Consider the following 57,671-nt stretch of genomic DNA (forward strand, 5'->3'; position numbering starts at 1 on the left):
ACCTGGAGAAAGGCATGCTCGGCGCCAATGGCATCGTCGGTGCCGGTGCGCCGCTGGTAGCGGGTGCTGCACTGGCAGCCAAACTCAAGGGCACCGATGACGTTGCCGTGGTGTTCTTCGGCGATGGCGGCTCCAACGAAGGCGCGGTGTTCGAGGCCATGAACCTGGCGTCGATCATGAACCTGCCCTGCATCTTCGTCGCCGAGAACAACGGCTACGCCGAAGCCACCGCGTCGAACTGGTCGGTGGCCTGCGATCACATCGCCGACCGTGCCGCAGGTTTCGGCATGCCGGGAGTAACCATCGATGGTTACGACTTCTTTGCGGTATACGAAGCCGCCGGCGCGGCAATCGCCCGCGCCCGCTCGGGCCAAGGCCCGTCACTGGTAGAGGTCAAGCTGACCCGCTACTACGGCCACTTCGAAGGTGATGCCCAGACCTACCGGGCCCCGGACGAGGTGAAGAACCTGCGAGAAACCCGCGACTGCCTGATGCAATTCCGTGAACGCACCCTGCGTGCCGGCCTGCTCAGCGCCGAACAACTGGATCAGATCGACGGCCAGGTCGAGGACCTGATCGAAGACTCAGTACGCCGCGCCAAGTCCGACCCCAAACCTGAAGCCGCCGACCTGCTCAGCGACGTGTACGTGTCCTACCCCTGAGCCACCCATACAACAAGAATACGTGGAGAATCATCATGGCGAGAAAGATCACTTACCAGCAGGCTATCAACGAAGCCCTGGCCCAGGAAATGCGTCGCGACACCAGCGTCTTCATCATTGGCGAAGACGTCGCTGGCGGTGCCGGGGCTCCGGGCGCCGAGGATGCCTGGGGTGGTGTACTGGGCGTAACCAAAGGCCTGTACCCGCAATTTCCAGGGCGCGTACTGGATGCACCACTGTCGGAGATCGGCTATGTCGGCGCCGCAGTCGGGGCTGCCACTCAGGGCCTGCGCCCGGTGTGTGAGTTGATGTTCGTCGACTTTGCCGGCTGCTGCCTCGACCAGATCCTCAACCAGGCGGCCAAGTTCCGCTACATGTTCGGCGGCAAGGCGGTCACCCCCCTGGTCATGCGGACCATGGTCGGTGCCGGCCTGCGTGCCGCCGCTCAGCACTCGCAGATGCTCACCTCGCTATGGACGCATATCCCCGGCCTGAAAGTCGTCTGCCCGTCGTCGCCCTATGACGCCAAGGGTCTGCTGATCCAGGCGATCCGCGACAATGACCCGGTGATTTTCTGCGAGCACAAGCTGCTCTACAGCATGCAGGGCGAGGTACCGGAAGAGCTCTACACCGTTCCGTTCGGTGAAGCCAACTACCTGCGCGACGGTGACGACATTACCCTGGTGACCTACGGACGCATGGTTCACCTGGCCATGGATGCTGCCGCCAGCCTGGCCCGCCAGGGCATCGACTGCGAAGTGCTGGACCTGCGCACCACCAGCCCACTGGACGAAGACAGCATTCTGGAAAGCGTGGAAAAAACCGGCCGACTGGTGGTGATCGACGAAGCCAACCCTCGCTGCTCCATGGCCACCGACATCAGCGCACTGGTTGCACAGAAAGCCTTCGCCGCGCTGAAAGGGCCGATAGAAATGGTCACCGCTCCGCATACCCCGGTGCCGTTCTCCGACGCCCTTGAAGACCTCTATATCCCGACCGCCGCGAAGATCGAAGCCGCAGTGCACAAGGTCATGGCCGGGAGGAATGCGGCATGAGCCAGATCCATACGCTGACCATGCCCAAGTGGGGCCTGTCGATGACCGAGGGCCGGGTCGATGCCTGGCTGGTGGAAGAAGGCGCACAGATCAACAAGGGCGACGAAGTGCTGGATGTCGAAACCGACAAGATCTCCAGCAGCGTCGAGGCACCGTTCAGCGGTGTATTACGCCGACAGATCGCCAAGCCCGATGAAACCCTGCCGGTCGGCGCCCTGCTGGCGGTAGTGGTCGAAGGCGAGGCCAGCGACGCGGACATCGATCAGGTCGTCCAACGCTTCCAGGCCGAGTTCATCCCCGGTGGCGATGGTGAACAGGACAGCGGCCCGACACCACAGAAAATCGATCTGGATGGGCGCACCCTGCGTTACTTCGAGCTCGGTCAGGGCGGCACGCCGCTGGTGCTGGTCCATGGCTTTGGCGGCGACCTGAACAACTGGCTGTTCAACCACCCGAGCCTGGCCGCCAAGCGCCGCGTCATCGCGCTCGACCTGCCCGGTCATGGCGAGTCCGGCAAGACCCTGCAACGGGGCGACCTGGATGAACTGAGCCAAACCGTACTGGCCCTGCTCGACCATCTGGACATCGAACGGGTGCATCTGGCCGGGCACTCCATGGGGGGCGCGGTAGCGCTGAACCTGGCACGCCTGGCACCCTCGCGAGTGCACTCGTTGAGCCTGTTGGCCAGTGCCGGCCTGGGTCGGGACATCAATGCCGACTACCTGCTGGGGTTTGTCGAAGCCGGCAACCGCAATGCGCTCAAGCCGCAACTGGTGCAATTGTTCTCCGACCCCGGGCTGGTCACCCGGCAAATGCTCGAAGACATGCTCAAGTTCAAGCGCCTGGAAGGCGTAGACAGCGCGTTGCGACAACTGGCCCAGATGATCTGCGAGAACGGCCAACAACGGCATGACCTGCGCGCAGTGGTCGAACAGCATCCGAGCCTGCTGCTCTGGGGCGCCGAAGACGCAATCATCCCGGCCACCCATGTGGACGGTCTACCGGCACAGGTCAAGGTCCTCCCCGGCCAAGGGCATATGCTGCAAATGGAAGCCGCCGAAGAGGTCAACCAGTGCCTGCTGGCATTCCTTCAGTCCGTCGAGCAATCAGGGAGATAACGACATGAACGACCTTTCCAACACCGCCAGCATGCGCGCCGCCGTCTGGCATGGCCGCCACGATATCCGCGTCGAAGACGTACCCCTGCCAGCCGATCCACCGCCGGGCTGGGTTCAGATCAAAGTGGACTGGTGTGGCATCTGCGGTTCCGACCTGCATGAGTACGTGGCCGGGCCGGTGTTCATTCCTGTGGAGGCCCCGCACCCGCTGACCGGCATCCAGGGCCAATGCATCCTTGGCCACGAGTTCTGTGGCGAAATCCTCAAGCTCGGCGACGGTGTCGAAGGCTATACCATCGGCGATCCGGTCGCCGCCGATGCCTGCCAGCACTGTGGCACCTGCTATTACTGCACCCACGGTCTGTACAACATCTGCGAACGCCTGGCCTTTACCGGGCTGATGAACAACGGTGCATTCGCCGAACGCGTCAACGTGCCCGCCAACCTGCTGTACAAGCTGCCCGACGGTTTTCCACGGGAGGCCGGGGCACTGATCGAGCCGCTGGCGGTGGGCATGCATGCCGTCAAGAAAGCCGGCAACCTGCTCGGCCAGACCGTCGTCGTGGTCGGCGCTGGCACCATTGGCCTGTGCACCATCATGTGCGCCAAGGCGGCGGGTGCGGCCAAGGTGATTGCCCTGGAAATGTCGTCGGCGCGCAAGGCCAAGGCCCTGGAGGTAGGCGCCAGCGTGGTCCTCGACCCCAAGGAGTGCGATGCCCTGGCCGAGATCGGCGCCCTGACCAACGGTTTGGGTGCTGATGTCAGTTTCGAGTGCATCGGCAACAAGCACACCGCCAAGCTGGCCATCGACGCCATCCGCAAGGCGGGCAAGTGCGTGCTGGTGGGGATCTTCGAGGAACCTAGCGAATTCAACTTCTTTGAACTGGTCTCGACCGAGAAGCAGGTCCTCGGCGCCTTGGCCTACAACGGTGAGTTTGCCGACGTCATCGCTTTCATCGCCGACGGGCGACTGGACATCTCCCCGCTGGTGACCGGGCGCATCGACCTGGAACAGATCGTCGGGCACGGCTTTGAAGAGCTGGTGAACAATAAAGAGAAAAACGTGAAGATCATCGTTTCACCGTCAAAACGCTGAACCGCGTCGACAATGTCGGCGCCTGCACGTCTGCAGGTGCCGGCCTTGCCGGTGATGCATCCCCCTCTACGCCAAACCCTTCGCACTCATGTAAACTGGCGCGCTTGACGCAGCCGTTGGCTGCCCCTGTAGATTTCCCAAAGGTAAACGCCATGCCCTGGCTGCAAGTACGTCTGGCTATCAGCCCGGAACAAGCCGAAACCTATGAAGACGCCCTGCTCGAAGTCGGCGCTGTCTCCGTCACCTTCATGGATGCCGAAGACCAGCCAATTTTCGAACCGGACCTCAACACCACCCCACTGTGGTCGCACACTCACCTGCTGGCCCTGTTTGAAGCCGATGCCGAGCCCGACGCAGTCTTTGCTCACCTGCGCCTGCTGACCGGCAACGCGTTGCCGGAGCACCACGCCGAGGTGATCGAGGACCAGGACTGGGAACGCAGCTGGATGGACAACTTCCAGCCCATGCGCTTCGGCAAGCGCCTGTGGATCGTGCCAAGCTGGCATGCGGCACCGGAACCTGAAGCGGTCAACCTGCTGCTCGATCCGGGCCTGGCCTTCGGCACGGGTACCCATCCGACCACCGCACTGTGTCTGGAATGGCTCGACGGCCAGGACCTGCAAGGCCGTGAAGTCCTCGACTTCGGCTGTGGCTCGGGCATCCTCGCCATTGCCGCGCTGTTGCTGGGTGCGCGTCAGGCGGTCGGTACCGATATCGACGTGCAGGCCCTCGAGGCCTCCCGCGACAACGCCGGGCGCAACGGTATCGCCGATGAGCGGTTCCCGCTGTACCTGCCTGAGCAGATGCCCGCCATGCAGGCCGAGGTACTGGTCGCCAATATCCTCGCCGGCCCACTGGTTTCACTGGCGCCGCAGCTCTCCAGCCTGGTTCGCCCGGGCGGCCTGCTGGCACTGTCCGGCATTCTCGCCGAGCAAGGCGCAGAGGTCGCTGCCGCCTATGCCAACGACTTCGAGCTGGACCCTATCGTCGAACGCGACGGCTGGGTGCGTATCAGTGGTCGCCGTCGCTAAGAGCACCTAAAATGGACGCTTGCACAATTCGGATCGCCGCATGACCGACAGTTTCGTCACCCAGTGCCCGCATTGCCAGACCAGTTTCCGCGTCAGCCACACTCAGTTGAGTGTGGCCCGTGGAGTGGTTCGCTGCGGCAACTGTCTGCAAGTGTTCAATGCTGCTCGCCAACTGCTTGAACAGCAGGCCGCGAACAAGGCTGCCGCCGAGCAGCCACCCGTGCCGCTCAGCGAACCTGCCGCCACCCCGCCAGCTCCGGCGATCAGCCAGCGGGAATGGCGCGCGGCCGAGCTGGACCTCGACCACCTTGACCTCGATGAAGAACTCGCACGTCTGGAACAGCGCGAGATCCAGCCGATCACCGAACTCAAAGGCCCGGCACGACGCGATACCGGCCTCAGTGCCAGCCGTGACGGTGATGAACCGCCACTGGCCGACGACCTGTTCGGCAACCCGGTGGACGAACCTCCCGTCGACGCGGTAGAAGCGCCTGCCCCACCCCTGGTGGATGAGGCCGCGACCGACGACGAACCTGCTCAGGGGGAACGTACAGAGCCCTCCCTGTCACTCGATTTCAACGACTTCGATGATGAGCCACGCCGCGAGCGTGATGCCCACCACGATGAACACGACCTGACAACCGACCGCCTGTCGGCGCACGAACCACTGGACACCGATGAGGCGCTACCGGCCGAGCAGGAGCGCCAGGAGCCAGGGCTGGGGGCCATGTCGGGGCGAGCGGCCCGCAAGGAGCCATTGCTCGACCTGGTAGACGACCCGTTGCAACTCGATTGGCAAAAACCACGCAGCTCGTGGGGCCGCACGCTGCTCTGGAGCCTGTTGATCCTGTTGGCTGCGTCCGGCCTGGCCGCCCAGTACATTGCCTACCACTTCGATGAACTGGCTCGCCAGGACCAGTACCGCCCCTGGTTCCAGCAGCTGTGCCCGCAATTGGGCTGCAGCGTGCCGTCAAAAGTCGATATCGCTCGAATAAAGAGCAGCAATCTGGTGGTCCGCAGCCACCCGGACTTCACCGGCGCACTGATTGTCGATGCAATCATCTACAACCGGGCACCGTTCTCCCAGCCGTTTCCCTTGCTGGAACTGCGCTTCGCCGACCTCAATGGTCAACTGATTGCCAGCCGCCGCTTCAAGCCGGCCGAGTACCTGAGTGGCGAATTGGCCGGCAAGGCGGAAATGCCCAGCCAGACGCCTATACACATCGCGCTGGACATCCTTGACCCGGGGCCAAAGGCGGTCAATTACAGCCTGAGTTTCCGCTCGCCCGAGTAATTGCGGGCCTCGGCGCCACATTCGTGGCGCCAGCAGAGCCCTCGTAACCGGTCGGAATAAGCCTATAGCTGTTCAGATTTTATCCAAATCGACCTTTATCCAGTCATCGAGAGCGGGTATCATGCGATCCCTTTTTCGAACTCCAATGATCCGGCCCCACAACAGGGAACTCCTATGTCGGCGGTACGCATCGGCCCCTACACACTGCAGAACGCCTTGATCCTCGCGCCGATGGCCGGGGTGACGGACCAGCCATTTCGTCAGCTCTGCCGACGCATGGGCGCCGGGCTTGTGGTCTCGGAAATGGTCAGCAGCGACATGAGCCTGTGGAACAGCCGCAAGTCGCGTCTGCGCATGATCCATGAAGGTGATCCCGAGCCACGCTCGGTACAGATCGCCGGTGGCGACGCACAGATGCTGGCGGCAGCGGCCCGGGCCAATGTCGAGTTTGGCGCCCAGATCATCGATATCAACATGGGTTGCCCGGCGAAAAAAGTCTGCAACAAAGCGGCAGGCTCTGCTTTATTGAGAGATGAAGCCTTGGTCAGCGAAATCCTCCATGCGGTGGTTGCCGCAGTGGACGTACCTGTCACCCTGAAAATCCGCACGGGCTGGGACCGCGCGAACAAGAACGGCCTGACCGTGGCGAAAATCGCCGAACAGGCCGGCATCCAGGCGCTGGCGGTCCATGGACGCACCCGCGCCGACCTGTATACCGGCGAAGCCGAATACGACACCATCGCGGCAATCAAGCAGGCGGTGTCGATACCGGTTTTTGCCAACGGCGATATCACCTCGCCAGAAAAGGCCCGTGTCGTGTTGAACGCCACCGGAGCCGACGGCCTGTTGATTGGCCGGGCTGCTCAAGGGCGGCCATGGATCTTTCGCGAGATCGAGCATTACCTGCGCACCGGCGAAACCTTGCCGGCACCGCAGTTGGAGGAAGTGGAACGAATTCTGCTGGAACACCTGGCCGCGCTGCACGCCTTCTATGGGGATGTGATGGGCGTACGCATTGCCCGCAAGCATGTCGGCTGGTATCTGGCAACGCTGCCGGGCGCCAAGGAGTTTCGCGCCCAGTTCAATCGTTTGGACGATACGCAAGCGCAGTGCGCCCACGTTCACGCGTTTTTCCGTGAACGTGAACAAAGCCTTGAGACAGAGGACGGACAAGGGGTGGCCGCATGACGATGATGACCGAGACTTTAGTGAGTGGAACAACGCCCGTGAGCGACAACGTCAACCTGAAACAGCACCTCAACACCCCGAGCGAAGAGGGCCAGACCCTTCGCGGGAGCGTGGAGAAGGCGCTGCACAACTATTTTGCGCACCTTGAGGGTGCTGCCGTCACGGACGTGTACAACCTGGTGCTCTCGGAAGTCGAAGCGCCGTTGCTCGAAAGCGTGATGAACTACGTCAAGGGCAACCAGACCAAAGCCAGCGAACTGCTCGGGCTCAACCGTGGCACGCTGCGCAAGAAACTCAAGCAGTACGATTTGCTCTAAACATGAATCCAAACCAGAAAAGGCGGCTCCCATTCGATGAGGTCGCCTTTTTTGCTGAAACCACCGCGTTATGGAATCTGAAATGACCGACCAGACCACCCGCCTGCCGATCCGCCGCGCCTTGATCAGCGTTTCCGACAAGACCGGGATCCTTGAATTCGCCCGTGAACTGGAACAGCTCGGTGTCGAGATCCTGTCCACCGGCGGCACCTTCAAGCTGCTCCGGGACAACGGCGTTGCCGCAGTCGAAGTCGCCGACTACACCGGCTTCGCTGAAATGATGGACGGCCGGGTCAAGACCCTGCACCCGAAAATCCACGGCGGTATCCTCGGTCGTCGCGGTACCGACGATGCGATCATGGAACAGCACGGGATCAAGCCGATCGATCTGGTCGCGGTCAACCTCTACCCCTTCGAAGCCACCATCTCCAAGCCAGGCTGCGACCTGCCGACCGCTATCGAGAACATCGACATCGGCGGCCCGACCATGGTGCGTTCGGCGGCCAAGAACCACAAAGACGTTGCCATCGTGGTTAACGCCAGCGACTACGCCAGCGTCCTGGAAAACCTCAAGGCCGGTGGCCTGACCTACGCTCAGCGCTTCGACCTGATGCTCAAGGCCTTCGAGCACACTGCTGCCTACGACGGCATGATCGCCAACTACATGGGCACCATCGACCAGTCGGCGCAGACCCTGACCACTGAAGACCGCAGCGAATTCCCGCGCACCTTCAACAGCCAGTTCGTCAAAGCCCAGGAAATGCGCTACGGCGAGAACCCGCACCAGAGCGCGGCGTTCTATGTTGAAGCCAAGCCTGCCGAAGCCAGCATCGCGACGGCCGTACAACTGCAAGGCAAAGAGCTGTCGTACAACAACGTGGCCGACACCGACGCCGCACTGGAGTGCGTGAAGAGCTTCGTCAAGCCGGCCTGCGTCATCGTCAAGCACGCCAACCCGTGCGGCGTGGCTGTCAGCCCTGAGGGTGGCATTCGCCAAGCCTACGAACTGGCCTATGCCACCGACACCGAATCGGCCTTCGGCGGTATCATCGCCTTCAACCGCGAGCTGGACGGCGAAACCGCCAAAGCGATCGTCGAGCGCCAGTTCGTCGAAGTGATCATCGCCCCGAGCGTCAGCGATGAAGCCCGTGCCGTGGTTGCAGCCAAAGCCAACGTACGCCTGCTGACCTGCGGCGAGTGGCCTGCCGAGCGCGCCGCTGCCTGGGACTACAAGCGCGTCAATGGCGGCCTGCTGGTGCAGAGCCGCGACAATGGCATGATCTCGGCCAACGACCTGAAAGTCGTGACCAAGCGCGCACCGACCGAACAGGAAATCAACGACCTGATCTTCGCCTGGAAAGTGGCCAAGTTCGTCAAATCCAACGCGATCGTCTACGCCAAGAACCGTCAGACCATCGGTGTCGGCGCGGGCCAGATGAGCCGGGTCAACTCCGCGCGCATTGCCGCGATCAAGGCTGAACACGCTGGCCTGCAGGTGCAGGGCGCAGTCATGGCGTCGGATGCATTCTTCCCGTTCCGTGACGGCATCGATAATGCAGCTAAAGTGGGTATCACTGCAGTGATCCAGCCAGGCGGTTCGATGCGCGATGCAGAAGTCATTGCTGCCGCTGACGAAGCGGGCATTGCGATGGTCTTCACCGGCATGCGTCACTTCCGCCACTAAGCGCGAAGGAGCCGGCCTTGCCAGCGATGCAGGCAGCGCGCAGTTTTCAGGACTGCTCCGCGCCCATCGCCGACAACGCCGGCTCCCGCAGTTTTCCAGAATTAGCGTCATCGAGGTTTTGACATGAAGGTTTTGATTATTGGCAGCGGCGGTCGTGAACACGCCCTGGCCTGGAAAGTTGCCCAGGACCCACGCGTCGAGAAAGTCTTCGTCGCCCCAGGCAACGCCGGCACCGCTACCGAAGCCAAGTGCGAGAACGTCGCCATTGACGTCACTGCACTGGAACAGTTGGCCGATTTCGCCGAGAAAAACGTTGCCCTGACCATCGTCGGCCCGGAAGGCCCGCTGGTTGCTGGCGTCGTCGACCTGTTCCGCAGCCGCGGACTGGACTGCTTTGGCCCAACCAAAGGTGCCGCCCAGCTGGAGGGCTCCAAAGCCTTCACCAAGGACTTCCTGGCACGCCACAAGATCCCGACCGCCGATTATCAGAACTTCACTGAAATCGAGCCGGCACTGGCTTACCTGCGCGAAAAAGGCGCACCGATCGTGATCAAGGCCGACGGCCTGGCTGCTGGCAAGGGCGTGATCGTAGCCATGACCCTGGCAGAAGCCGAAGATGCCGTACGCGACATGCTTGCCGGTAACGCCTTCGGTGAGGCCGGCTCGCGCGTGGTTATCGAGGAGTTCCTCGATGGCGAAGAAGCCAGCTTCATCGTCATGGTCGACGGCCAGAACGTACTGCCGATGGCCACCAGCCAGGACCACAAGCGCGTTGGCGACGGCGACACCGGCCCGAACACCGGTGGCATGGGCGCCTACTCGCCAGCACCGGTCGTAACCGCCGACGTGCATCAGCGGGTCATGGACCAAGTGATCTGGCCGACCGTGCGCGGCATGGCCGAGGAAGGCAATGTCTACACCGGCTTCCTCTATGCGGGCCTGATGATCGACAAAGCGGGCAACCCGAAAGTCATCGAGTTCAACTGCCGTTTCGGTGACCCGGAAACCCAGCCCGTCATGCTGCGCCTGGAATCGAGCCTGGTACTGCTGATCGAAGCCGCATTCGCCAAGGCGCTGGACAAGGTCGAAGCACAGTGGAACCCACAACCAAGCCTGGGCGTGGTCCTGGCCGCTGGCGGCTACCCTGGCGACTACACCAAGGGTGCGCCGATCCACGGCCTGGAAGCGGCTGCCCAACTGACCGGCAAGGTGTTCCACGCGGGTACCGCACTCAAGGATGGCGCAATCGTCGCCACCGGCGGTCGTGTACTCTGTGCAACCGCTCTGGGTGAAACCGTTGAAGCCGCGCAGCAGCAAGCGTACCGCCTGGCCCGTGAAATCAACTGGGAAGGCAGCTTCTACCGCAACGACATTGGCTACCGTGCCATTGCCCGTGAGCGCGGTGAACATCAGCAGTAAAGCAACACCACGGGTACGCCTGGCGTGCCCGACCAGACGACAAGGCCCCGCGTGGGCCTTGCCTTCGTCTCGGCGCGCCGCGCATAGTGGTACCCCGGCATTCAGCTAAGGAAGGGATTTCGTCGTGCGTCGGCTCAGGATTGCCATTGGCCTCACCGTCAGCCTGCTGACCCTGTTCTGCCTGTTTCCGGCGTCTGCCGACCATGGCGGTGGCTGGGCTGTTTTGCTTGACGAGCAAGCCAACCTGCAACTGAGCGATGTACGCTCCGAACGTTACCGAAACCAGTTCAGCCCTATCCAGCTCAGCCAACTCAACGCTGCCGCCCCCAATCACGCATTGTGGTTGCACTATCGACTCCCCCCGGGCGAGAACGAACAACTGTTGCGTGTCTTCGCCCCGGACCTTTCCAGCCTTGATCTGTATGTGCTGGATAGCAACGTGCTGCTCAGGCAGTCACTCAATGGCCGTGTCGGCGACACCAGCGAGCCCGTGCTGCGTAGCAGTGACCACTTGTTACGGCTGCCCAACAGCACGAAGCCACTGGATGTCTATCTACGATTGGTGTCCGATCACCAGTTGCGCCCCGACATTAGCCTGCAACCGGCCGCCGAGGCCGCCGCCGACCAGCGTGAAGCCGTAATGTTCGGCCTGCTGTTCGGCTGCATCGGCATGCTGATACTGCACAACCTTGCCCGTTTTGCCTATTCGCGCTCGACCACCAGCCTGGCGCTGGCTGCGTACCAGGGCCTGATGCTGTTCAGCGCACTGATCCTGCTGAACCTCGGTAGCCCCTGGATCAACCTCTGGCACTCCGCCCAAACCCCTGCGGCGTACCTGACAGCGTTGCTGGCAACGCTGTGCGGCCTGGTCTTTACCGCACGCTTTTTCAATGGCTTCGATCAGCCCCGCCTGACGCGCCTGCTGCAGGCAGACATGCTCTTGATCAGCCTCTGCGGCCTGGTGCTGCTGTTTGTCGATACCCTGCCGCTGAACCTGATGACCTACGCCCTGATGGCGTTGGGCAGCCTGAGCATGCTGTTGGTGGCCAGCCATCACTGCTACAAGGGCTATGCGCCAGCCAGGCTGCTCACCCTGGCCATGCTGGTGTTCAACATCGGCTGCCTGGTCGTGCTCCCGGCCTTGCTGGTGCTCACACGCACACCGACCCAATGGTTACTGTTCATCCTGCTCGGTCTGACCGCACTCAGCGGCTTGCTGCTGAACCTGGCCGTCAGTGAACGCTTGCGCACCATCAGAGAAGCGCGCTTCAGTGCCAGCCGGGCATTGGCTGCAAGCAATGCCGAGGTCAATGCCAAGGCCGAGTTTCTCGCCAGGATCAGCCATGAAATCCGCACGCCCATGAACGGTGTGCTGGGCATGACAGAACTGCTGCTGGGTACTCCGCTGTCCGTCAAACAGCGTGACTATGTACAAACTATTCATAGCGCCGGTAACGAGCTGCTTACCCTGATCAACGAGATCCTCGACATCTCCAAGCTGGAGTCCGGGCAGATCGAACTCGACGACGTGCAGTTCGACCTCAATGCCCTGATCGAAGACTGCCTGGGTATCTTCCGGGCCAAGGCCGAGCAACAGAATGTCGAGTTGATCAGTTTCACCCAACCACAAGTCCCACGGGTTATCAGTGGTGACCCGACACGCCTGCGCCAGGCTCTGCTGGGTCTGTTGGAAAACGCGCTGAAGACCGTCGATCAAGGCGAAATCCTGTTGGTGGTAGCCCTGGATCAACGCACTGATGCCCCACGCTTGCGCATCGCCGTTCAGGACAGCGGCCAGCCGATGTCCGACAGCGATCGCGATACCTTGCTGCAAGCCGAACTGAACAGCCGGCACTACCTCTCTGAAAGCAAGCTGGGCGGGCATCTGGGCCTGGTGATCGCCAAGCAGTTGATCACCCTGATGCACGGCGAGTTCGGGATCAAGACCAGCCCCAATCAGGGCAACACCCTCTGGATAACCCTGCCGCTGGACCCGCAACGCCTGGAGCAACCTGCCGCCGACCTGGATGGCCCTTTGCGTGACGCTCGCGTACTGGTAGTGGACGACAACGACACCTGCCGAAAGGTGCTGGTACAGCAGTGCAGTGCCTGGGGCATGAACGTCAGCGCCGTACCCTCGGGCAAGGAGGCGCTGGCCCTGCTGCGTACCAAGGCCCATCTGCGGGACTACTTCGATGCGGTACTGCTCGACCAGAACATGCCGGGGATGACCGGCATGCAGTTGGCCGCGAAGATCAAGGAAGACCCGAGCCTGAACCACGACATCCTGCTGATCATGCTCACCGGCATCAGCAACGCGCCGAGCAAGATCATTGCGCGCAACGCCGGGGTAAAGCGGATCCTGGCCAAGCCCGTGGCCGGCTATACCCTCAAGACGACCCTGGCCGAAGAGCTCAGCCAGCGAACCAAGGGACCGCACCTGCCCCCCATCGCAGCGCTTTCCCAGCAGCCACTGAAGTTACCCAACGACTTCCGCATTCTGGTCGCCGAAGACAACAGCATTTCGACCAAGGTCATTCGCGGCATGCTGGGCAAGCTCAACCTGGAGCCTGACACGGCCAGCAACGGTGAAGAGGCCCTGTCGGCAATGAAAGCACAGCGCTATGACCTGGTCCTGATGGATTGCGAAATGCCCGTGCTGGACGGCTTTTCCGCCACGCAACAACTGCGCGCCTGGGAAGCCAACACCCAACGCAAGCGCACGCCCGTGGTAGCCCTGACCGCGCATATACTTGCCGAACACAAAGAGCGCGCACGCCTGGCCGGCATGGACGGACATATGGCCAAGCCCGTTGAGCTGTCACAACTGCGCGAACTGATCGAACACTGGGTGGTTCGTCGAGAACAAGAGGCCAGCCAGACGACAGGCACTGATACACTCCTTTGAGTCCATCTGCCGCGAGCCCATGCCATGCTTCATGAGTTGTTCAGTGTCTACCTGAAAATGCTCGTGCTCTACAGCCCGTTCTTTGTTCTGTCCTGCTTCATCAGCCTGACACGTGGTTACTCCAGCAAGGAGCGCAAGCACCTGGCCTGGAAAGTCGCCATTGGCGTGCTCGTCTCCAGCGTTCTGCTGTACCTGTTTGGACGGGCGATCTTTGGCATTTTCGGCATCACCGCCGACGCCTTCCGCATCGGTGCGGGCAGTGTGCTATTCATCTCCGCACTAGGCATGGCACAGGGCAAGTCTGCGGTGCAAACCGACAACGTGAATCAAGACGTCACCATCGTGCCACTGACCATCCCGCTGACGGTCGGCCCCGGTACCATCGGTGCGTTGCTGGTGATGGGGGTTGGCCAACCGCACTGGGACGACAAGCTGCTGGCCATCATCAGTATCGCTGCGGCCAGCCTCACGGTCGGCCTGGTACTGTACCTGTCCAACCGCATCGAACGCCTGCTCGGCGACCAGGGCTTGCAGATCGTCAGCCGGTTGATGGGGCTGTTCGTCTGTGCCCTGGCGGCGCAAATCATCTTTACCGGGATAAAAGGCTACCTTCTCCCTTAGAGCTCCAGACTGAGGATTTCTTTCTGCAGGACACTGTTCAACCTCACCAGGACCCGGTCTCGGTGTGTGTGCTCGAACCCGCGCGTATTGAAGCGCACCAGTTCCGCCCGCGAGGATGAAACAGTCGTGTTCGACTGAAACAGAAAACCGCGGCTCTGCTCCGAGATATTGAGCGTTTCATGGTACAGCACCATGTCGACAACACCTGAAGCGCCTTGGCTACAGGGGATCAACTGGAAATAGGCATAGTCCAGGTTCCTCGAGCGGCTCTCGAACAGCGACAAGGCATTGCCGTCCTTCTCCAGCGCGTCAATCGAACGCCGACTCGCCTCGGCATAAGGCCTGCCGGCCACTTGGGAAATCTTTTCCAGCGCCTGTTCGACCACGCGTTGTCGACTCGGATCAGGGCGATACGTCGCATCGGCTGGGGTCGCATCCCAGCCAAAGTACTTCAGCTGGTTCTTGTAGTAGCTGTACCAGTCCTCCACCTGACCATCCTTATAGGCACTCAAGGCTGCACGCTGGGCAAACAGGGTTGCCAATTGCACAGACTCCCGCTGCTGGGCAGACACACCCGGCAGAAACGAGACCACACTGGCCCCCACCACCGACGCTTGAACGTTATCCATGGGTGACCGCTCCGTGAATGGATTCAACCTTGCTGGTGTACGGGAACGCTTGACGCTTTTCTGCCATCAAGCTCGCCAGTTTCTGGCGATAAGGCTCATACAGACTCGACTCCAGTTGGGCAGAAAAGCCCTGAAGGCGGGTCTCGCCAATCAATGACCGGGCCGCCAACGGCTCAACCAGCCAATGCTCACCCGGCACTTGCTCAGTGCCCAGGACAACGCTGTTGAACAACACAACAGGCCCTGGCTGAACCACGCCGACCTCCAGCGCAATATGGGTAACCGTGCTGGCTTCAAGCGGTTGCACCACTTGCTGGCGAAGCACGTCCAGCACCTGCAGGTCCGGCGCTTGGCGCAAGGCCTCGACAGCGTTCGCCAGCACCTCACGGAACGCTGGGCACTGGCTGACAAGTTGCGTCTGAAGCGGCTGAACAGGCGCAACAGGCGCTAGCGCCGAAACCGTTTCTACCGCTTGATACTGCTGTGTCAGCAACCAGCCACGGTCCGTCAGGGCGGTCCGATACGTGCGGTACCACGTCTCATGCTGAGTAAAACGCGAACCTGCACGCTTGTTTGCCAGCAATTGCGCGTACAGGTGCGAGTCCAATACCGCCTGCCGCTCAGCGTCCTTAACCTGTGGCGCGACAAATAACAGGCTGCCACCATTGATCCAAATGCTATAACCGTCGACATCCATGCTCACCTCCTCGTCTGAATAGGCTTCCGTACCGAGATGAGCCGCATGGCGGCTCATCTCGCCGACGACATATCGTCAGATTTCGTAGTCGAGGATTTTGGACAGCGCACGATCGCCCAACTGCTGCTCAATGCGCGAGCGCAGACGATCGTAGATCACCTTGTTGAATGACAGCGCTGCAGTGCCTTTGTAGGTTTCGGAAGAAGCCGAATCCCAGTCAAAGAACAGCACATCCACATCATGGGCGCAGGCACGACGCTGAATAGCACCCAGGGCCATGACCACCTCACCATCGGCAGTCTCGATGCACGAAGCAACACCTACCACCGCGGCCGTCTTTTGGTTCACGTTACGCTTGAACAGCGAAAAAGCCTGATCGCTCTCGGGCAGGCCACCGATCGCCTTGCGTGCCAGATCCCCGAGTACCGCCACCGCTGGGGCACCTGGTACTGCAGCAGCTGCGGCTGCCTGGACAGCCTTGACCACCACGTTCGAGAGTTTGATCGACTGACCGGAAGTCGTTTCCTTTTCGTAGGTGCGATGCGCTGTCACCCAGCCACAATCTTGCATGACCTTCAGGAACTGATTGAACCAGGCCTCTCCCTGAGTCGTCGGATCAAACAGTTTGTTGGTCGCCAGCGTGGCAAACAGGTAAGCGTTTTTGGCGTCGTTACGGCTTTGCAGGGACATGCCGGCGCCGAATGCAACCAGCGAGCTTTCCACTACCGCTGCAGAATCGATGCTAAGTACTTCGTTGTTTTCGCTCATGATTGAGTAGTCCTTGTAGTGATCGGAAAATCCCTTCACTGGGATTTCCCGATCAAACTACTCAAACAGGCCATGGCAGGTCAGGAGCGAAAACCTTCCTCGGCAGATCAGCCTTGCTCAGGGTACCAACGTGGCGTGTAGACCCACTGGCCACCCTCAGGACGAGGGAACACGCAGGTAGTGGAGGATCCCACCAGCACCATGGTGCGCATATCCACCAGCTCAGGAGTCAGCTCGCCCAGGGTGATTGCCCGTAATGTCTGCCCCGGCCTACCAATATCACGGCCAAGGACTACCGGGGTTTGCGCTGTGCGGTGCTGACGCACGATATCCATGGCGCGCCCAAGCTGCCAGGGCCGCGCGCGTGAGATCGGGTTGTAGAAGGCCAGCGCCAGGTCAGCCTGAGCGGCCAGGTCGAGGCGCTTTTCGATGATCGACCAAGGCTTGAGGTTGTCCGACAGCGACAGCACACAGAAGTCATGGCCCAATGGCGCACCCGCTTGAGCCGCAGTAGCCAGCGAAGCCGAAACCCCCGGCAGGATCTCCAGGTCAACCGCATGCCAGGCCGGATCGTCCGACTCATGAAGGGCTTCAAGTACCGCCGCCGCCATGGCGAACACGCCAGGGTCACCCGACGACACGACCACTACCGAACGACCCTGAACCGCCAGCTCGAACGCGTGACGTGCTCGCTGCATCTCTTCGCGGTTATCGGTGCAATGCAGTACCTGATCGTCGCGGAATGGGCCGGCCATACGCACGTAGGTCTCGTAACCCAGTACATCGTTGGCACGGGCCAGCTCGGCCTTGACCGCCGGAACCATGAACTCCGCAGCCCCCGGCCCCAGGCCGATCACCGCCAGTCGACCACGGGCACGACCGATCGACTGAACGTCGATAGGCTGACTGGCCACAGCAATGGCAATCCCTTCACCCATCGCCTGAGGCGGTAGCAGTTGAGGCAGCGCCTGTGCCGCCAGCGCCACGACACTTTCAGCAGCCGGAGCGAAACGCAGGGCAACGCCCAGCTCAGCCGCAGCATCACGTAGCGCCGGGCTGCTCATCTCGCTGTCTGCCGCCAGCAGGCAAGCCAGTGCAGGTTCGGCAATCTTCGCCGCCTGCAAGGCAGCCCGCACGGCCTGAGCGGGCTCGGGCAGTGTTGCACTGATTGCCACCAATACGCAGCGAGGGTGAATCAGCAGTTCGTTGGCGGAGGGCTCACGGGCTTCACAACCCACACGAATCGAACGCTGTGCATGCTCATCATGTGGCAGTTGCGCCTGAGCCAGCCAGGGCGCCGCCCCCTCAATACGCACCGGCTCACCGGCCAACAGGTCAGAGACAAAGCGCTTGCCCAGCTCAAGGTCAGCCAGTGCATAGCCACTGGGCGGGTTGAGCAGGCAGGTACCAAAACGCAGTTCGCCACTGGTGGTAATCGCTGCCGCCACACCCAGGCCAGCCCCAATCTCGCGGGCCATTACGTTGACGCCACCCAGGCCGCCCAGCAAGGGCACCACGGCGCTGCCATCTTCGGCCACGGCCAGCACCGGCGGCTCGGCGCCCTTCTCCAACAACAGGTCGGCCAAGGTACGGATGACGATACCGGCGGCACACAGGGCGATGATCGGCGTGTCCTGCTGATACAACTGACGCAGGGTCTGGCCGAACGCCTGATAACTCAGGTCGACACCCTCGACCCGGCCTGCCAGACCATGGATAAGGGCGTCGGGATACACCTGCTGGATTTTCCGGGCAGTGGCCAGGCTGCCCTTGCCAAGAATCACGATGGCCGGAGCCTTGCGCACCATCACCCTTGCCACCTCTCACCCGGCACAATAATCAGCGAGAAATAAGGTGATGACTGCGGGTCGACCTCATCCAGCGCGACGATCTTCTGATTGGCCATGGTCGCCCGCTCGACATACAACGCTCGCTCGGCCAGACCCAGTTCACTCAGCACCTGACGGACCTTGGGGAAGTTGCGCCCCAGCTTCATGATCACCGCCGCGTCGGCATCGGCCAGGCGGCGCTTGAGCTCTTCGTGCGGCAGCACGCCCGAGAGGACCGACAGACTCTGGTTGCGATAGACCAGCGGCGCCCCCAGCACAGAGGCGCCACCGAGCATCGAACAGACGCCTGGCACCACTTCGGCGGCGTAACGCTCGGCGAGGCGGTCGTGCAGGTACATGTAGGAGCCGTAGAAGAACGGATCACCTTCACAGATCACCGCCACATCGCGACCGGCATCCAGGTGCGCGGCCACTTCAAGGCTGGCCTGATCGTAGAAATCGCTGATGACCTGCTCATAGGACAACGGCGCTGGCAGTGCTTCGGTGGTCACCGGATAAACCAGGGGCAGCAGGGTCTGGGCATCCTGCAAATGCGCTTCGATGATGCCGAACGCATTGCCACGCTTGCCCTTGGCGACAAAGTAAGCCACCACCGGCGCTTCGCGCAGCAGGCGCAAGGCCTTGACGGTGATCAGTTCCGGATCACCTGGGCCGACGCCCAGGCCAAGCAAACGTCCACGAGCCTGCATCACTCCACCTCCGTGGCCAGGGCGTTGACCGCCGCTGCGGCCATGGCGCTGCCGCCACGGCGGCCTTCGACGATCACAAACGGCACGCCACGGCTATCGGCGGCGAGCATGGCCTTGGACTCGGCAGCCCCGACAAAGCCCACCGGGAACCCCAGGATCAGGGCAGGCTTGGGCGCCCCGGCATCAATCATTTCCAACAGGTAGAACAAGGCAGTAGGCGCATTACCAATCACCACCACACTGCCTTCCAGGTAAGGTCGCCACAGCTCCAGCGCCACGGCCGAGCGGGTATTGCCCAGTTCACGAGCCAGGTCCGGCACGCTGTCGTCCTTGAGGGTGCAGATCACCTCGTTGTTCGCCGGCAGGCGTGCACGGGTAATGCCTTCGGCAACCATCCGCGCGTCACAGAGAATCGGCGCACCCGCCGCCAGCGCATCGCGCCCGGCCTTGCCCGCACCCGGCGAGAAACGCAGGGCATCAACCACTTCGACCATGCCACAGGCATGGATCACCCGCACCGCGAGCTTTTCCAGATCAGCCGGAATCCGCTCAAGACGGGCTTCCTGGCGAATGATGGCGAAGGAGTTGCGATAAATCTCCTGGCCGTCGCGGATGTAATCAATCATCGATGTTGCTCCATAAACGGGTGTCCAGATAAACGCCCGCTTCTTCTATTGTCAGATCGCGCCCGCTGAGGACGCCCAGGCCCGGCTGCGCCGGGTCGTGTAAATACAGGTCATAGTGACCGGGGCCCACCGCCAACAACGTAGCTGGCGCGGCATGGGCCATGGCGCAGGAGCGCTTGCAACCGCTGAGGTGGACAGCACCGACCCGGTCCGGTCGGGACAGCAGCGGTGCCAGCCGCAGGGCATCATCCTTGGTGTCAGCCAGCGCCTTGGCACAGCCCGTCGAACCGGTGCATGCCACCAGTCGGGCCAGGGGGTCACTCACATCACACAGCAACCCCAACGTACTCAAACCGGCCAAAGCCGCAGAGGCCTGCTCAACCGCGACATTCGGTATAAGCACGCCCTGCCACGGGGTCATGCGCAAGCTGCTGTCGCCGAACTCACGGGCCAGTTGTGCAGCACCGCGCAATTGCCTGGCACTCAACCGTCCCAACGGGGCCACTGCACAGACAGCCGCACGATCAGGCTGAAGCTGTGGATAGACTCCCAGTGGCTGGACAAGGTCACCCGCAACCCTGCGCCATTGGCGGACGGCAGCATCGCGCCGCAGCGTCAGGGGCAAGCGGGCGACGAACGCCTCCACGCCCATCGTCGCCAACAACTGGCGCATACGCGCCTGCTCGGGCGTGGCCAGATCGAGAAACGCGTTCAGCACTGCCAGTACCAAGGCATGCCCTTGTGCCAGTGGTACTGCACCCAGCGCAGCATCCTGGCCTGGGCATCCTGCCAACCCGAACGCCAGCCAGGCCTGACCGTCCAGGCTAAGGGCCGAGAGCCATAGGTCATGGGGATGCTGCAGCATCGTCAGCGCTTCACCGCCATCCAGTTGCACGGCGAATTTCGGCGACAATTGCTGGAAACGCGGACTGCTTTGCAACGACTCGAGAATCTGCCGCGCCAAGGGCCGGGTATCGAACAGCATGGCGCGATCCAGGCCGGCCGCAGGGCTGAGCATCACGTTGCGCACATCATCGCCAGCCATCTGGGTAGGCCCCAGACCAGCCGCCAGCAAACAGGCGATCAGCCCCTCGCGCTCGGAGCCGATACCGCGTATCTGCAGGTTGCTGCGGTTGGTCAGCTCAATCACCCCGACGGCAAAGCGCTCAGCCGCATCGGCCACTGCATCAGCTTGAGCCGCACTGATTTCACCACCATTGAGCTTGACCCGGGAAATGCCGCCATCCAACGCCTGGACAATGCGCCACAACCCCGGACAGGCCGAGGGGCGGAACGCAGGGGTCGGCTCAAGCTCGCTCAAAAGATCACCCGATAATCGTCAAAAGGCGCTGGTTGTGGGAAGGCGCGGTATTATGCCTGCTTTGTCCGGCCGCAGGATAAGCCTGCTGGTCGGATTGGCAGTGTAGAGGATGTGGCATGGCCCCCTGGCTCACCCTGATAGGAATCGGCGAAGACGGCTTCAACGGCCTCGGCAAGCAAGCCCGCAGGGCGTTGCTCGGCGCTGCGCGGGTGTTTGGCAGCCCACGGCAGTTGGCCTTGCTGCCGCGTTGCATTGGCGCCGAACGCGTGCTCTGGCCCAGCCCGTTTTCGCTGGCGCCGTTGCTGGCGCTGCGCGGTGAACCGGTATGCGTATTGGCCAGTGGCGACCCCATGTTCTACGGCGTTGGCGCCAGCCTGGCACGCCAGGTCGAGGGCCGTGAAATGGCGGTGCTGCCGGCACCGTCTTCCTGTTCGCTGGCCGCTGCCCGGCTTGGCTGGCCGCTGCAAGACGTGGTCACCCTCTCGGTCGTTGCCCGCCCGGTCGCTGCCGTTGCCGCTCACCTCTATACCGGTCAGCGCCTGTTGGTGCTGAGTAACGACGCCAGCAGCCCGGCAGCGCTCGCTGAACTGCTACGGGCACGCGGCTTTGGCGCCAGCCGCCTGGTGGTGCTGGAGCACTTGGGTGGCCCGCTGGAACGTCAACACGAAGGACATGCCACGACCTGGTCGAACCCGGACGTCGCAGCACTGAATGTCGTCGCCATCGATTGTCAGGCCGACCCCGACGCACCGCGCCTGTCGACCTTGGCCGGCCTGCCGGATTCCGCCTTTCGCCATGACGGCCAGATCACCAAGCGCGATGTCCGCGCCATCACCCTCGCCCGGCTCGCTCCGCAACCCGGCGAACTGCTCTGGGACGTTGGTGCCGGCAGCGGTTCCATCGGTATTGAGTGGATGCGTGCGCACCCCAGTTGCAGGGCACTGGCCATCGAAGCTGACGAAGGTCGCCAACAACTGATCGAACACAACCGCGATGCACTCGGCGTACCCGGCCTGCAATTGATCCGTGGGCGCGCACCGCAAGCGCTGGCAGGCCTGGAGCGGCCCGATGCGATCTTCATCGGTGGCGGCGTCACCCGCGAGGGTGTCCTGCAACACTGCTGGGAACAGCTACGCCCTGGGGGCCGCCTGGTCGCCAACGCCGTGACCCTGCAAAGCGAGGCCACCCTGGCCGACTGGCGTGAGCGCCACGGCGGTGAACTGACCCGCATTCACATCGCCCAGGCGCAGCCGCTGGGTGAGTTCGACACGTGGCGCCAGGCGCTACCCATTACCCTGCTCGATCTGGTCAAACCCCTTGATGCGTGACGAAACGGCCGAACAACCCGCCCCTTTGCGCAGCGGCCTGACCACCGGTAGCTGCGCCACGGCCACCAGCCTCGCGGCGGCCCGCCTGTTGCTGACCGGGCAAGCCAGTGATGCGGTGCAGATCACCCTGCCCAAGGGCAAGGTCGTGCAGATGCGCCTGGAGTTCTGCCGCTTGCTCGACGACGGCGCCGAAGCGGGAACGCTCAAAGATGCCGGTGACGACCCGGATGTCACCCACGGTGCGCTGCTCTATAGCCGCGTTCGCCTGCAAGCACAGCCCGGCGTACGGTTTGTCGCCGGCAGCGGCGTCGGTACCGTAACCCGCCCCGGGCTGGTGCTGGCGGTAGGTGAGCCAGCCATCAATCCTGTACCTCGGAAGATGATGACTGAACACCTGCAACGGCTGGCAGAAGAAGCCGCCTATGCTGGCGGCTTTGAGGTGACGGTGAATGTCCGCGATGGCGAAAACCTCGCCTTGAAAACCATGAACCCACGCCTGGGGATTCTCGGTGGACTGTCGATTCTCGGCACCAGCGGCATCGTCCGGCCGTTTTCCTGTGCGGCCTACATCGCCTCGATTCATCAAGGCATCGATGTCGCCAAAACCAACGGCTACCTGCACATCGCAGCCTGCACCGGCAATGCCAGTGAAGACACCATGCGCCAGTACTATCACTTGCCGGAAATTGCCCTGATCGAAATGGGCGACTTCGTCGGTGCGGTGCTCAAGCACCTGCGCAAGGTGCCCGTCGACAAGCTCAGTATCTGTGGTGGTTTCGGCAAGATCAGCAAGTTGGCCGCCGGGCACATGGACCTGCACAGCCGCCACTCCAGTATCGACCTGCCACAGTTGGCCGGTTGGGCGGCCGCTATAGGTGCCGACACAGAACTACAGGCGGCCATCATCCAGGCCAACACCAGCCAACAGGCGCTGGCGCTGGCTCACGCGGCAGGCGTGGCCTTGGGCGATGCCGTCTGCGCGCATGCTCGAGCCTTCGCGCAAACCATCGTCCCGGCCCAGGTGCAGGTGGAAGTCTTCGCCATCGACCGTCAAGGTGGCATTGTCGGCCAGGCAGGTGTGCAATGAGCCCACGTATCCTGCTGCTCGGCGGCGTCACCGAAGCCCTGGCCATTGCACGTCAACTGGGCCCCGAACATGTCTACAGCCTGGCAGGCGTTGGGCGGGTGCCACAGGACCTGCCCTGTCAGGTACGGGTTGGCGGGTACGGCGGCGCGCCAGGGCTCGCCGCTTACCTGCGGGCAGAGGGCATCAGCCTGCTGATAGACGCCACCCATCCGTATGCCGCACACATCAGCCGTAACGCCGTCCTGGCTGCCAAACAGGTCGGCATCCCGTGCTGGGCACTGCGTCGCAAGGCCTGGGAAGCACAGCCCGGGGATGACTGGCGTGAAGTTGCAGACTGGGACGAACTGATGCAGGCGCTGGCCCCCTTCAAGCGCCCGCTGTTCACCCTGGGCCGCGAACCATTGCAACACCTGGACGAGATCCCGCTCCAGCAGTTCTGGACCTTGCGCGCGCTGGAGACCTGCCCCGGCAACGAGCGCTGCGAAATCATCGGTGCGCGTGGGCCGTTCCGCCTTGACGACGAGCGCGCCCTGTTCGCACGTCGGCAAATCGATGTGTTGATCAGCAAGAACAGTGGCAGCAGCGCCACCGAGCCCAAACTGGACGTGGCGCGCGAGCGCGGGGTGCCGGTGTTGATTCTCAAGCGCCCGACACTGCCCGAGGCAGACCGGACCTTCTGGTCAACACAAGCGTTGCTGGAGGCGCTGCGCTAAGCGCCAGGATCGATTTGCCGAGCCAAGCCTGCGGCACTTCATCGCACCCGGGCTTTTGTACTTATACTGACACTTCTGGCTAAATGGCCACCACTCACGATTCCTGACCGGATCTCTCCATGCCACGACAACGGCTTGCCTACGCCTGGATCGCCTGCATCGCCGTATTGGTGAACATGCTGGCGATGCCGTTGTCCGCGGCCGCACCCAAAGGGCAAGCCGAACAACTGCTGTGGGGGGCGTTCTGCTCTGCCAGTGGTACGCAGTCGGTGGCGATTTCGCTGGGCCAGAGCGAGCCCGGGCCGTCAAATGACGATCATTCGGTGATGCAGCATTGCTGGTGCTGCTCCGGATCGGCGCCGGTGCTCGCGCTACCGGCACAACCACCACGGTTGCTGTTGCCCGAACAGGCGTTCGGCGTACCGCAACCACTGTTTATCACCCTCCAGCCAACACCGCGGCAATTGTGGCCCGCCCTCAATCCTCGCGCCCCACCTCTGGTTTGATTCTCTACGCTATCCGTTGCGAAACCGAATCGACTGGAGAACTACCATGCTATTGAAAGCCTTTGCCCTGGCCGCCCTGCTGCCGGTGACGTTTGCCAACGCCCATGAATACACCAAGGGCGATCTGCATATCGCGCACCCATGGTCGCAAGAACTGCCGCCCAACGCGCCCACTGTGGCGGCCTATTTCGTTGTTCACAACAAGGGCAGCAGTGCCGACCGCTTGCTCAGTGTCGCATCGCCCATCACCGACAACGCCGAGTTGCACGAACACGTGATGAAAGATGGCCTGATGAAGATGCAGCAGGTGCAAAGCGTGGTCGTTCCCGCCGGCAGCGACCTGACCTTCGCCCCTGGCGCCTATCACGTCATGCTGATGCAACCCAAGGACCGCAGCCTGCTAAGCGACGGCAAGCGCTTCCCACTCACCCTGCATTTCGAGAAGGCCGGCGATATTACGGTTGAGGTAGCGGTGCAGAAGCAGCCACCCGAAGGAACTGCCCACAGCCATTGATTGCTGACGCGTAACCGCGATGAGCACCTTGCGCCAGCGCCAGATCCGGCCCGCGACCTTGCGCGGCAGCTGGCTGAGCCTGTTCGCCATGTTGATGATCTTCATCGGCCCGCTGATTTCTCAGTCGATGCCGATGGATCATCGCGCCTCCATGCCTACTGGCATGGAGATGGGCATGGAGATGGCCTGCCACGATGGTGCTCAAGCGACCGGGGCACACAACGACTCGCCATCACTGCACGTCCTCTGGGAGAAATGCGGCTACTGCAGCCTGTTCTTCCACTGCCCGGCCCTGCCCCAGACGCACAACCTGCTGGAGAGCGCCGTCGCACCGGCCAACACCGGCCTGATTGCCCTGCCACGCCAGGGCCACGCCCGCCAAGCCATCTTCCCAGGCGCCCGAACCCGCGCTCCACCCATCCCGTTTTCAGTCTGAACCCACTCTGTATCGAACTCGGCCCGGGCTCCTGCCCGAAGGTCGACGTCTGCCTTTGACTGAAAAACGTTGGAATGATTATGTCTGGCTGCACCGCTATGTTTCGTCTGTCCCTGCGCGGCACTATCGCCGTGGCTTGTGGCTCCCTGCTCAGCCCGTTCATCCTGGCTGCCGACCAAGGCCATGAGAACCACACTCAAGACCCCGCCGAACTGAGCCCCACGGTCATCACCGCCGTGGCGCCCAGCTCACCGCTGACCGTGGTCACCAACCCCAAGGACCCTCGCCAGCCAGTACCCGCCAGCGACGGTGCCGACTACCTGAAGACCATCCCCGGCTTCTCCGCCATTCGCGCCGGCGGCACCAACGGCGACCCGGTGCTGCGCGGCATGTTCGGTTCGCGCCTGAACATCCTCACCAACGGCGGCGTGATGCTGGGCGCCTGCCCGAACCGCATGGACGCGCCGACGTCCTACATCGCACCAGAAACCTACGACCGCCTGACCGTGATCAAAGGCCCGCAGACCGTGCTCTGGGGGCCAGGCGCATCAGCAGGAACCATCCTCTTCGACCGCGAGCCCGAGCAATTCGGTGAGCTTGGCAGCCGGGTCAACGCCAGCCTGCTGGCCGGCTCCAACGGCCGCTTCGACAAGGTGCTGGACGCGGCGGCAGGCGGCCAACTGGGTTATGTACGGGTCATCGGCAACCAATCGCATTCCGATGACTACGAGGATGGCAATGGCGACACCGTGCCGTCCCGCTGGGACAAGTGGAACGGCGACGTCGCCCTCGGCTGGACGCCAGACGCCGATACCCTGCTGGAGCTGACTGCCGGCAAGGGCGACGGCGAAGCGCGGTATGCCGGGCGCGGCATGGACGGCTCGCAGTTCAAGCGCGAAAGCCTGGGCCTGCGCTTCGAGAAATCCAACCTTGGTGATGTGCTCGACAAGGTAGAGGCCCAGGTCTACTACAACTACGCCGACCACGTGATGGACAACTACAGCCTGCGCACAACGCCCACCAGCGGCATGATGGCCGGGCCGATGGTCAGCAACGTCGACCGCCGCACCATGGGTGCGCGGATCAAGGCGACCTGGCGTTGGGCCGATGTGACGCTGATCAGCGGTATCGATGCGCAGACCAACGAACACCGCAAACGTGGCGGCATGGGCATCGATGCCCACAAGGACAAACCGTGGACCAAAGATGCCGACTTCCACAACTACGGCGTGTTTGGTGAACTGACCTGGGAAACCACCCAGCAGGATCGACTGATCAGCGGCGCACGCCTGGACCGCGCCTCGGCCAAGGACTTTCGCAAGACCACCTCTGGCATGATGCCGCGGCCGAACCCCACCTACGGCGACACCCGTGCCGACACCCTGCCCAGCGGTTTTGTACGCTATGAGCACGACCTGGCAGCCATCCCGGCCACCACCTACATCGGCCTCGGGCATGCCCAGCGCTTCCCGGACTACTGGGAATTGTTCTCGCCCAAATCCGGCCCTGATGGCTCGGTGAATGCCTTCGACGCGATCAAGCCGGAGAAAACCACCCAGCTCGATTTTGGTGTGCAGTACCAGACCGACGTGCTCGAAGCCTGGGCCTCCGGTTACGTTGGCCAGGTGCGCGATTACATCCTGTTCGACTACACCCGGAACAGCTCCCAGGCACAGAACATCGACGCACGGATCATGGGCGGTGAGCTCGGTGCGGCCTACAAGCTGACCTCCAACTGGAAGGCCGATGCCACCCTGGCCTACGCTTGGGGCAAGAACAGCAGCGATGGCGCGGCCCTGCCACAAATGCCACCGCTGGAAAGCCGTATGGGCCTGACCTACAGTCGCGATGACTGGAGCGCCGGCGCGCTGTGGCGCGTGGTAGCCGCGCAGAACCGCATTGATGAGAACAAGGGCAACGTGGTCGGCAAGGACTATGAAAAAAGTGCGGGCTTCGGCGTGTTCTCGCTCAACGGTGCCTACCGCGTGAACAAGAACCTCAAGCTCAGCACGGGCGTCGACAACCTGTTCGACAAAGCCTACGCCGAACACCTGAACCTGGCGGGTAACGCCGGCTTCGGTTACCCGGCCAACGACCCACAAGCGATCAACGAGCCAGGGCGTACGTTCTGGACCAAAGTTGACCTGAGTTTCTGATGCATCGGGGCGCGGCTGAAAAGCCGCGCCCACACCGCTGGAGCGTGCAATGAAAAAAACACAACCTTCTTTCTACAACCTGGCCTGGCGTTGGCACTTCTACGCCGGGTTGTTCGTGGCCCCGATCATGATCCTGCTGGCCATCACCGGGATCATCTACCTGTTCAAGCCGCAGCTTGATCCGCTGATGTACCGCAACCTGATGGTGGTCGAAGCTGGCCATCACCGGCAAACCGCAGATGCCCTGCAACAGCAGGTGCAACAGGCTTACCCACAGGGGCATATCGGCCAGTACCTGCCAGCCCCAGCGACCGATCGCAGTGCGCAGTTCGTGGTCCATGAGGGCGGGCGAGAACTGAATGTATTCATCGACCCCTACACCGGCACGGTACTCGGCGCACAGGATGCCAAGCGCAACCTGCAAGCGGTGGCCCGAGCGCTGCACGGCGAGTTGATGATCGGTACGGTCGGTGACCGCGTGGTGGAATTGGCCGCAGGCTGGGGCGTCGTCCTGGTGGTTTCCGGGCTGTACCTGTGGTGGCCCCGTGGCAAGTCCTCGGGGGGCGTGCTTTGGCCACGCCTGGGTGCACGCGGACGCCTGTTCTGGCGCGACCTGCACGCCGTCAGTGGCTTCTGGGGCTCAGCCTTGCTGTTGCTGATGTTACTCAGCGGCATGACCTGGACGGGTTTCTGGGGCAAGCAATACGCCGACCTGTGGAACCGCTTCCCAGCAGCCATGTGGAACAACGTACCGCAGTCAGACCAGCAGGCCCGCACCCTCAACAACGCTAACCGGCAGACCGTGCCTTGGGCCATGGAAAACACCCCAATGCCAGCATCTGGCGCTCATGCTGAACATGCCGGTCACACGGCAGCCAACTCGGCACCTGCCCAGCCACAGGTGAGTCTGCAACACGTTGAAGAGATCGCCAGGGCGCGTCAGGTTGAACCGGGCTACAGCATCACCCTGCCAAGCACGGCCGAAGGTGTTTTCACCATCGCGGTGTTCGCCGACGACCCACGTAACGACGCCACCCTGCATATCGACCAGTACACCGGCAAGGTGCTGGTGGACGTGCGCTGGCAGGATTACAACGGCGTTGCCCGGGCCACTGAGCTGGGGGTGATGTTGCACGAGGGCAAATTCTTTGGCCTGCTCAACCAGCTCATCGTGCTGCTGATCTGCCTGATGATCCTGCTGGGCTCGGTCAGCGGGCTGGTGATCTGGTGGAAACGCCGGCCTCAGGGTGGGTTGGGCGTCCCCCCCCTGCGGCATGACCTGCCACGCTGGAAATCAGCCACCGTGATCATGCTTGTCCTGGGCATTGTCTTCCCGCTGGTGGGTGCCTCGATGCTGGTGGTGTGGTTGCTGGACCGGGGGCTGGGCCGTCGTGTGCTGATACCGGCCACCTGACCTCTCAGGCCTGCCTCGCACGCTGGGCGCTGCAGGCCCAACAAAACACGCCGCGATAATGGGCAAATTATCGCGGTTGAGTGGCAAAAGACTTTGGCAAAAACATGCAAGCCGAGGGTGTACGCGGGCTGGTAACCCTTTAACCTGAATACCTGCCTTACGCCTTGAGAACCTGCCATGACCTACCTGATCCGCGATGCCGTTCATGCCGACCTGCCGGGCATCCGTGACATCTACAACGACGCCGTGCTGAACACCACCGCGATCTGGAACGAACAACCGGTCGACCTGGATAATCGCCGGGCCTGGTATGAGGCACGCCAAACACAACAGTACCCGATCCTGGTGGCCGTCGACGCAGCCGGTGAGGTGCTAGGCTACTCATCATTCGGTGACTGGCGTCCTTTCGAGGGCTTTCGCCACACGGTCGAGCATTCGGTCTACATCCGCGCCGATCAACGTGGCAAAGGCCTTGGCCCGGCATTGATGCAGGCCTTGATCGAACGCGCACGGACTCGCGGCAAACACGTGATGGTGGCGGCTATCGAAAGCGGCAACCAGGCGTCGATTCACCTGCATGAACGCCTGGGTTTCACCCTGAACGGGCACATGCCTCAAGTGGGGGTGAAATTTGGCCGCTGGCTGGACCTGACCTTCATGCAACTGATCCTCAACCCGGGTGCACAGCCCATGGAGTGACCGCTGATGAATGCTGCCCAGTTACACCGCGTGACCCACGAAAGTTTTGCGCATTACCGCGACGGCCTGGTCGCGCTGTTGCTTGACGCCGTGCGCCAGGGCGCATCGGTTGGTTTTCTCGCGGACCTCGACGCACAGCAGGCCAACAACTATTTCGACGAGGTCAAGGCACGCCTGACCTCGGGCGAGTTGCTGCTGTGGGTCGTCAGCAAAGACAAGGATGTGCTGGGCAGTGTTCAACTCAGTTTGTGCCAGAAGCCCAATGGCCTTAATCGTGCCGAAGTGCAGAAGCTGCTGGTGCATGGCAATGCCCGCCGACGCGGGCTGGGCCAGCAGTTGATGCAGGCGCTGGAGCACGCGGCCCGCAAAGAACGGCGCGGCCTGCTGTACCTGGATACCGAGGCGGGGTCAGAGGCCGAAGCGTTCTATCGGTCGCAAGGTTACACCCGTGCAGGAGAAATTCCCGACTATGCCTGTGGACCGGATGGCGCCTACCGGCCGACCGCGTTGTACTACAAGCTGCTGTAGCCGGTAGCGTGGCTCGGGGAAGGCCGGCGCCGGCAGCAAGACAACCTGGGTCAGACCTTTAAAAAACGTCCCAGGCGCTGCCTTAGCATGCTGTTCTCGCTACGCAGTTGCTGCACTTCCTCCAGCAGCTCGAGCGCCAGCGCGACGCCTTCCCACTCCAGTTGCAGGTCGCGCTGCAGTTTCGCTGCGCGCCTGGCCAGGACCGAGGCCTGCTCATCGAACAACCACTCTTCCGGCGTTCGCCCTGAAGGTTCAACAATGCCGTGTTCGACAATTTCGATCACATAGGCCGCCGGTAGATCGGCTTCCTGACAAAAGGTCTGCATATCCAGTTGAACGATCAGGGTGCTCATACTCAGCTACTCCATTGTGCTCTCGGATTGAACCCGGCCTTCTCCGACAGTTTGGTCCACAGCTCGCGGGTAGCGGCATCGGACTGGCTCGGCATCACGACCTTCAACTGCGCATAGAGGTCGCCACGCTCGCCCTGCTTGTTGGCCAGGCCCATGCCCTTGACCCGCAGGCGCTGGCCGCTCTGGCTATCCGGACGAATGGTCAGGTTGATCTTGCCGGTCAGGGTCGGTACCGCCACCTTGGTGCCCAGTGCCGCCTCCCACGGTGCCAGCGGCACCGTGATGATCAGGTCATGACCTTCGACATCGAACAGCGGGTGGGGTGCCATGCGAATGGTCAGGTACAGGTCGCCATTGGCACCACCGCCAATCCCCGGCGCACCCTGGCCCTTGAGGCGAATACGCTCACCGTCAGTGACACCGGCAGGAATCTTCACGTTCAGCGTCTTGGTGGTATCCCCGGTGCGCTGGCCATGGCCGTTGTATTGCGGCACCTTGAAGCTGATCTGCTTCGACTCGCTGGACAGCGACTCTTCAAGGAAAATCGCCAGTTCCATTTCCACGTCTTGCCCTCGCCGCCCGGCACTGCGTTGCTGCTGGCCACGGCCAAATGGGCTGCCGTTGCCACGCCCGCCGGCACCAAAAATAGAACTGAAGAACTCGGAAAAATCGCCACCCGCAAAACCACCACCGGCACCGGCACCACCACGGCTTTCCCAACCCGGAGGCCCCTGGAACGGCCGGCCATGCTGACCGTACTTGCGCAACTCATCGTACTCGGCGCGCTTTTCCGGGCTGCTCAGCGCCTCGTAGGCCTCGTTGGCCTCCTTGAATTTTTCCTCGGCGTCACGCTCCTTGCTGACGTCAGGGTGATATTTGCGCGCGAGCTTGCGGTAGGCAGTCTTGATCGCCTTGTCATCCGCCGTCGGCTCTACGCCCAAAATCTTGTAGTAGTCTTTGAAGTCCATCTAAGGAATCACCATCAGTTATCGAATGCATCACTGCTTATAGAGATTGGGGTCAAGCATAGCCTTTCAAGACGCCCTGCGGTTTGCTCCCGGACAGATATTCGGTCTTGATTCTGCCGGTGGCTGGCATAAACTGCGCGGCCGTTTTTCCCCCGGAACCGCATTCCATGAATCACGCATCCCCGGCCCGTGCCTGCGGCATCGACTTCGGCACCTCCAACTCCACCGTCGGCTGGCATCGCCCAGATGTGGAATCGCTGATCGCCCTGGAGGACGGCAAGATTACCCTGCCGTCGGTCGTTTTCTTCAACATTGAAGAACGCCGCCCGGCCTATGGTCGGCTGGCCCTGCACGAGTACCTGGAAGGCTATGAAGGCCGCCTGATGCGCTCGCTGAAGAGCCTGCTGGGCTCCAAGCTGATCAAGCACGATACCAGCGTGCTCGGCACCGCCCTGCCGTTCAAGGACCTGCTGGGGATGTTCATTGGCGAGCTGAAAAAGCGTGCAGAAGCCAACGCCGGCCGTGCCTTCGACGAAGTGGTACTGGGTCGCCCGGTGCATTTCGTCGACGACGATCCGGTGGCCGACCAGGAAGCCGAAGACACGTTGGCCGAAGTGGCCCGCAAGATCGGCTTCAAGGAGGTCTCATTCCAGTACGAACCCATCGCGGCAGCGTTCGACTATGAGTCGAGCATCACCGGTGAAGAGTTGGTACTGATCGTCGACATCGGCGGCGGTACCTCGGACTTCTCCCTGGTGCGCCTGGCGCCAGAGCGGCACATGCTCGATGACCGGCACAGCGACATCCTCGCCACTGGCGGCGTCCATATCGGCGGTACCGATTTTGACAAGCAACTGAGCCTGCAAGGCGTCATGCCTCTGTTCGGTTACGGTAGCCGCATGAAAAGCCAGGCGCTGATGCCAACCAGCTATCACCTGAACCTGGCCACTTGGCACACCATCAACTCGGTGTACTCGCAAAAATCCCAACTGGCCCTGGGCAGCATGCGCTACGACATCGAAGACACCGGTGGCATCGACCGCCTGTTCAAACTGATTGAACAGCGTGCCGGGCACTGGCTGGCCATGGAAGTGGAAGAAACCAAGATTGAGCTGACCCACGCCGACAACCGCCGCGTTGACCTTGGCCGAATTGAACCCGGCCTGGACGTGAACCTCACTCGTGCCCTGTTCGAGGCCTCTATCGAAAACCTGCTGGAGCGCGTGCGTGGCAGTGTCGATGAGCTGCTGGGCAAGGCAGGCGTCAGTGTCGAACAGGTCGATACGGTGTTCTTCACCGGCGGTTCCAGCGGCATCCCGGCGCTGCGCCAAAGCGTGGCGGCCATGCTGCCCAACGCTCGCCATGTCGAAGGCAACATCTTCGGCAGTATCGGCAGCGGCCTGGCGATCGAGGCGCGCAAGCGCTACGGCTAAGAGGCGCTACACGTACATCAATACCCAAGGACGGGATCTTCACAAGGAACGGAAATGATGAACATGCGCGCACTGATCCTTGCCTTCACGCTAGCTCTGACCGGCTGCAAGGAAACATTCCTGACCCTGCATTTTCAAACGCCGGTACACAGCCACGACCTCTACAAAGCGGTCAATGATACGTATCTCAACGCGCTCTATACCGCGATGAGTACCCGTGGCATTGATCCTGAACAGGTCGACCTGGAGCTGGACGAGAACGATAACCGGGTCATTCACGTGAAGGTGAGCGACACGCTGGGCGCAGAACAGCGTGCGACCCTGCAAACGTTGTTCGAGGAGGTTCCAAAGGCGCGTGCAGCCACCTCCTGGGAGATCGACATGGTGCTGGAGCCGGATGCCAAGGAAGCGGCTGGCTTAAGTACGCAGGAGCGGCAACGGCTGAGCCACTTCACGCAACCGATCGGCCTGACGCTGAAACTCGATCCGGAACTGAAAATGTACGCCAGCGCCTCAGCGGCCGAGCGTCGACAAGCCCGCCTGAACGGCACTGAAGTGGAAACCGAAATGGACTGCCATTTCTCCGCGGATATCTCGGGCGCCGTGCCGTTCAAACTGCTGGCTATCACCCAGTTGCCCGGCAGCCCACCGGAACGTGCACTGCTGCGCTACTCGCGGAACACAGGCTACCCACCTGCAGAAATTCCCGCGCATTTCCTGTTCAAGGACGCCGCCTTGCAGCAAAAGATCGAGCGTGGCGAAGTCCGGCCCTGGCAGGAAACCGTCATACTGGACGCGAATCCAGCGGGCGGCTTCACCTTGTCACTGGAGTACGCCAGGCTTGGCAGGCATCGGCTCTGGCTGGACCAGCGTCGGGATTGGCGGATGTACAACCTGAGCGAAGACTGCGAAAACATCATCGCTTATGTCGGTCGCCCCTTCTCCCTGTTTGCTGGCAAGGGGCTCGACCGGCTTGAGCGGGTCACAGCCCCATAGGCGCGGGCAGCCCGCCTGCCATGACGACGATCAGACCAGCTCTGCCCGGCGCAGCTCACTCTTCAGGTATGCGTAGTAAATCGGCCCTGCCACCACGCCAGGCAGGCCGAAGGCGGCCTCGAACACCAGCATGGCCAGCAGCAGCTCCCAGGACTTGGCACTGATCTGCCCGCCGACGATCCGGGCGTTGAGGAAGTACTCAACCTTGTGGATGACAATCAGATAAGCCAACGCGGCCATGGCTACCCAGATCGACAGCGACAGGCCCACGATAGTGATCAGGGTGTTGGACATCAGGTTGCCAATGACCGGCAACAGACCCAACAGGAAGGTCAGCACGATCAGCGTCTTGGTCAGCGGCAGGTGCACACCGAACATCGGCAACACCAGGGCCAGGAAGATACCGGTGAAGAAGGTGTTCAGCAGGGAGATCTTGATCTGGGCAAAAACGATGTTGCGAAACGCCTGCACCAGCAGCGCCAACCGGTTGAACAACGCCGCGGCCAACGGTTTTCGCTTGGAGATATCGGGAATCTTCTGCAGGGCCACGATGGCACCCAGGATCATCCCGATCAGCAGGGTGACGAACATGTGCGCCGCCCCCTTGCCTACCAGTTGCAACTCACCCAGGTGGGTTTTTAGCCACTCGCCGATGGCCACCTTGAATTCAGCGGCGCTGGCTGGCAGGTAGGCATCGATAAACGGTGGCAACTGCCCACGCGCCTGATCCACCAGCAGCATGAACTTGTCCAGTGAGGCGCCAGGATTCTCCGCCTCATGCAGAAGGAAACTGATTGCCCCGGCAAACAACAGGGTCAGGGTACTGACCACCAGGGTTCCCAGCAAAGCGACAGCGAGCCAGCGTGCACGCTGGCCGGCGATCAAGTGCTGCAATTTTGGGGTCAGCATATTGACCAGCTCAAACACCAGCAAACCGGCCAGGAGACTGGGAAGCAGCTTGAGCGGCAACACCAGCAACAGGCCGGAAAACACGATGATCCAACTGGCCAGGGTGACTTGGCGCTGGGTGAACGTCATACAACCTCGTCCGGGTACGGTCACAAAGACGGCAGTCTGCCAGCCTTCGACGGGCAGGCATAGTGACCTGTCACTGGACCTCACCTGAAACCCCTGTCCTCAAGGGGCTGCTCGCACCCGATCAATCGATAAAGCCAGTGCTATTTCTTCTTCAGGCAATCGCTCATGAATGCCTTGCGTTCGTCGCCTTTCAACGCTTTTTCACCGGCAACTTTGTTGCACATCGTCATTTTGTCCTGCTGACTCATGGGCGCAGCAGGTGCAGCCTTGAGGCAGGTGCTCATGAACGCCTTGCGCTCATCGCCCTTCAGGCTTTTGGCAGTGGCCTCGGCATTGCAGGTCTTCATTTTTTCCTGTTGCGCGGTGGCCGCAAAACCTTGCGAACACAGCAACAGACCTACCATCAGCAATGGCACGTGCAACATTTTCATGGAGTCGTCTCCTTGTCGCCGCGCCCTGCGCGCAGCCTCGCCGTGAGTGTAGACAAGAATTTTTACACCTTGCCTCTCGCCAAGAGCCGAGGTTACATCCCGGCTGCCTTCAGGCGCGCCGCGTGCTCACTGAACAATCGCACAGGTTCAGCCCCCTTGCCGACAGCACCCAGCGACTGATTGACGATATCCAGATGGTCGAACGGGTAATCGTCACGAATGACTTCGCCCAGGTGCGAGCTGTAGCGTCCGACCATACCGTCGCACTGCCCCGCCTCGCGCACAAAGGTACGGGCGAACAATCGGCAGAAACGGTTACTGCCATCGAAGCGGTTCAAGCCTTTATCGGTGACCCCTGGCTGGAGCGTGCCGGACCAGGAGTAGTAACGCACGCCATTGACCGAGGACGGCCCGTGACCGCCCCAGGTATCCGGCAACCCTTGGGGATACTGCTGATTGAACAGCGCAACGCCAGCCGTGGTCAGTGAATGGTGCGCGGCGTGGACATCAATCGGTAGCCGAGGGCCGCGCCAACCGGTTTCCAACCATACGATCAACACCCCAAAAATATGCAGGGTCCCCTTGAGCAACCGCCCCCTGACAGAGCCGACGGGATAGCGCCTGTGCAGGTGGTCGGCCAATTCCGAGCCGTGATTGGGGCCGGCAATCGATGTCACCGAAGCCACCCATTCCGGGCGCTTGGCCGCCACATAACGCGCACTCAGTGCGCCTTGGCTATGGCCCAGCAAGTTGACCTTCTCGGCCCCCGTCTGGCGTCGAATCGCGTCGATGTGCTGCAACAGTTGCTCCCCCTGTACCTCACTGGCGTGCAGGGGTGAGACAGGCACGGCAAACACGGTAGCGCCCCCCCGGCGTAACGCCGGAACAATGCCAAACCAGTAGGGGTAGAGCAGCAGGCGCACAAAGCCAAACATGCCCGGTACCAGTACCAGTGGATAACGTGTGGCAAGCGGCTGCGACATCGCATCAGGCTCCTGATCAGTGCACAGGACTCCACATTACAACCCCGGCAACGACAACCGCAATCGAGTCCCTAGGGGGCCGAGAAGGTGATCTCGTCAGTCTTGCCCGCTTGCATCTGCGCCAGTACCGGCGTGCATTGGTTCGGCTCATCACCACTGGGGGCGACCAATGCCAGCAAGCCTGCCGCCGGGGCAACCGCCACCCCCAAGGCGACCAGGCCTGCACCACGCAACATCAAGGGCACCGCCTGCACCCCGGCACTCGGTTTGGCGAAGGGCCCACGCACATACAGCGGTGAGCGTAACGACAACAACCGTAAGCCTTTGGACTGCGGGTCGATGTTCAGGTCCAGTTGTTCCTGGGCCAGGTTGGCCGTACCGTCGATGTTGATAATCGCGGTCTCGGTATCGAGTACAAACAACCGGCTGGTGGCCAACCCCTCCTTGATTCCGATATCGGCAGCGGCACAGTTGATCTTCACTTCCTTGTCGCCAAACAGTTTGCCGATCACATAGTTGCCGACGTTGAGACCGGCGATTTCCATCAGGTCACGGCTGATCGCACCATCGTTGATAAGCATCTTCAGTTCACCGCTGGCAGTGCCCAGCAGAGCCGCTACCGAGTTGCCGCGCCCGTTCAGGTCAGCATCCCCGTTCAGTTCACCAAAACTGGTCTGCATGGGTTCAAAGCCAGGGAACAAGGCTTTCAGCTTGAGGTTGCGGGCACTGAGCTGAGCGCGCCCCTGCATCGGCACCGTGCGGCCATCGAGATGAACCTTAAGCCGCAGGTTGCCACCGGCCACGCCAAAGTGCAGCGGTTCAAGGCTCAAGATGCCATCGTCGAGCAGAACGTGAGTCGACAGGTCGCTGAAGGGCAGCCTCGCACCGTGTTCAATACGCTTGCCACTGAAACTCACGTCAGCATCCATTGCCCGCCAACGTTCAGTACGGAATGCCTCCACCGGCAGCACCTTGTCGGTTGGCTGCTCGCTCACGCCACCCCGGGCTTTCTGCGCGGTACTGGTATCGGCACCGATCAACGGTGCCAGGTCCTTGAACAGCACCTGGTTGGACACCAGCGCACCGCTGAGCTTGGGTCGTGGCTGACGGGCAACAAACGTCAGATCGCCATGAATGTCACTTTCACCAATCGTGCCGTTGAAGCCCTCATAGCGGAACACCGCACCACCAGGCTCTCGCAATTTGGCAGTCAAATGGCCGTCCGTTGAATAGCTCGGGGAATCGGGCAAGGTCACCCCGGTCAACGGGTACAGATTGCCCAGGCTCGCCCCGGCAAGACGCAGGCGCAAGTCAAGCGCGCCAAGGTTGCGCGGGTCAGTCAACGTACCCGCGAGGATGACGTGGGTGTCACCGCTACGCAGATCCGCCTGCAACGGGAACGGCTGACGCGCGTCTTGAATGGCCAGCAAGCCACCGACCTTGCCATGCCCGATCAACGGTTGGCCCTGATAAAGGCCTTCGACCTTGACCCCGAATGCGTAGTCCTGCGCGTTTCTCTTCTGCGCCGAGGCCTGACCGACGATGTCACTGAACGGGATCGGTTTACCCAGCGGGTCGATCACCAGATTCAGTTGAGTCTTGAGGATCTGGTCGTCCAGGCGCATCTGCCCCTCGTCAAAGCCGATGGCCCCGATCTCCACTGACCATGGAGAAGGCTCGGCCTGACTGGCCACGTCAAAGGTCCAGTTTGCGCGCCCGTTCGCCAGGCGTTTCAGGCTGGCGGTCGGCTGTTTCAGGTCAATGCGCGGGATGACGACCTGACGCACCAGCAGTGGCAACAACGACAGGCGAAACTCGACACGCTTCAAGCCGACCATTTGAGTGCCCGCCAGCCAATCCGGATTGCCCAGGCTCAGGTTCTCGGCGCGAACATGAGCGGTGGGCACCCAGGCGCGCCAACCCTCCAGTTCGGCATCACGTTGCCAGCGAACAGCCAGATCGCCATTGACGGCAAAGGGCCGATGCAAAGCTTCGGAAACCCGGGCATTGAGTAGTGGCTTGATACGGTTCCAGTCGAACGTGGCGATGAACACGGCCAACGCGGTCAACACCAGAAGCAGGCTGGCGAAGGCCCAGGTAAGAATTTTGGCAGGGCGCGTCATTGCACGGTTCTCCAGTCACTGCATGGCAAAAAGCGGGCGCTTTGATAGCACTCTTGGTGTCGGACCAACGAAATCCCCAAGGGTTTAATCCGGCGTGCATGATACCGGCGTTTTCCCGGACCCGGCGGCCAACGCCCCCCCGTACGTCCGGTAGCAGCGTGGCGCCTCGAACGGCTCCCCTGCTGCGGCACATGGCTGGAAGACGCGGGTTAGAGAGGCCGCAGCAAACTATCAATCCTGTTGATTGTTACCATTACCTTTATGCACTTTTCCATCTGATTTCTGGGAGTAGCATTGGCGCCGTACCCACTTTCCAGCCCTTTCAAGGAGCCCTATCCCATGAAACGCCAACTGCTGCTTAGCCTGTCCTTATCCCTTCTGGCTGCCCATGCGTTTGCGCTGCCGGCGGCCGAACAAGCCCTGTCCGCCGAAGTGCGTTCCAGCAGCGCGGTGATCAACCGTTCACTGGATACCCTCGCCGAAGGTGGCGCGGACCGCCTGCTCGAACGCAACCGTATTGCCGAGGGAGGCGCCGACCGCCTGCTCGAGCGCAACCGTATTGCCGAAGGGGGTGCCGACCGTCTGCTGCAGCGCGAACGCGTCGCCGAAGGCGGCGGTGATCGCCTCATCGAAAGAAACCAGCGCGTGAGCTGATGCCTATGCCGAACAACAAGATCATCAAACGCGCTGACACCCCTCCTCCTGGCCCGGTCATTTGAACCGGGCTTTGTTTTTCCGGGCCAAGGCAATACAGTGCAGGGCCGTTTAATTTGCGGATCGACACGTCCCATGCTGCCGCGCGCCGAACAAAAGCAACTGACTCGCCATGCCCTTCTGGATGCGGCTCGCCAACTGATGGAGAGCGGACGTGGCTTTGGCAGCCTCAGCCTGCGTGAAGTCGCCAAGAGCGCCGGCATCGTCCCGACCGGTTTCTACCGGCACTTCAGCGATATGGATGAACTGGGCCTGGCATTGGTCTACGAGGTGGATGAAACCTTCCGCCAGAGCATTCGTCTGGTCCGACAAAATGAGTTTGAACTGGGCGGCATCACCGATGCATCGGTGCGCATTTTCCTGGATATCGTGGCCGCCAATCGCGCGCAATTTCTCTTCCTCGCCCGTGAGCAATACGGGGGCTCGCAAGCGGTTCGCCAGGCCATTGCCACCTTGCGCGAAGGCATCAGTTCAGACCTCGCTGCCGACCTTGCACTGATGCCGCGCTGGCACCATCTGGACGCCGCCGCACTGGCAGTCCTTGCCGACCTGGTGGTCAAGACCGTGTTCGCCACCCTGCCGGAATTGATCGACCCGCCCGCCGAACCACTGGAACACCACCTTACCCCCGAGGCCAAGATCATCCAGCAACTGCGCTTCATCTTCATTGGCGCCAAGCATTGGCAAGGGCTTGGCACGCCCGGGTGAGCACAGCAGAAGCCGGCCACGGTTTCCTGCTACCATGCGCGCAAACGCACCTGCCGCGACGATTTAGACCCATGCCCGACCTGCGCAATGCTCAGCCCGAACTGCCCGCCCTGCTGACTGACGTCCAGCAGCACTTCGCCCAGCGCATCGTGCCACTCTGGCAAGGCGCGGGCTGGAACGCACAGATGGCCTTGCCCTTTGAGGCATTGAGCCCAGAGCACCAACCACTGCCCGTTCAACGCTACCGCGCCATGGCCTGTGCCCGGCAGTTGTACCTGTTCGCCAGCCGTATCGAGCAGCCAGGCGCCCGTGAACATGCAGCAGCCCTGTTCCGCTCGTTGCAACGGCATTTCCACGATGCCGAGCACGGGGGTTGGTTCTACAGCATCGACGCCCAGGGCGCACCGCTGGACCGTCGCAAAGACCTCTATACCCACGCCTTCATCATCTTCGCCTGCGCTCACTATTGGAGCAGAGTCCGCGAACCACTGGTGGAGTCGACCCTCAACGCGGCCCTGAGCGTGGTCAGTGAACACTTCAGCCGCGATGACGGTCTGTACGAAGCCAGCCTGGCGGAGGACTGGTCAAGCCTGGACAGCGGTCCACTGCAAAACCCACTGATGCATCTGGCTGAGGCATTTCTGGCGACCCTGAGCGTGCGCAAGGACACCGCAGTACAACAGGCGCTGGAAGCCTTGGCCGAGGCGATGCAGGCCCACTTCATCGACCCCGAACACGGGGTCATGCTGGAGAAGCCCCGCACCGCTGTGGATAACTGGTTTGAACCGGGCCACCAGTTCGAGTGGTACTACCTGCTGGCGTCGTCGCCGTTGCTGCGTGGCAGTGCGCTGCACCAGTCTATAGAGCGAGCGTTCGGCTATGCCGAGCAGCATGGCGTGATGGCCGGGGCGGTGCTGGCGATGCTCAACACCAAAGGCGAGGTGCGGGACGCCACCCAACGCATCTGGGCGCAGGCGGAGTACCTGCGGGCACTGGCCTTGCGGCCGGGCGCCGAGGCCAAGGTGCTGGCACAGTTGAAGGCACTGCAAGCGCGCTTCCTGCATGCAGGCGGCTGGTACGAGTGCCGGGATGCCAGTGGCAAGGTCAGCCGCAACGATATGCCTTCGACCACGCCTTATCATCTGGCGACCTGCCTGGAAGGACTCCAGCTTCAGGTCTGACACCATCGCGGCCCCCACAGGCATGCGCTAACACCTGTGGGCTTGCTGCGATGAGGCCCTCAGGCCTTGCTGGAACGATCGATCGAGAACCCCGCCCATGCCTGGCTCACCGGCATCAGCTCCAGGCTGTTGATGTTGATGTGGGCCGGCTGATTCATGATCCAGAAAATGGTCTCGGCGATGTCCTGTGGCTGGATCGGCTCCGCCCCTGCATAAGTGGCGTCATAGCGCGCCTGATCACCACCGAAACGCACCAACGAGAACTCACTCTCACACAGCCCCGGCTCAATGTTGGTGACGCGTACACCTGTGCCTTGCAGGTCACAGCGCAGGCTTAGGGAAAACTGCCCAACAAACGCCTTGGTGCCGCCGTACACGTGGCTGCCAGGATAAGGGTAGTTACCCGCCACGGAACCGACGTTGAGAATGGTCGCGCCACGACCATGGGCGATCAGTCGCGGCAACAGCAAACGGGTGCTGTACATCAGCCCCTTGATGTTGGTGTCGACCATGGTGTCCCAGTCATCCAGGTCACACGTCGGTGCCGGGTCTGCGCCCAGCGCCAGGCCGGCATTGTTGATCAGCCCACGCAGCGTGGCGAACGACGGCGGCAAGTTGGCAATGGCCTGTTCCATGGCCTTGCGATCACGAACGTCCAGTACCAGGCCCAGCACTTCGGTCTGTTTCGACAGCTCAGCGCACAGGGCATCGAGACGTTCCTGGCGGCGACCGGTCAGCACCAGCGACCAACCCGCCTCGGCAAATCGGCGCGCACAGGCTTCGCCGAACCCCGACGTCGCGCCAGTGATGAAAACGGTGGAAGTCATGCAATTCTCCTTGAGTTGACTTGCCCACAGGCAAGCGGGCGGCTGGATTTGCAGCATGCCCGCCAAGCCTCAGGGCAGCAAGTCGATTCTACGCCTGTACAAAAAACGAGCAATCACGCAAGAGTACCGTCGCAGAGGGCCTGGCGCAGGTTGTACGCACCTTATCCACAACCCCTTCCACACAGTCTGGGGGCAACTTTCAGTGCTGACGAACCGCGGTGAACAACGCAGAAAGGCTCAACGAAAAGTATTTTCCTTGACGTCCCGCCTGCGAGTTGACCCGCGGGACAATCCGCCGAAAGCGCGGTGATAGCGCCAAGCCTGTAATTCTGCCGGTCGCGTCAGTCTTTCCAGTGCTTACTCACAGAGTTATCCACAGGGTTTCTGATTGTTTTTGCCCGGATTTTCCACAGGACAAAACCCTTGACAAATGCTACTGAGTAACACTTTAAAAAGACTGATCAAAAAACAATCAAAACTCTGAAAGCCTTGTATTACATGGGCTGTAGACACCTGCTACCAAGTTACCCACAGCCGCTTCCACACGAAAGGTGGACAACTCATCCACCTTGAACTACCACCAACTGAAGCGACCCGATGTCACGTGTTGCGCACAATCGCCAACGACTTGTCCACATTTTCAGCAGACAGCAAAACGCCCCGGGGATGCCGGGGCGTTTTGCCAAACGTCAATCAATGCCCGCCGAGATACGCGTTACGCACATCCTCGTTGACCAGCAGTTCCTGACCCGTACCGGTCATGCGAATCTGCCCGTTGACCATCACATAAGCCCGGTCCGAGAGCTTCAAGGCATGGTTGGCGTTCTGCTCCACCAGAAAGATGGTCATGCCGGTCTTGGCCAGTTCACGCAGGGTGGCGAAGATCTGCTTGACCACAATCGGCGCCAGCCCCAGTGACGGCTCATCGAGCAACAGCAGCTTCGGTCGGCTCATCAAGGCACGGGCAATGGCGAGCATCTGCTGCTCACCACCTGACATGGTCATGGCGCGCTGGTTACGTCGCTCCTTCAGCCGGGGAAACAGCTCAAACATGCGCTCCATGTCTTCACTGGCGTACTTGTCGCCAATGGGGATGGTGCCCATCATCAGGTTCTCTTCCACCGACATGTCAGGGAACACCCGACGGCCTTCCGGCGACTGTGCAATGCCGTTGGATGCGATGTAGTGGGACGACTTGTGAGTAATGTCAGTCCCACGGTAGATAATCTGCCCACTGGCCGCCCGTGGCTGGCCAAAGATCGACATCAGCAGGGTCGATTTACCGGCCCCGTTCGAGCCGATCAGACTGACGGTCTCACCTTCATTGATGTGCATCGAGACCTTTTTCAGCGCCTGGATCGGCCCGTAGAACACATCGAGTTCTTTCAGTTCGAGAATGGGTGCGCTCATACCAGCTCCTCTTCATCAGCACCCAGGTAGGCGGCAATCACCGTCGGGTTATGGCGAATATCCTGAGGCGCGCCCTCAGCGATGACGTTGCCGTGGTCGAGCACCACGATATGGTCGGAGATGCTCATGACCATGCCCATGTCATGCTCAATCAGCACTACGGTCAGATCATGCTCATCGCGCAGTACCCGAATCATCTTGCTCAACGCTTCGGTTTCCTGCGGGTTGAGGCCTGCGGCCGGCTCATCCAGGCAAATGATCTGAGGCCGGGTACACATGGCCCGGGCAATCTCGAGGCGCCGTTGCTGACCATAGGACAATTCGCCGGCCAGACGGTTGGCGCAATCCACCAGATCAACCACTTCCAGCCAGTAGAAGGCATGGTCCAGTGCATCACTCTCGGCTTTGCGGTAGGCCTTGGTGTTGAGCACTCCGGACAGCAGGTTACGGTTTACCCACATGTGCTGGGCGACCAGCAGGTTCTCCACCACCGACATTTCCTTGAACAGGCGAATGTTCTGGAAGGTACGCGCCAGGCCGGCACGGTTCACCAGGTGGGTACCGCCAAACATTTTGTAGAACAGCCGGTTGGCAAAGCGCTTGGGCGAGAAGAAGTCCGCCACCTGAAAGCGCTCACCCAACAACTGAATCACGTTGGTACGGCTACCGCGCATGTTCAGCTCGATCTTGCCGCCGCTGGCCTTGTAGAAGCCGGTGAGGCAGTTGAACACCGTGGTCTTGCCGGCGCCGTTAGGGCCGATCAGGGCGAAGATGGCATTGCGTTTGACCTTCAGGCTGACATCGCTGAGCGCCTTGATACCGCCAAACTGCATCATCAGGTTATCGACCGAGAGAATAACGTCGTCGCTCATGGCGCCACTCCTTTACGTGGGGTCACACCGGTACGGCTGATGCGAATCAGCCCGCGCGGTCGCCAGATCATCATCAACACCATCAACACGCCAAACAGCAGCACCCGGTACTCGGAAAAGCTGCGCAGCAGTTCAGGCGCCACGGTCAGGACAAAGGCCGCAATGACCACACCCACGGTCGAGCCCATGCCGCCCAATACAACGATGGCGAGGATCAACGCCGACTCGAAGAAGGTGAACGAAGACGGGTTGACGAAGCCCTGATAGCTGGCAAAGAACACACCGGCAAGGCCAGCAGTCGAAGCACCCAGGGTAAACGCCGAGAGCTTGACCAACACATGGTTGAGGCCCATCGAACGGCAGGCGATCTCGTCTTCACGCAGCGCCTCCCAGGCGCGACCAACCGGCATGCGGGTCAAGCGGTGCTTGATGTACAGCACGGCCATCACGACGATGAACAGCACGATGTAGATAAACAGGAACTTCAGGTTGGGGTTGTACTCGATACCGAAGAACTCATGGAACGGCACCCCGCCGTCCTTGGCCCGACGGCCGAACTCCAGGCCCATGAAGGTGGGTGAAGGCACTGGCATGCCGTTCGGGCCACCCGTGAACGACAACCAGTTGTTCAGCACCAGACGGATGATTTCGCCGAAACCCAAGGTCACGATGGCCAGGTAGTCACCGTGCATTCGCAACACGGGAAAACCCAATATGCAGCCCGCCATTGCGGCAGCAATCGCCGCCAGCGGCAACACCGTCCAGAAACCCAGGCCCAGGTACTGATAACCCAGCGCAAGGCCATAGGCACCGATGGCGTAGAACGCCACGTAACCCAGGTCGAGCAGACCGGCCAGGCCGACCACGATGTTCAGGCCCAGCCCGAGCAACACGTAGATCAGGCCGAGGATGACCACGGTCAGCAGGTACTTGTTGGCAAAGAACGGGAAGACGATGGCAATCACGATCAGCATTGGAATGATCCAGCGCAGGCGCGATTTGTAGTCCGGAGCCAGCACGTGCACACCGGAGCCACCGCCCTCGAAGCCTTGCAGAATGCTCAAGCCCTTCTCGGTCTGCAGGAACAGGCTGAGCAGGAAACGCCCCGCCATGACCCCGGCCACCAGCCAGGCGACACGGGTCGGTTGAAGGTTGAAGCTGTAACCGTCCAGCACCACACCGACGATGGGACCGAAGACGATCAGGGAAATCAGCCCGGCGAGAATCGCGTCGATCAGGCTGCGCTTGATATCGATAGCAGAGTTATTGGCAGCAGACATACTTACACCTTCGCCACGAGTGGGCGACCCAGCAGGCCTTGGGGACGGAAGATCAGGATCATCACCAGCAGCGAGAAACTGAACACATCCTTGTAGTCGGAGTTGATCAAGCCAGAGAACAGCGACTCGGAGATACCCAGAATGATCCCGCCGAGCATGGCTCCCGGCAGCGAGCCGATGCCGCCAAGTACCGCTGCGGTAAATGCCTTAATGCCAATGATGAAGCCGGCATAGAAGTCAAAGGTGCCGTAGTTCATGGTAATCAGCACGCCGGCCAGTGCCGCCATGACCGCGCCGATGATGAACACATAGGAGATCACCCGGTCGGTGTTGATCCCCAGGATCGAAGCCATCTTGCGATCCTGCTGAGTCGCACGGCACATGCGCCCCAACTTGGTGAACTTGATGATGTAGGTGAGCAACGCCATACCCACGAAGGCGGCCACCAGAATGAAGATCTTGGTGTAGGTCAGTTGCACGAAACCGCTGCCCACTTCCAGGCGCCAGGCACCTTCGAGCAGTGTTGGCACACCTTGCTGACGCGCACCCTGACTGATCTGTGCATAGTTCTGCAGGATCAGCGAAATGCCGATGGCGCTGATCAAGGGCGCCAGGCGGGTGGAGTTACGCAGAGGCTTGTAGGCAATGCGTTCGATGGTCCAGCCGTAAACACCGGTGACCACGACCGTGAAGATCAGCGTCCCGAGCATCAGCAGCGGGAAGGATTCGATACCGAAGTACGCCAGCAATGCCAGACTGATCGCCGCCAGGTAAGCGGAGATCATATACACCTCGCCGTGCGCGAAGTTGATCATGCCGATGATGCCATAGACCATTGTGTAGCCGATGGCGATCAGACCATAGACAGACCCGAGGGTCAGTCCATTGATCAGTTGCTGCAGAAAAATACCATCCATAACGCAATCTCACGTATTTGAGATTGCACAAGCGCCGACTACGGCGGACCCCGGATAAAGCGGTCCTCGCAGCGCAGGGTTGTGCAGATCTACGAGAAAAGACAGGTACGGCAAAAGCAGGTAACGGCCTGGGCAAACGCAGCGACCCAGGCCGAAGGCCGGTGTTATTTTTGTTTTTCCAGCTGGTGGTACTTGCCGTCCTTGTCCCACTGGTAGACCACATAGTCGGAGACTTTCAAGTCGCCTTTGGCATCCCAGGTTTTCTCACCCATGACGGTTTTTACCGGGTTGGCTTTCAGCCACTTGGCGGCGTCTTCACCCTTGTTCGACTTGGCGCCAGTGAAACCGGCAGCCAGGGCCTGGACCGACGCGTAGGCGTACAGGGTGTAGCCTTCAGGTTCGGTGCCGGCCTTGCGGAAGGCATCGACCACTGTCTTGCTGTCTGGCAGCAGGCGCGGGTCGGCGCCGAAGGTCATGTACACGCCATCGACGTACTGCGGGCCACCGGCAGTAGTCACCAGTTCGTCGGTCACGATGCCGTCATCGGACATGAACTTCACGTCCTTCAGACCTTGTTCACGCATCTGCCGAACCAGTGGACCCGCCTCTGGATGCAGGCCACCGAAGTAGACCACGTCGGCCCCCGCCGCACGGATCTTGGTGACAATGGCGCTGAAGTCTTTCTCGCCACGGGTCAGGCCTTCGTACAGCACTGGGGTAACGCCGCGCTTGGTCAACTGGGCCTTGGTTGCGTCAGCCAGACCCTGACCGTAGGTGTCCTTGTCGTGCAGCACGACAACCTTCTTGCCCTTGAGCACGTCGACGATGTAGTCACCGGCGACAATACCCTGCTGGTCATCACGGCCGCACATGCGGAACATTGCACTAAGGCCGCGCTCCGTCACCTGCGGGTTGGTGGAGCCTGGGGTGATCGCAATCACGCCCGCATCGGCATACACCTCAGAAGCCGGAATGGTCGAGGACGAGCAGAAATGCCCGACGACGCCTGCCACCTTGTCCTGATCAACCAGGCGGTTGGCAACGGCCACGGCCTGTTTGGGTTCGCACGCGTCATCGCCCTTCACCAGCACGATCTTTTCGCCGTTGACCCCGCCTTTGGCGTTGATCTCATCCGCTGCCGCCTGGGCACCTTTCATGTATTGCTCGCCGAACGCCGCGTTGGCACCGGTCATCGGGCCCGCTACACCGATCTTGATGTCGGCCTGAACATACGAAGAAACACCCAGCGCCGTAGCAACGGCAAGGGCCAAGAAGCCTTTCTTGTAAAACGTCTGCGACATGAGGTGGTGCTCCTAGAGTTTTTTTGGTTGGCACTACAACTTTCAGCACTAGCAATGAGCAAGGGCCGTGCCATCGGTTTTACATTCCGAAAAAACTCACGCACAAACTAAGGACGGCGTATTTGCGTCCTTTTTTTACAGGCCGTGCAACCGTCTAGAGCCGCTTTGGCGCCACCCACATCAAAAAAAAGGGCAACCATCAGGTGCCATCATTGCAACCGACGTTTTTGGTTACGTGCAACCAACCTGTAACAGCATGCGTAACCGAACTGCACATCGTTGGTGCGCGACTGCTACAACGGGCACCATCGCGGGGAGGCCCAATGCTCCGCAACAGACCGTTACCCATAGCCTGCTACGGGTTTTCCCAGCCCCTGGAGAAAAAAGGCTGGCACAATGAGCCGATCCTGCGCCCCATCTGGAGCCTTTTATGAGCGAAAGCGCCTTCGCTGATCGCATTGTGCAAAACCTGCTCGACACCGACTTCTACAAACTGACCATGATGCAGGCCGTCCTGCATAACTACCCGAACGTCGAAGTCGAATGGGAGTTCCGCTGCCGCAACGGCGAAGACTTGCGTCCTTACCTGGCGGATATCCGCGAACAGATCGAGCGCTTGTCGGAACTGAGCCTGGGTAACGGGCAATTGGGCTTCCTTGAGCAGATCAGCTTTCTCAAACCAGACTTCCTGCGCTTTCTCGGGCTGTTTCGCTTCAACCTGCGCTACCTGCAAATCGGTGTGGAGAACGACCAGCTCTACCTGCGCCTGCGGGGCCCCTGGCTGCATGTCATTCTCTTTGAGGTCCCGCTACTGGCGATCATCAGCGAAGTGCGCAATCGCCACCGGTATCCGCAGGTCAAGCTGGAGCAGGCACGCGAACAGCTGTACCGCAAGTTCGACTGGCTGAAAGCCAATGCCAGCGCGGACGAGTTGGCCGAGTTGCAGGTGGCGGATTTCGGCACTCGCAGGCGTTTCTCCTACAAAGTCCAGGAAGAGGTCGTGCGCGTACTGAAGGCGGACTTCCCTGCCCGCTTCGTCGGCACCAGCAATGTGCATCTGGCACGGAAACTGGATATCAAGCCCTTGGGTACCATGGCCCATGAATGGATCATGGCGCACCAGCAATTGGGGCCTCGCCTGATCGACAGCCAGATCGCCGCACTCGACTGCTGGGTCCGCGAGTACCGTGGCCTGCTGGGGATTGCCCTGACGGACTGCATCACCATGGATGCCTTCCTCAACGATTTCGATCTGTACTTCGCCAAGCTGTTCGATGGCCTGCGCCACGATTCGGGTGATCCCATCATCTGGGCCGAGAAAGCCATCGCCCATTACCGCACACTGGGCATTGATCCGATGAGCAAGACGCTGGTGTTTTCCGATGGCCTGAACCTGACAAAGTCATTGCAGATCTTTCGCGCGCTGCGCGGACGGATCAATGTCAGCTTTGGCATCGGTACTAACCTGACGTGTGACATTCCCGGGGTGGCGCCGATGAACATCGTGCTTAAAATGACCGATTGCAACGGCCAGCCTGTCGCCAAGATTTCCGATGAGGCGGCAAAGATCCAATGCCGCGACGAAAATTTCGTCGCCTACCTGCGCCACGTATTCAAAGTTCCCAGCAAGGAGTAACCCATGCAAGCCGTCCAGCTAGAGATTGCGCAGCAGCTCAAGGTGCAGCCGCCGTTCGCCGACGATGCCGCGCTCAAGGCCGAAGTGGCCCGACGCATCGCCTTTATCCAGCAATGCCTGCAAGCTGCCGGGCTCAAAACCCTGGTACTGGGCATCAGTGGCGGGGTCGACTCGCTGACGGCTGCCCTGCTGGCACAACGGGCAATCAACGAACTGCGCAGCAAGACCGGTGACGACCAGTACCGGTTCATCGCTGTGCGCCTGCCCTATCAGGTGCAGCACGATGAGCATGATGCCCAGGCCTGCATCGACTTCATTCAGCCCGACGAGTGCCATACAGTGAACATCGGCCCTGCCGTCAAAGCGCTGGCTGCCGAGGTCAAGGCACTGGAAGGTGGCAAACCGAGCATGGTTGACTTCGTCCTTGGCAACACCAAGGCACGCATGCGCATGGTCGCCCAGTACACCATTGCCGGCGCACGCCAGGGGCTGGTGATCGGCACCGACCATGCCGCTGAAGCAGTGATGGGTTTCTTCACCAAATTCGGCGACGGCGCCTGCGACCTGGCACCGCTCAGCGGCCTGGTGAAAAATCAGGTACGGGCGATAGCGCGCAGCTTCGGCGCACCGGAATCATTGGTCGAGAAAGTACCGACGGCCGATCTGGAAGACCTGGCACCGGGCAAGCCGGACGAAGCCTCCCACGGCGTGACCTACAAGGAAATCGATGCCTTCCTGCATGGCGAGCCGGTAAGCAAGGAAGCCTTCGAGATCATCAGGACCACATTCGAGAAAACGCACCACAAGCGCGTGGTGCCGTTCGCGCCATAAGACCTCAGCGCAGGCAAGCCTACTCCAACAAACGGGGCGAACCCCAGGCTGTGGGAGCGGGCTTGCCCGCGATGCAGGCAACGCGACCTCACTGCCCCTGCGATACAGGGGCATTGGCGTTACTTCAGAACGACAGCGCCTTTCATCATCGAGATGTGGCCTGGGAACGAGCAGAAGAAACCATACTTCTCACCCGCCGCCAGCTTGGAAACATCAATCGTCAGCGAGTCTTTCTCGCCAGCGCCGATGACTTTGGTGTGCGCGATGATCCGGGTATCACCTGCTTTCAGGTAGTTATTCTCGATACCGGCGCCGATGCCGTCGGTAGCGATGGGCTGCATGTCGGCCTCCTTGCTCACCACCAGGTTGTGGCCCATGACGTTCTTCGGCATTGAACCGGAGTGGGTCAACTCAACCGTGAACTGCTTGCAGCTCTTGTCGATGGTGATTTCCTTGGTATTGAAGGACATCTGATCGGTGGAGTCGACCGTGACCTTGCACTCGGCGGCCATGACTTGGGCACTGGCGATGGTCAGCAGGGATACGGCAACAAATTTGGCAAACATCGTGAATCTCCATGGCAGGGTTTTTTATCGTCTTCAGACTGCCCGATACGCATGGCAAAGCCCGTGATATGGGTCAAGCGCTGCATCGTTAGCCGGGCAGTGAATTTGTTCTATGGTGCTCATCAAGACAATCAACGTGCCCATAATGCCCCTTTGTTGGACGATGAAACAACCGCTCACTTAGGAGTAACCGTAATGTCCCTCAATAGTCTGATGCGCAGCCTGCTAGCCGCCTACGCCTGTGGCGCCACCGGCGCCGCCTGTGAGTTTTCCCGCCCGGAATGACACAGCGCTTGGAAGGCACACGATGGCGCCTTACTCTGTCGCGCTCAACGATCAGGAGAGCGCCATGTCGTTACGTTCCGTTTGTGTGTTTTGTGGTGCCAGTACCGGCACCAGCCCCGCTTACCGAGCGGCTGCCGAAGCGCTGGGCCAAGCCATCGCCCGACGCGGCCTGACACTGGTCTATGGTGGCGGTGCCGTGGGCCTCATGGGGATCGTCGCCGATGCAGCCCTGGCGGCCGGAGGCGAGGTCGTAGGGATCATTCCCGAGCGCCTGAAAAGCGCTGAAATCGGCCACCCCAATTTGAGCCGCCTCGAGGTCGTCGACGGTATGCACGCACGCAAAGCGCGCATGGCCGAACTCAGTGATGCCTTCATTGCGCTACCCGGAGGCTTGGGCACCCTCGAAGAGCTGTTCGAGGTCTGGACCTGGGGGCAACTGGGCTACCACGGCAAACCGCTAGGCTTGCTGGATGTAAACGGCTTCTACGACAAGCTGACGGGCTTTCTCGACCATATGGTCAATGAAGGCTTCGTCCGCGAACAGCACCGCACGCTGCTGCAGAAAAACACCTCGCCTGACGCCCTGCTCGATGCCCTTGAGCACTGGAAGCCGCTGGTGCCACCCAAGTGGGCCGACCAGCAGCCTGCCTGAGCTCAAGTCAATGGCGTGACCGTGACCCGGACATCAGGGTCATGGCTGCCACCGCCAAGAATTACCCCGCGCAGCGGCGAGACATCGGAAAAGTCCCGCCCCCAGCCCAGAGTGATGTGTTCCAGCGCTGGCCGCAGGTTGTTGGTCGGGTCAAAATCCACCCAGCCCTGCTCCGGGCAGAATACCGAAACCCAGGCATGCGACGCATCGGCACCGACCAAGCGCGGCTGTCCAGGAGGCGGCCGCGTCAACAGATAACCGCTGACATACCTCGCCGCCAAGCCTCGCGAGCGCAGACAGGCAAGCATCAGGTGGGCAAAGTCCTGGCATACCCCGCGCCGCCGTTCCAGTACCTCCAGCAGGGGTGTGGCAACCTGTGTCGCCGTTGCATCGAACGTAAACTCGTCGAAGATCTTTTCCATCAACGCCTGCACTGCCACTAACAGTGGACGACCCGGCACGAAGCAACGCTCTGCATAGGCCACAAAGCGCTGTTTGAGGCGCACCTGCGGCGACTCGAAACGATAGCGACACGCCTCCAGGCGCTCGGCAGAAAAAGGTCGACCGCTGTAACTCAGCGCCTCTCGCACCGCCTCCCAAGGTTGCGAACGAGCCACATCCGGCAACGCTCTGGCGTACACATCAAGGGTCAGTCGGGTCTCGACGCGCAACTCATCGTGCTGGCAATCGAACGCCAAGCGGGTCAGCGGGTTACCAAAAACATCCCGCTCATCACTGCGCCGGGTCGGTGCCGGGCTGATCTGCATGTGCCGCTCAGTGCAGTGCTGCCAGGCACAGTCGCGCGGCCACAAATGGACAAGCTGCTGGGCCAATGAAACCGGACTGGTATAGCGATAGAGGGTTTCATGAACCACCTGATAACGGACACTCATCAAATCGACACCGTCTGCTGGCTAAGATCGTCGACATGCACAAAGTGACGCAGCGCCAGACGCTCCGCCACTTGAGCACATGCCGAAGAGACGCCTTCAAGCAAGCCGACCAGTACGGCAAGGGCAACATTGACCGTTGAGGCGCCTTGCACAGTCGCCAGATCAAACTGGCGTAACCGCTCAGCCAGGCTAACCAGTTCAGGCTCTAGCGGTGTGCCGAGTTCACGGTGCAGCCGATTGAGCGAAGCCGTCGTGAGCTTGAGTTGAAACAACACGGCATGCGGGTTTTGCTCATCGAGCACGAGCAGGTCGAGCACCGGCAACAACTGAGCCACCTCCAGGTAGCGCGAGCGGTAGGTAATACTGCTGTTGCCCAACTCCAGCAAAGCCTCCAGCCCGGCCTGATCACATACCGCCGGGCCACTCAAGAACACCGCCAGGTTGTCGCTCAAGGCTTGCAGCCGCTCCAGACGACGCCCGATCATCAGAAAGCGCCACCCCTCATCACGGGTCATGTCGTCCAGGGCAAAGCCCGACAGCGCCGCCAACGACATGACCAGACGGTCGAGGGTTTCCAGCAACTCGCCAAAGCCCGCCTCCGTGTTTTCCAGTACACGCGCTTGCCGCTGCAACTCCTGTAATGCCTGCCAGTTTTCCCGTGAGAGCTTGCCGCGTACCTGTGAGGCTGCCCCCTGCAAGCGCTGCAGGTTGGCGCGTAAACTGAAACCCCATTCGGCATCCAGCAGTGCGGCACGCAAACGCTCGGGAAGACTGGCGCCCTCAGGCAGTAATGACAAACCGTCCGCCAACGCCACAGCCCCTTCTAGCGCCAGTGGACTGTCATCGTCCAGGTAACGGGTCAGCAGGATACGCAACAAGCGCGCCCCCACATCGCAGCGCTCGCAGTAACGGCCGAACCAGAACAGGTTTTCCACCACCCGCGAGGGCAAATACGGGTCGCGACGAATCAGGTCCGCCACGCCAATACTGTGCCGCGCCCGCCACTGCTCGCCGGCGCAGGCGTGTTCACCCAACACCCAGGCATCCTTGCTGGCGCCGCCACGCTGCATCGAGATCACGTCGGCATCGGCCTCTGCCGACACCCGTACCAGCCCGCCAGGCAATACCCGATAGCCATCGGCACATGCCACGGCATACACCCGCATACCCACCGAGCGGGATTGCAGCATGCATTGATCGACCTGCCAGACCGGTGCCTGGGATAACTGCACCCGCTCTTGGGCAACATAGACAGCAGGCCGGGCAGCAATACGCGCCGCCAGTGCCTGCTGTTGTTCAGCATCAAGCGCTCCTCCCAGCACAGGCGCGAAACGCTGCGAAGGAAAGACCGGCTTGAACACCAGATCCGACAGCTTCTCCAGCGCCTGGGCCAATGCCGGGGGCTCGCCGCACCACCAACTGGCAACAGAAGGCAGGCTCAAGGCCTCGCCGAACAGGTGCTCATTGATAGCGGGCAAAAACCCAAGCAGGCCAGGTGACTCCAGTACGCCGCAGCCCAAGGCATTGGCCACCAGCACGCGCCCCTGACGTACCGCATCGAGCAAACCTGGGACCCCGAGTGCCGAATCCGTGCGCAGCTCCAGCGGGTCGCAGAAATCATCGTCAAGGCGCCGCCAAATGCCGTGAACCCGGCGTAAACCATCCAGTGTCTTGAGGTACACGGTAGCGTCACGCACCGTCAGGTCACTGCCCTCGACCAAGGGGTAACCCAGTTGCCGCGCCAAATACAGGTGCTCGAAGTAACTCTCGTTGAAACGTCCGGGGGTCAGCAGGACCACCAGCGGCGCCTCCCCCTCACTCGGCGCGGTCTCCGCCAGGGTCTGCTGCAAGGCTCGGAAGAACCCCGCGAGGTGCTGTACATGGAGGCTACGGTAGAGCTCCGGCCAGGCACGCGAAAGAACCGTCCGGTTCTCAAGGGCATAGCCTGCGCCAGAAGGCGCCTGGGTACGGTCTGCGGTGACCCACCAGCGCCCATCCGGCGCCCGTGCGAGGTCCGCGGCGTAGACATGCAGGTAGGTTCCGCCAGGCACCTCGATACCTTGGCAGGGCCAAAGAAAATTGTTGTGCGCGTAGATCAGTTCGGGGGGTAAAAGCCCTTCGGCCAACAGCTGTTGCGGTCCGTAGGTATCTGCCAGCACCGCATTGAGCAAGCGTGCGCGCTGAGCGATACCGGCGGCCAGCGGCTGCCACTCCTCGGCAGGCAATACGTGCGGCAGCAGGTCCAGTTCCCACGGGCGGTCAGCACCTTTAGGGTCGGCGTAGATGTTGTAGGTGACACCATTTTCCTGAAGCTGGCGGGTCAACAGCGCCTGACGCTGCGCCAACTGTTCGGGACGGCTGCGCTGCAACTGCGCGAACAGCGCCTGCCAGTGCGGGCGTACCGCTCCGTCGCCCTGCAACAGTTCATGGTAGGAGTCAGGCTGGTCTGGCATGGCAGCGCTCAAGGGCCGAAGTCAGCCCTGAAGCGCGCAAAAGTTGTGCCATGAGCGGCTACGCCGCGCCTGCGCTCTGCCTAGCCGATTGGCGCACCAGAATCGTGCCTTGCCGCGCGGGCAACGCACCACCCCGGCGCGCAGGGCCAAGGCCAGGTTAGCGCGGCAGTACCGGCTGACGCGGCTTCTTCTTGCCTTTGCCCTTGGCGGCGTCTTTGCGCGCTTTGGCCGCATCCTGGTTACGGGCGAACGCTGCCGCCTTGGCCTCTTCGCGTTTGTCCCACGGCTTGCCACCATCGCTGCCACGCGGCGGCAGGCCGGTGTGCTGAGTCAGGATCTTTTGATCCTTGGCCACCTTGTGGCTGCCAGCCGGCGTCGAGTTCTTGCGTCGCGCACTCTGGTAGCTGTCGGTTGCAGGCTGGTGCAACGGGATCAGTTGGTGCTTGCCCGGGCCGATCAGGTCGCTACGGCCCATACGCTCCAGTGCCTCGCGCAGCATCGGCCAGCCCTTCGGATCGTGATAACGCAGGAACGCCTTGTGCAGACGGCGCTGCGCTTCGCTCTTGACGATCGTAACCGGGTCACTCTTGTAAGTGACCTTGCGCAGCGGGTTCTTGCCCGAGTGGTACATGGCGGTAGCCGACGCCATGGGCGACGGGTAGAACGCCTGAACCTGGTCAGCACGGAAGCCGTTGCCCTTGAGCCAAAGGGCCAGGTTCATCATGTCTTCATCGGTGGTGCCAGGGTGTGCGGCAATGAAGTACGGGATCAGGTACTGTTCCTTGCCCGCTTCTTTCGAGAACTTCTCGAACATGCGCTTGAAGCGGTCGTAGGTGCCGATACCCGGCTTCATCATCTGATTCAGCGGGCCTTCTTCGGTGTGCTCCGGCGCAATCTTCAGGTAACCACCAACGTGGTGGGTCACCAGTTCCTTGACGTACTCCGGCGACTCTACTGCCAGGTCATAACGCAGCCCAGAAGCGATCAGGATCTTCTTCACGCCCGGCAAGGCACGCGCACTGCGGTACAACTGGATCAATGACGAGTGGTCGGTATTCAGGTTCGGGCAAATGCCGGGGAACACGCACGACGGCTTGCGGCAAGCGGACTCGATTTCCGGGCTCTTGCAGGCAATCCGGTACATGTTCGCAGTAGGGCCGCCAAGGTCCGAGATGACCCCGGTAAAGCCTGGCACCTTGTCGCGGATTTCCTCGATCTCGCGAATGATCGACTCTTCTGAACGGTTCTGGATGATCCGGCCTTCGTGCTCGGTAATCGAACAGAAGGTACAGCCACCAAAGCAGCCACGCATGATGTTGACCGAAAAACGGATCATGTCGTAGGCCGGAATCTTCTCCTTGCCATACGCCGGGTGCGGCACGCGCGCATAAGGCATGCCGAACACGTAGTCCATTTCCTCGGTGGTCATTGGAATGGGCGGAGGATTGAACCAGACGTCCACTTCACCATGTTTCTGCACCAAAGCGCGGGCGTTGCCTGGGTTGGTCTCCAGGTGCAGCACACGGTTGGCGTGAGCGTAGAGCACCGCGTCGCCGCGGACCTTCTCGAAGGACGGCAGGCGAATCACGGTCTTGTCGCGGGTCATTCGCGGGCTCGCCAGCAACTGGACGACCTTGGGTTCGTTCGGGTCTTCAACCGGACCTTTTTCCTGCTCGATGGCGCAGGCCTGAGTATCCTGGGTGTTCACGTACGGGTTGATGATCTTGTCGATCTTGCCCGGGCGGTCGATACGTGTGGAGTCGACCTCGTACCAGCCTTCCGGGGTGTCGCGACGGATAAATGCCGTACCACGAATATCCGTAATGGTTTCGATCTTCTCGCCGTACGACAGGCGCTGAGCCACTTCGACGATAGCCCGCTCGGCATTGCCGTAAAGCAGGATGTCGGCAGAAGCATCGATCAGGATCGAATGGCGAACCTTGTCCTGCCAGTAGTCGTAGTGCGCGATCCGGCGCAGGGAAGCCTCGATGCCGCCCAGCACAATCGGCACATGCTTGTAGGCTTCCTTGCAGCGCTGGCTATACACCAGGCTGGCGCGATCCGGACGCTTGCCGGCCAGGCCGCCCGGCGTATAGGCGTCGTCGGAGCGGATCTTCTTGTCCGCGGTGTAGCGGTTGATCATGGAGTCCATGTTGCCGGCGGCGACACCGAAAAACAGGTTCGGCTCACCCAGCTTCATGAAGTCGTCCTTGGACTGCCAGTTCGGCTGGGCAATGATGCCCACCCGGAAACCCTGGGCTTCCAGCAGACGGCCGATGATGGCCATGCCGAAGGACGGATGATCGACGTAGGCGTCACCGGTCACAATGATGATGTCGCAGGAATCCCAGCCGAGCTGATCCATCTCCTCCCTGCTCATGGGCAGGAACGGTGCTGGTCCGAAGCATTCGGCCCAGTACTTGGGATAGTCGAAAAGTGGTTTGGCTGCTTGCATGTCAGTGACCG

Annotated in this window: 52 protein-coding genes and 1 pseudogene (1 of these 53 only partly in view); 30 read left to right on the top strand and 23 right to left on the bottom strand. The window is 61.3% G+C overall.

The genetic code is table 11. The annotated features are described in order from the left end of the window. The 12 genes from IE038_RS08070 to IE038_RS08125 all read left to right on the top strand — a co-directional run. Window positions 1-662, top strand: partial view of a thiamine pyrophosphate-dependent dehydrogenase E1 component subunit alpha gene (locus IE038_RS08070; protein ID WP_189395475.1) — the 3' portion only. It extends 316 nt beyond the left edge of the window; the window shows 662 of its 978 coding nt (coding positions 317-978); its start codon lies beyond the left edge, outside the window; the stop codon is at window positions 660-662. 35 nt (window positions 663-697) lie between these two features. Next, window positions 698-1,717 carry an alpha-ketoacid dehydrogenase subunit beta gene (locus tag IE038_RS08075; RefSeq protein ID WP_163934962.1) on the top strand — a complete coding sequence of 340 codons (1,020 nt, stop codon included), beginning with the start codon at window positions 698-700 and terminating at the stop codon, window positions 1,715-1,717. Next, window positions 1,714-2,835, top strand: a complete 1,122-nt coding sequence (locus IE038_RS08080; RefSeq protein ID WP_163934958.1) for an acetoin dehydrogenase dihydrolipoyllysine-residue acetyltransferase subunit — start codon at window positions 1,714-1,716, stop codon at window positions 2,833-2,835. Before IE038_RS08075 ends, IE038_RS08080 begins: the two co-directional genes overlap by 4 nt. 31 nt (window positions 2,836-2,866) lie before the next feature. After that, window positions 2,867-3,931, top strand: a complete 1,065-nt coding sequence (locus IE038_RS08085) for a 2,3-butanediol dehydrogenase (protein WP_229775646.1) — start codon at window positions 2,867-2,869, stop codon at window positions 3,929-3,931. Between the two features lie 152 nt (window positions 3,932-4,083). After that, on the top strand, window positions 4,084-4,962 hold the full coding sequence (gene prmA, locus IE038_RS08090; RefSeq protein WP_163934955.1) for a 50S ribosomal protein L11 methyltransferase: 879 nt from the start codon (window positions 4,084-4,086) through the stop codon (window positions 4,960-4,962). Between the two features lie 40 nt (window positions 4,963-5,002). Beyond that, window positions 5,003-6,256 carry a DUF3426 domain-containing protein gene (locus tag IE038_RS08095; RefSeq protein ID WP_189395435.1) on the top strand — a complete coding sequence of 418 codons (1,254 nt, stop codon included), beginning with the start codon at window positions 5,003-5,005 and terminating at the stop codon, window positions 6,254-6,256. Between the two features lie 174 nt (window positions 6,257-6,430). After that, the gene (gene dusB / locus IE038_RS08100) at window positions 6,431-7,444 is read left to right on the top strand and encodes a tRNA dihydrouridine synthase DusB (RefSeq protein ID WP_163934952.1); all 1,014 of its coding nucleotides are present in this window, start codon (window positions 6,431-6,433) and stop codon (window positions 7,442-7,444) included. Then, window positions 7,441-7,761, top strand: coding sequence for a DNA-binding transcriptional regulator Fis (gene fis / locus IE038_RS08105; protein ID WP_003186237.1), 321 nt, complete (start codon window positions 7,441-7,443; stop codon window positions 7,759-7,761). Before dusB ends, fis begins: the two co-directional genes overlap by 4 nt. Window positions 7,762-7,843: 82 nt before the next feature. Then, a complete protein-coding gene (gene purH / locus IE038_RS08110) occupies window positions 7,844-9,445 on the top strand; it encodes a bifunctional phosphoribosylaminoimidazolecarboxamide formyltransferase/IMP cyclohydrolase (RefSeq protein WP_163934949.1) in 1,602 nt (533 codons plus the stop codon). Window positions 9,446-9,568: 123 nt separating this feature from the next. Next, window positions 9,569-10,864, top strand: coding sequence for a phosphoribosylamine--glycine ligase (purD, locus tag IE038_RS08115; protein ID WP_163934946.1), 1,296 nt, complete (start codon window positions 9,569-9,571; stop codon window positions 10,862-10,864). A 124-nt stretch (window positions 10,865-10,988) separates the two neighbouring features. Then, window positions 10,989-13,772 (top strand): hybrid sensor histidine kinase/response regulator, encoded by a 2,784-nt coding sequence (locus tag IE038_RS08120; protein ID WP_189395436.1) that lies wholly within the window; start codon window positions 10,989-10,991, stop codon window positions 13,770-13,772. Between the two features lie 24 nt (window positions 13,773-13,796). Next, on the top strand, window positions 13,797-14,393 hold the full coding sequence (locus tag IE038_RS08125) for a MarC family protein (RefSeq protein WP_163934944.1): 597 nt from the start codon (window positions 13,797-13,799) through the stop codon (window positions 14,391-14,393). Here IE038_RS08125 and IE038_RS08130 read toward each other — a convergent pair. The 7 genes from IE038_RS08130 to cobG form a co-directional block, all read right to left on the bottom strand. After that, entirely contained in the window at window positions 14,390-15,022 is a 633-nt protein-coding gene (locus IE038_RS08130) for a hypothetical protein (protein ID WP_189395437.1), read from the bottom strand. The genes IE038_RS08125 and IE038_RS08130 overlap by 4 nt on opposite strands. Continuing rightward, window positions 15,015-15,719, bottom strand: coding sequence for a hypothetical protein (locus tag IE038_RS08135; protein WP_189395438.1), 705 nt, complete (start codon window positions 15,717-15,719; stop codon window positions 15,015-15,017). Before IE038_RS08135 ends, IE038_RS08130 begins: the two co-directional genes overlap by 8 nt. 75 nt (window positions 15,720-15,794) lie before the next feature. Then, window positions 15,795-16,487, bottom strand: coding sequence for a hypothetical protein (locus IE038_RS08140; protein WP_163934935.1), 693 nt, complete (start codon window positions 16,485-16,487; stop codon window positions 15,795-15,797). A gap of 107 nt (window positions 16,488-16,594) precedes the next feature. Beyond that, window positions 16,595-18,295: a precorrin-3B C(17)-methyltransferase gene (gene cobJ, locus IE038_RS08145; protein ID WP_163934931.1), complete on the bottom strand. Its 1,701-nt coding sequence runs from the start codon at window positions 18,293-18,295 to the stop codon at window positions 16,595-16,597. Beyond that, window positions 18,295-19,026 (bottom strand): precorrin-2 C(20)-methyltransferase, encoded by a 732-nt coding sequence (locus IE038_RS08150; RefSeq protein WP_163934928.1) that lies wholly within the window; start codon window positions 19,024-19,026, stop codon window positions 18,295-18,297. Before IE038_RS08150 ends, cobJ begins: the two co-directional genes overlap by 1 nt. Further along, a complete protein-coding gene (locus IE038_RS08155; RefSeq protein ID WP_163934925.1) occupies window positions 19,026-19,652 on the bottom strand; it encodes a precorrin-8X methylmutase in 627 nt (208 codons plus the stop codon). Before IE038_RS08155 ends, IE038_RS08150 begins: the two co-directional genes overlap by 1 nt. Next, window positions 19,645-20,973, bottom strand: a complete 1,329-nt coding sequence (gene cobG / locus IE038_RS08160) for a precorrin-3B synthase (protein WP_189395439.1) — start codon at window positions 20,971-20,973, stop codon at window positions 19,645-19,647. Before cobG ends, IE038_RS08155 begins: the two co-directional genes overlap by 8 nt. A gap of 116 nt (window positions 20,974-21,089) precedes the next feature. Between cobG and cbiE the strand changes: the two genes are divergently transcribed. The 10 genes from cbiE to IE038_RS08210 all read left to right on the top strand — a co-directional run bounded on the left by cbiE (window position 21,090) and on the right by IE038_RS08210 (window position 30,354). After that, the gene (cbiE, locus tag IE038_RS08165) at window positions 21,090-22,301 is read left to right on the top strand and encodes a precorrin-6y C5,15-methyltransferase (decarboxylating) subunit CbiE (RefSeq protein ID WP_189395440.1); all 1,212 of its coding nucleotides are present in this window, start codon (window positions 21,090-21,092) and stop codon (window positions 22,299-22,301) included. Then, entirely contained in the window at window positions 22,294-23,388 is a 1,095-nt protein-coding gene (locus IE038_RS08170; RefSeq protein WP_163934922.1) for a cobalt-precorrin-5B (C(1))-methyltransferase, read from the top strand. The genes cbiE and IE038_RS08170 overlap by 8 nt, the downstream gene beginning before the upstream one ends. Further along, window positions 23,385-24,101, top strand: a complete 717-nt coding sequence (locus IE038_RS08175) for a cobalt-precorrin-6A reductase (protein WP_189395441.1) — start codon at window positions 23,385-23,387, stop codon at window positions 24,099-24,101. Before IE038_RS08170 ends, IE038_RS08175 begins: the two co-directional genes overlap by 4 nt. A 119-nt stretch (window positions 24,102-24,220) precedes the next feature. Beyond that, complete coding sequence (locus tag IE038_RS08180) at window positions 24,221-24,607, top strand: DUF2946 domain-containing protein (RefSeq protein WP_189395442.1); 387 nt, start codon at window positions 24,221-24,223, stop codon at window positions 24,605-24,607. Window positions 24,608-24,653: 46 nt separating this feature from the next. Beyond that, window positions 24,654-25,121, top strand: a complete 468-nt coding sequence (locus IE038_RS08185) for a copper chaperone PCu(A)C (protein WP_163934917.1) — start codon at window positions 24,654-24,656, stop codon at window positions 25,119-25,121. Between the two features lie 19 nt (window positions 25,122-25,140). Then, entirely contained in the window at window positions 25,141-25,557 is a 417-nt protein-coding gene (locus tag IE038_RS08190; protein WP_163934914.1) for a DUF2946 domain-containing protein, read from the top strand. An 80-nt stretch (window positions 25,558-25,637) separates the two neighbouring features. Continuing rightward, entirely contained in the window at window positions 25,638-27,713 is a 2,076-nt protein-coding gene (locus IE038_RS08195; protein ID WP_189395443.1) for a TonB-dependent copper receptor, read from the top strand. A 49-nt stretch (window positions 27,714-27,762) separates the two neighbouring features. Continuing rightward, window positions 27,763-29,127: a PepSY-associated TM helix domain-containing protein gene (locus tag IE038_RS08200; RefSeq protein WP_163934911.1), complete on the top strand. Its 1,365-nt coding sequence runs from the start codon at window positions 27,763-27,765 to the stop codon at window positions 29,125-29,127. Between the two features lie 177 nt (window positions 29,128-29,304). Then, on the top strand, window positions 29,305-29,826 hold the full coding sequence (locus tag IE038_RS08205; RefSeq protein WP_163934908.1) for a GNAT family N-acetyltransferase: 522 nt from the start codon (window positions 29,305-29,307) through the stop codon (window positions 29,824-29,826). A 6-nt stretch (window positions 29,827-29,832) separates the two neighbouring features. Beyond that, entirely contained in the window at window positions 29,833-30,354 is a 522-nt protein-coding gene (locus IE038_RS08210; protein ID WP_163934905.1) for a GNAT family N-acetyltransferase, read from the top strand. Between the two features lie 50 nt (window positions 30,355-30,404). On the opposite strand, the gene IE038_RS08215 is transcribed toward IE038_RS08210, so the two are convergent. Then, window positions 30,405-30,707 (bottom strand): chaperone modulator CbpM, encoded by a 303-nt coding sequence (locus tag IE038_RS08215; protein ID WP_163934902.1) that lies wholly within the window; start codon window positions 30,705-30,707, stop codon window positions 30,405-30,407. A 2-nt stretch (window positions 30,708-30,709) separates the two neighbouring features. Then, window positions 30,710-31,675 carry a curved DNA-binding protein gene (gene cbpA, locus IE038_RS08220; RefSeq protein ID WP_189395444.1) on the bottom strand — a complete coding sequence of 322 codons (966 nt, stop codon included), beginning with the start codon at window positions 31,673-31,675 and terminating at the stop codon, window positions 30,710-30,712. 167 nt (window positions 31,676-31,842) lie between these two features. Between cbpA and IE038_RS08225 the strand changes: the two genes are divergently transcribed. Together IE038_RS08225 and IE038_RS08230 are read left to right on the top strand one after the other, a co-directional pair. Then, window positions 31,843-33,108, top strand: coding sequence for an Hsp70 family protein (locus IE038_RS08225; RefSeq protein WP_163934899.1), 1,266 nt, complete (start codon window positions 31,843-31,845; stop codon window positions 33,106-33,108). A gap of 54 nt (window positions 33,109-33,162) precedes the next feature. Continuing rightward, window positions 33,163-34,104, top strand: a complete 942-nt coding sequence (locus IE038_RS08230; RefSeq protein ID WP_163934896.1) for a hypothetical protein — start codon at window positions 33,163-33,165, stop codon at window positions 34,102-34,104. Between the two features lie 30 nt (window positions 34,105-34,134). Here the strand turns inward: IE038_RS08230 and IE038_RS08235 are convergent, their stop codons facing one another. The 4 genes from IE038_RS08235 to IE038_RS08250 form a co-directional block, all read right to left on the bottom strand. Further along, window positions 34,135-35,142 (bottom strand): AI-2E family transporter, encoded by a 1,008-nt coding sequence (locus IE038_RS08235; protein ID WP_163934893.1) that lies wholly within the window; start codon window positions 35,140-35,142, stop codon window positions 34,135-34,137. A 140-nt stretch (window positions 35,143-35,282) separates the two neighbouring features. Next, a complete protein-coding gene (locus IE038_RS08240) occupies window positions 35,283-35,573 on the bottom strand; it encodes a PsiF family protein (RefSeq protein ID WP_163934889.1) in 291 nt (96 codons plus the stop codon). Window positions 35,574-35,665: 92 nt separating this feature from the next. After that, complete coding sequence (locus IE038_RS08245; protein ID WP_163934885.1) at window positions 35,666-36,556, bottom strand: esterase/lipase family protein; 891 nt, start codon at window positions 36,554-36,556, stop codon at window positions 35,666-35,668. A 71-nt stretch (window positions 36,557-36,627) separates the two neighbouring features. Next, a complete protein-coding gene (locus IE038_RS08250; protein WP_163934882.1) occupies window positions 36,628-38,679 on the bottom strand; it encodes an AsmA family protein in 2,052 nt (683 codons plus the stop codon). Between the two features lie 339 nt (window positions 38,680-39,018). Here IE038_RS08250 and IE038_RS08255 point away from each other — a divergent pair. The 3 genes and pseudogenes from IE038_RS08255 to IE038_RS08265 form a co-directional block, all read left to right on the top strand. Further along, a pseudogene (locus tag IE038_RS08255) lies at window positions 39,019-39,330 on the top strand (phage infection protein); the annotation flags it as partial. Between the two features lie 138 nt (window positions 39,331-39,468). Continuing rightward, window positions 39,469-40,101 carry a TetR family transcriptional regulator gene (locus IE038_RS08260; RefSeq protein WP_189395445.1) on the top strand — a complete coding sequence of 211 codons (633 nt, stop codon included), beginning with the start codon at window positions 39,469-39,471 and terminating at the stop codon, window positions 40,099-40,101. 71 nt (window positions 40,102-40,172) lie between these two features. Then, window positions 40,173-41,282 carry an AGE family epimerase/isomerase gene (locus tag IE038_RS08265; protein ID WP_189395446.1) on the top strand — a complete coding sequence of 370 codons (1,110 nt, stop codon included), beginning with the start codon at window positions 40,173-40,175 and terminating at the stop codon, window positions 41,280-41,282. Window positions 41,283-41,341: 59 nt separating this feature from the next. Here the strand turns inward: IE038_RS08265 and IE038_RS08270 are convergent, their stop codons facing one another. The 6 genes from IE038_RS08270 to IE038_RS08295 all read right to left on the bottom strand — a co-directional run bounded on the left by IE038_RS08270 (window position 41,342) and on the right by IE038_RS08295 (window position 47,889). After that, entirely contained in the window at window positions 41,342-42,109 is a 768-nt protein-coding gene (locus tag IE038_RS08270) for an SDR family oxidoreductase (protein WP_163936014.1), read from the bottom strand. A gap of 693 nt (window positions 42,110-42,802) precedes the next feature. Then, complete coding sequence (locus tag IE038_RS08275; RefSeq protein ID WP_189395447.1) at window positions 42,803-43,519, bottom strand: ABC transporter ATP-binding protein; 717 nt, start codon at window positions 43,517-43,519, stop codon at window positions 42,803-42,805. Then, a complete protein-coding gene (locus IE038_RS08280; RefSeq protein ID WP_189395448.1) occupies window positions 43,516-44,391 on the bottom strand; it encodes an ATP-binding cassette domain-containing protein in 876 nt (291 codons plus the stop codon). The genes IE038_RS08275 and IE038_RS08280 overlap by 4 nt, the downstream gene beginning before the upstream one ends. Beyond that, entirely contained in the window at window positions 44,388-45,671 is a 1,284-nt protein-coding gene (gene livM / locus IE038_RS08285; RefSeq protein WP_189395449.1) for a high-affinity branched-chain amino acid ABC transporter permease LivM, read from the bottom strand. Before livM ends, IE038_RS08280 begins: the two co-directional genes overlap by 4 nt. A gap of 2 nt (window positions 45,672-45,673) precedes the next feature. Next, a complete protein-coding gene (locus tag IE038_RS08290) occupies window positions 45,674-46,588 on the bottom strand; it encodes an ABC transporter permease subunit (protein WP_065757902.1) in 915 nt (304 codons plus the stop codon). 164 nt (window positions 46,589-46,752) lie between these two features. After that, window positions 46,753-47,889, bottom strand: a complete 1,137-nt coding sequence (locus IE038_RS08295; protein ID WP_163936011.1) for a branched-chain amino acid ABC transporter substrate-binding protein — start codon at window positions 47,887-47,889, stop codon at window positions 46,753-46,755. 430 nt (window positions 47,890-48,319) lie between these two features. Here IE038_RS08295 and pncB point away from each other — a divergent pair, with 430 nt between their 5' ends. Continuing rightward, on the top strand, window positions 48,320-49,525 hold the full coding sequence (gene pncB / locus IE038_RS08300; RefSeq protein ID WP_163936008.1) for a nicotinate phosphoribosyltransferase: 1,206 nt from the start codon (window positions 48,320-48,322) through the stop codon (window positions 49,523-49,525). A gap of 3 nt (window positions 49,526-49,528) precedes the next feature. After that, window positions 49,529-50,356 carry an NAD(+) synthase gene (gene nadE / locus IE038_RS08305; RefSeq protein ID WP_189395450.1) on the top strand — a complete coding sequence of 276 codons (828 nt, stop codon included), beginning with the start codon at window positions 49,529-49,531 and terminating at the stop codon, window positions 50,354-50,356. 119 nt (window positions 50,357-50,475) lie between these two features. On the opposite strand, the gene azu is transcribed toward nadE, so the two are convergent. After that, window positions 50,476-50,922 carry an azurin gene (azu, locus tag IE038_RS08310; RefSeq protein ID WP_163936005.1) on the bottom strand — a complete coding sequence of 149 codons (447 nt, stop codon included), beginning with the start codon at window positions 50,920-50,922 and terminating at the stop codon, window positions 50,476-50,478. A 349-nt stretch (window positions 50,923-51,271) separates the two neighbouring features. On the opposite strand from azu, the gene IE038_RS08315 reads away from it, so the two are divergent. Further along, window positions 51,272-51,859: a cytokinin riboside 5'-monophosphate phosphoribohydrolase gene (locus tag IE038_RS08315; protein WP_163936002.1), complete on the top strand. Its 588-nt coding sequence runs from the start codon at window positions 51,272-51,274 to the stop codon at window positions 51,857-51,859. Window positions 51,860-51,861: 2 nt separating this feature from the next. Here the strand turns inward: IE038_RS08315 and IE038_RS08320 are convergent, their stop codons facing one another. From IE038_RS08320 to IE038_RS08330, 3 genes are all read right to left on the bottom strand, one after another. Beyond that, the gene (locus tag IE038_RS08320; RefSeq protein WP_163935999.1) at window positions 51,862-52,752 is read right to left on the bottom strand and encodes a transglutaminase family protein; all 891 of its coding nucleotides are present in this window, start codon (window positions 52,750-52,752) and stop codon (window positions 51,862-51,864) included. Beyond that, on the bottom strand, window positions 52,752-55,205 hold the full coding sequence (locus IE038_RS08325) for a circularly permuted type 2 ATP-grasp protein (RefSeq protein ID WP_189395451.1): 2,454 nt from the start codon (window positions 55,203-55,205) through the stop codon (window positions 52,752-52,754). Before IE038_RS08325 ends, IE038_RS08320 begins: the two co-directional genes overlap by 1 nt. A 157-nt stretch (window positions 55,206-55,362) precedes the next feature. Beyond that, window positions 55,363-57,660 (bottom strand): YgiQ family radical SAM protein, encoded by a 2,298-nt coding sequence (locus tag IE038_RS08330; RefSeq protein ID WP_163935995.1) that lies wholly within the window; start codon window positions 57,658-57,660, stop codon window positions 55,363-55,365. Window positions 57,661-57,671 lie beyond the last annotated feature (11 nt).

Source organism: Pseudomonas laurentiana, from assembly GCF_014648275.1.
Taxonomy (GTDB): Bacteria; Pseudomonadota; Gammaproteobacteria; order Pseudomonadales; family Pseudomonadaceae; genus Aquipseudomonas; species Aquipseudomonas laurentiana.

Excerpts from the sequence above, each read along its gene's own strand:
- IE038_RS08075 (WP_163934962.1), top strand. The coding sequence starts at position 698 with ATGGCGAGAAAGATCACTTACCAGCAGGCTATCAACGAAGCCCTGGCC.
- IE038_RS08080 (WP_163934958.1), top strand. The coding sequence starts at position 1,714 with ATGAGCCAGATCCATACGCTGACCATGCCCAAGTGGGGCCTGTCGATG.
- IE038_RS08085 (WP_229775646.1), top strand. The coding sequence starts at position 2,867 with ATGCGCGCCGCCGTCTGGCATGGCCGCCACGATATCCGCGTCGAAGAC.
- prmA (WP_163934955.1), top strand. The coding sequence starts at position 4,084 with ATGCCCTGGCTGCAAGTACGTCTGGCTATCAGCCCGGAACAAGCCGAA.
- IE038_RS08095 (WP_189395435.1), top strand. The coding sequence starts at position 5,003 with ATGACCGACAGTTTCGTCACCCAGTGCCCGCATTGCCAGACCAGTTTC.
- dusB (WP_163934952.1), top strand. The coding sequence starts at position 6,431 with ATGTCGGCGGTACGCATCGGCCCCTACACACTGCAGAACGCCTTGATC.
- fis (WP_003186237.1), top strand. The coding sequence starts at position 7,441 with ATGACGATGATGACCGAGACTTTAGTGAGTGGAACAACGCCCGTGAGC.
- purH (WP_163934949.1), top strand. The coding sequence starts at position 7,844 with ATGACCGACCAGACCACCCGCCTGCCGATCCGCCGCGCCTTGATCAGC.
- purD (WP_163934946.1), top strand. The coding sequence starts at position 9,569 with ATGAAGGTTTTGATTATTGGCAGCGGCGGTCGTGAACACGCCCTGGCC.
- IE038_RS08125 (WP_163934944.1), top strand. The coding sequence starts at position 13,797 with ATGCTTCATGAGTTGTTCAGTGTCTACCTGAAAATGCTCGTGCTCTAC.
- IE038_RS08130 (WP_189395437.1), bottom strand. The coding sequence starts at position 15,022 with ATGGATAACGTTCAAGCGTCGGTGGTGGGGGCCAGTGTGGTCTCGTTT.
- IE038_RS08135 (WP_189395438.1), bottom strand. The coding sequence starts at position 15,719 with ATGGATGTCGACGGTTATAGCATTTGGATCAATGGTGGCAGCCTGTTA.
- IE038_RS08140 (WP_163934935.1), bottom strand. The coding sequence starts at position 16,487 with ATGAGCGAAAACAACGAAGTACTTAGCATCGATTCTGCAGCGGTAGTG.
- cobJ (WP_163934931.1), bottom strand. The coding sequence starts at position 18,295 with ATGGTGCGCAAGGCTCCGGCCATCGTGATTCTTGGCAAGGGCAGCCTG.
- IE038_RS08150 (WP_163934928.1), bottom strand. The coding sequence starts at position 19,026 with ATGCAGGCTCGTGGACGTTTGCTTGGCCTGGGCGTCGGCCCAGGTGAT.
- IE038_RS08155 (WP_163934925.1), bottom strand. The coding sequence starts at position 19,652 with ATGATTGATTACATCCGCGACGGCCAGGAGATTTATCGCAACTCCTTC.
- cbiE (WP_189395440.1), top strand. The coding sequence starts at position 21,090 with ATGGCCCCCTGGCTCACCCTGATAGGAATCGGCGAAGACGGCTTCAAC.
- IE038_RS08170 (WP_163934922.1), top strand. The coding sequence starts at position 22,294 with ATGCGTGACGAAACGGCCGAACAACCCGCCCCTTTGCGCAGCGGCCTG.
- IE038_RS08175 (WP_189395441.1), top strand. The coding sequence starts at position 23,385 with ATGAGCCCACGTATCCTGCTGCTCGGCGGCGTCACCGAAGCCCTGGCC.
- IE038_RS08180 (WP_189395442.1), top strand. The coding sequence starts at position 24,221 with ATGCCACGACAACGGCTTGCCTACGCCTGGATCGCCTGCATCGCCGTA.
- IE038_RS08185 (WP_163934917.1), top strand. The coding sequence starts at position 24,654 with ATGCTATTGAAAGCCTTTGCCCTGGCCGCCCTGCTGCCGGTGACGTTT.
- IE038_RS08190 (WP_163934914.1), top strand. The coding sequence starts at position 25,141 with ATGAGCACCTTGCGCCAGCGCCAGATCCGGCCCGCGACCTTGCGCGGC.
- IE038_RS08195 (WP_189395443.1), top strand. The coding sequence starts at position 25,638 with ATGTCTGGCTGCACCGCTATGTTTCGTCTGTCCCTGCGCGGCACTATC.
- IE038_RS08200 (WP_163934911.1), top strand. The coding sequence starts at position 27,763 with ATGAAAAAAACACAACCTTCTTTCTACAACCTGGCCTGGCGTTGGCAC.
- IE038_RS08205 (WP_163934908.1), top strand. The coding sequence starts at position 29,305 with ATGACCTACCTGATCCGCGATGCCGTTCATGCCGACCTGCCGGGCATC.
- IE038_RS08210 (WP_163934905.1), top strand. The coding sequence starts at position 29,833 with ATGAATGCTGCCCAGTTACACCGCGTGACCCACGAAAGTTTTGCGCAT.
- IE038_RS08215 (WP_163934902.1), bottom strand. The coding sequence starts at position 30,707 with ATGAGCACCCTGATCGTTCAACTGGATATGCAGACCTTTTGTCAGGAA.
- cbpA (WP_189395444.1), bottom strand. The coding sequence starts at position 31,675 with ATGGACTTCAAAGACTACTACAAGATTTTGGGCGTAGAGCCGACGGCG.
- IE038_RS08225 (WP_163934899.1), top strand. The coding sequence starts at position 31,843 with ATGAATCACGCATCCCCGGCCCGTGCCTGCGGCATCGACTTCGGCACC.
- IE038_RS08230 (WP_163934896.1), top strand. The coding sequence starts at position 33,163 with ATGATGAACATGCGCGCACTGATCCTTGCCTTCACGCTAGCTCTGACC.
- IE038_RS08235 (WP_163934893.1), bottom strand. The coding sequence starts at position 35,142 with ATGACGTTCACCCAGCGCCAAGTCACCCTGGCCAGTTGGATCATCGTG.
- IE038_RS08240 (WP_163934889.1), bottom strand. The coding sequence starts at position 35,573 with ATGAAAATGTTGCACGTGCCATTGCTGATGGTAGGTCTGTTGCTGTGT.
- IE038_RS08245 (WP_163934885.1), bottom strand. The coding sequence starts at position 36,556 with ATGTCGCAGCCGCTTGCCACACGTTATCCACTGGTACTGGTACCGGGC.
- IE038_RS08250 (WP_163934882.1), bottom strand. The coding sequence starts at position 38,679 with ATGACGCGCCCTGCCAAAATTCTTACCTGGGCCTTCGCCAGCCTGCTT.
- IE038_RS08260 (WP_189395445.1), top strand. The coding sequence starts at position 39,469 with ATGCTGCCGCGCGCCGAACAAAAGCAACTGACTCGCCATGCCCTTCTG.
- IE038_RS08265 (WP_189395446.1), top strand. The coding sequence starts at position 40,173 with ATGCCCGACCTGCGCAATGCTCAGCCCGAACTGCCCGCCCTGCTGACT.
- IE038_RS08270 (WP_163936014.1), bottom strand. The coding sequence starts at position 42,109 with ATGACTTCCACCGTTTTCATCACTGGCGCGACGTCGGGGTTCGGCGAA.
- IE038_RS08275 (WP_189395447.1), bottom strand. The coding sequence starts at position 43,519 with ATGAGCGCACCCATTCTCGAACTGAAAGAACTCGATGTGTTCTACGGG.
- IE038_RS08280 (WP_189395448.1), bottom strand. The coding sequence starts at position 44,391 with ATGAGCGACGACGTTATTCTCTCGGTCGATAACCTGATGATGCAGTTT.
- livM (WP_189395449.1), bottom strand. The coding sequence starts at position 45,671 with ATGTCTGCTGCCAATAACTCTGCTATCGATATCAAGCGCAGCCTGATC.
- IE038_RS08290 (WP_065757902.1), bottom strand. The coding sequence starts at position 46,588 with ATGGATGGTATTTTTCTGCAGCAACTGATCAATGGACTGACCCTCGGG.
- IE038_RS08295 (WP_163936011.1), bottom strand. The coding sequence starts at position 47,889 with ATGTCGCAGACGTTTTACAAGAAAGGCTTCTTGGCCCTTGCCGTTGCT.
- pncB (WP_163936008.1), top strand. The coding sequence starts at position 48,320 with ATGAGCGAAAGCGCCTTCGCTGATCGCATTGTGCAAAACCTGCTCGAC.
- nadE (WP_189395450.1), top strand. The coding sequence starts at position 49,529 with ATGCAAGCCGTCCAGCTAGAGATTGCGCAGCAGCTCAAGGTGCAGCCG.
- azu (WP_163936005.1), bottom strand. The coding sequence starts at position 50,922 with ATGTTTGCCAAATTTGTTGCCGTATCCCTGCTGACCATCGCCAGTGCC.
- IE038_RS08315 (WP_163936002.1), top strand. The coding sequence starts at position 51,272 with ATGTCGTTACGTTCCGTTTGTGTGTTTTGTGGTGCCAGTACCGGCACC.
- IE038_RS08320 (WP_163935999.1), bottom strand. The coding sequence starts at position 52,752 with ATGAGTGTCCGTTATCAGGTGGTTCATGAAACCCTCTATCGCTATACC.
- IE038_RS08325 (WP_189395451.1), bottom strand. The coding sequence starts at position 55,205 with ATGCCAGACCAGCCTGACTCCTACCATGAACTGTTGCAGGGCGACGGA.
- IE038_RS08330 (WP_163935995.1), bottom strand. The coding sequence starts at position 57,660 with ATGCAAGCAGCCAAACCACTTTTCGACTATCCCAAGTACTGGGCCGAA.